Raw genomic sequence first — 55355 nt, forward strand, 5'->3', positions numbered from 1 at the left:
GTGCTTCTTTGCGCCAACCATATCAGCAACCTAGATCCGCCGGTCATCGGCATTACGGCGCCGCGGCCGATTCGGTTTATGGCGAAAGAAGAGCTGTTTCGTGCTCCGGTCGTGAAAACGCTCGTCAAAAGCTTGCATGCCTTTCCGGTCAAGCGCGGCATGAACGACCGCCAGGCGCTGCGCACGGGGCTTGAGGTGCTGAAGCAAGGCGAAGTGCTCGGCATTTTTCCGGAAGGGACGCGCAGCAAAGACGGCCGGCTGAAAAAGGCGCTGCCCGGCGTTGGCTTTTTCGCTTTGCGCACCGAGGCCGCCGTTGTCCCGTGCGCCATTGTCGGCCCGTACCGTCCGTTTGTGCCGCTTAAGGTTGTGTACGGAGCGCCGATCGATATGGCGCCGCTGCGCGCGCGGAAAGCGAGCCCGGAAGAAGCGGCCGATTACATTATGGATCATATCCGCCGGCTGCTGGAAGAGCATCAGCGAGCATGAAAGGAATATGCTGTTCGAGGCATCCCTTCCGCCGCCTCAATGAGCATTATAGTACATGTTGATTGAGAAAATATGGTATACTAACTAGAAAAGCGTCCTTATTTTGCCGACAGCCGGCCGCGGCCTCGGCGCGAGGCGCGCTTTTGACAGTTGTCAGTCGATGAAGGAGGGTTTTTGCGATGACAGAAGAGATGAATGTGCAAGTCAATGTGTATGAAGTGGGCGATATCGTCCGCGGCAAAGTGGTGAAGCTTGAGGACAAGCAAGTGCTGGTCGAGGTGGAAAACAGCAAGCAAAGCGGCATCATTCCGATCAGTGAGCTGTCGAACTTGCATATTGAAAAACCGAGCGATGCCGTCGCTGTCGGCGATGAAGTGACGGCCAAAGTCAAAAAAGTGGAAGAAGGAAAAGACGGGGAAGAAGGGTTGCTCATTTTATCGAAAAGAGCGGTGGACGCCGAGCGGGCGTGGGAAGATCTTGAGCGCAAATTTGCAAGCGGCGAAACATTTGAAACAGTCATTAAAGACATCGTCAAAGGCGGTCTTGTCGCCGATGTCGGAGTGCGCGGCTTCATCCCGGCGTCGCTTGTCGAACCGCATTACGTCGAAGATTTTTCCGATTATAAAGGAAAAACGCTCGCCGTGAAAGTCGTCGAGCTTGACCGCGAGAAAAACCGCGTCATTTTGTCGCATCGGGCGGTCGTTGAGGAAGAACAAGCGCGGCAGCAAAAAGAACTGCTCTCCCGCCTTGAGCCGGGGCAAGTGTTGGATGGCGTCGTCCGCCGCATTGCCGATTTCGGCGTCTTTGTCGATGTCGGCGGGTTTGATGGGCTCGTACATATTTCCCAGCTTTCCCATACGCGCGTCGCTCATCCGTCGGAAGTGGTGAAAGAAGGCGATGCGGTGAAAGTGAAAGTGTTGGCTGTCGACCCGGAACAAGGCCGCCTGTCGCTGTCGATCAAAGAAGCGCTGCCGGGCCCATGGGAAGGCCTCGGCGAAAAAGTGAAACCGGGTGATGTCGTCACCGGGACGGTGAAACGGCTCGCTTCATTCGGCGCGTTTGTGGAAGTCTTCCCAGGCGTCGAAGGATTGGTGCATGTGTCGCAAATCGCCAACCGCCGCATCGGCTCGCCGCATGAAGTGCTGAAAGAAGGAGACGTGGTGAAGGCGAAAGTGCTCGACGTCAACGAAGCGGATCACCGCCTTTCCCTCAGCATCCGCGCGCTGCTTGAGGAAGAGGCGGCCGCGCCGGCCGAGGATTACAGCCAATACACAAGAACGTCGGAAACGCGCGGCTTTCAGCTCGGCGAAGTGATTGGCGAGCAGCTGAAAAAATTGAAATGACGAACTGTGAAGCAACCCCATTTTGGTGGCAGCCGCCATCAAGGTGGGGTTTTTTGTTTAGCCAAAAGTTGATGCCTTGTTCTATCTAGTTGAACCTGCCATCAACAGAAGTTGTTTGTTTTGCATCGGGAAGGAGGTTGCGGTAGACTACACCGAAAAACGAATGTTCAATCTTTAAGGAAGATCCTTGACACATAGAGGAGAATAGACCATTTTTCGTTCGAAATCGTTTTTTCGCCGTAAACGAAAGCTAGCCGTCCTTATTGGCGCGGCTAGCTTTTCATCATTGGCAATGGAAATGCCGTTTTTTTGGAATCAAACGAACAGAGTGGTTGTAGAGAAAGGCCTTTCGTCATTTTTAGTGCTCGTTCCGTTCCCGCGCTTCCTCCGGCGTGTCGAGCCGAGCCGCTCCTTTATAGGAGAGGGACTGATCTCGATCTGACTCGACGCGCCGCGATTGCTTCAGCTTTTTTTCCTGTCGATCTTTTCCCATTTCGCCATGGCTCCTTTCTGCTTCGGTACAGCGATCATTTTTACTATGAACGAATGCTGTTTTTTCTATACGGGAATGAACGTTCATAAAAGATGACATAATGAACATAATAAGGAGTGGAAAAGATGGAAGGAGCTTATTTTTATTTCTTTTTTTGGGCGTTATGGATTGCGGCGACATTTTTGATGAAAAAGACCGTCGAGCGGACGAAGCTGGCTGCATTTTCGCTTTTCATGATCAGTTCGGCCTCGATGACGGTGAAGATCAGTCCCATTCATATGGCGGCGTCCTTTTTTGTGCTTTTTTTCTCCTCTTGTTACGTGGCGGTCACACAGCGGCCATGCGGATGGCTGTGGATGGCGCTGTCAGCGTCCGGCTTGGCGTTTGCCTATGCCGCTTTTCGTCTGCTTGCCTTGTTTGATCCGGTCTGGATTTGGCTTGATGGCCAATGGATGCTTGGCTGGTGGATGGCCTTGATCAGCAGTCTGTTCCACCGCCGCATATCCGCCCGCCTTCTTTGTCTGGCGCTCGGCGGCTGTCAAGGGGAAGTGGTGTACGCCATGTCCATCTTGCGCATGGCGCCGGGTTATGTGCTTGGGTCGTTTTCCTTTTTGGATGCGCTCGCCATTAGCGCATCATCTTTGCTCGTTTGGGAATCGATCCGCTTCTTCTCGCTGCAGCTTGAGAAAAAACGGCCTGTAAGGAGGACGAGGCAACCGTGAACGAATACACGTTTCCGATTTTATACGGTGTTGCCGCTGGGGTGTTGACGCGGCTTTATTTGTTGCGCACCGATTACCGGCAATACCCGACGTATTTGCACGGTCGGACGATCCATATTGCCTTAGGGGCCATTGCCGCCGGCCTGGGAACGGTCGCCGTGCCGGCGATTATGGAAAAAGAGTTCGCAGCGATCACGTTTTTGGCCTTGGCCGCCTCACAATTTCGCGACGTACGCAATATGGAGCGCAATACGTTGAACGAGTTGGATCAGTATGAGCTGGTGCCGAGAGGAAAAACATACATCGAAGGCATCGCGATTGTGTTTGAAGGGCGGAACTATTTAGTCATTTTCGTCTCCTTTTTATCGACGCTCTTTTATTTAGTATGGGACATTTGGGCCGCGCTTGCCGCCAGTATCATCGGCCTTATGACGGCGCGGCGGTTTATGAGCGGAAGCCGGCTGAAAGACATTGCCGAGGTCCAATATGTCAAGCCGCATTTTGAAGGGGCAGGGCTGTATGTTGACAACATCTATATCATGAACATCGGCTTGCCGGCGCGGCGCGAAGAAATTTTGCGCTATGGAATGGGGTTTATTTTAACGCCGAAAAATTTCAACGCCCGCACGACGATCGCCAATCTTGGGCAGCGGCAGGCGATTTTGCATGATGTATCGACCGCCCTCGGCATTTACCGCGACTCGGGAACGCCAGCGCTCGTGCCGCTCGCCAAGCGCGATTTGAATGACGGACGCGTCGGCATTTTTATTTTGCCGCAAGTCGAGGATGTCGAGAAGGCGAAGGCTGTCATCGAAAACGTGCCGGTGCTTGAGAGCGCCATCCGCATGCCGAAGAAACGGCGTTGGAAGCGGAAGGGGTGGAGCGGCGATGACGCATGAAAAAATAATTTTGGCCGTCATTACGATGAACGGCGGGCGCGTCGCCGGCGGTGCGCCGATCTTTATTTGCCAAACGAAAGAGGAAATGGAACAGATCGCCGCGAATTTAGAGGCGATTTTGGATGGCATCGCCCATGAAGTGGGCGAGGGGCTTCTTATTATCGTCAAACATTAGTTGTTGAGCGTTTCGCTTTTTGATAAAATAAAGCAGTTGTAGCCTACCCTGGTTCATCGCTAAAAGATGCACTTGATTGGTAAAAAGTCATTTCCTTCCTAGCCTCGCAGTCAAGTGCCCTTGGCGTTGATGGACCGATGCCCTTCCGAAAAGGGCGTTTTTTTTCAGCGACAAAGGTAAGGAGAAAACGAAGATAAAGGGTGGTAGCATGGCAAATCCAGTCGTGGCCATTGTCGGCCGTCCAAATGTAGGAAAATCGACGATTTTCAACCGCATTGTCGGGGAACGCATTTCCATCGTCGAAGACGTGCCTGGAGTGACGCGCGACCGCATTTACAGCCGAGCCGAATGGCTGAACCATTCGTTTTATTTGATCGATACCGGCGGCATTGACATTGGCGACGAGCCGCTGCTTGTGCAAATTCGCCAGCAGGCGGAAATCGCCATCGATGAGGCGGATGTCATCATCTTTATGACGAACGGCCGGGACGGTGTGACTGCGGCTGATGAAGAGGTGGCCAAGCTGCTCCGCCGGTCGAATAAGCCGGTTGTGCTCGCGGTGAACAAAATCGACAATCCGGAAATGCGTGATTTGATTTACGACTTTTACGCTCTGGGCTTTGGGGAGCCGTATCCGATTTCCGGAGCTCATGGGACAGGGCTTGGCGATTTGCTTGATGCTGTTGTCCGTCATTTTCCAAAGGGCGGTGGACAAGAGTATGAAGAAGACGTCATTAAGTTTTGCCTCATTGGCCGGCCGAATGTCGGCAAATCGTCGCTTGTCAACGCCATTTTAGGTGAGGAGCGGGTCATCGTCAGCGACATCGCCGGTACGACGAGGGACGCCGTCGACACCTCGTTTGTGCGAGAAGGGCAGGAATATGTTATCATTGATACGGCAGGGATGCGCAAACGAGGGAAAATTTACGAAAGCACGGAAAAATATAGCGTCTTGCGCGCGTTAAGGGCCATTGAGCGCTCGGACGTCGTGCTTGTTGTGTTAAACGCTGAGGAAGGCATCATCGAGCAGGACAAAAAAATCGCCGGATACGCGCATGAAGCGGGTCGCGGTGTCATTCTTGTCGTCAATAAATGGGATGCGATTGAAAAGGACGACAAAACGATGGTCGAATTTGAGCGGAAGATTCGCGATCATTTTCCGTTTTTGGACTATGCGCCGATTTTGTTCGTATCGGCGAAAACGAAGCAGCGGCTGCATAAGCTCTTGCCGCTCGTCCGGCTTGTGAGCGACAATCATGCGATGCGCGTCCAGACAAATGTGCTCAATGAAGTCATCATGGATGCGGTGGCGATGAATCCGACGCCGACGCATAACGGGCGGCGTCTGAAAGTTTATTACATGACGCAAGTCGCCGTCAAACCGCCGACGTTTGTCGCGTTTGTCAACGACCCGGAACTGATGCATTTTTCATATGAACGGTTTTTGGAAAACCGCATCCGCGATGCATTCGGTTTTGAAGGCACGCCGATTAAAATCATCGCCCGCCCACGGAAATAAGAAAAGCGGAGGCCGCTTGCCCATCGGCGACACGCGCTGCGGGGCCCGCGAGGAGGCTGTTGCCGCCGCAGAGGGACACGCAGCGTCGCAAGCCGATAGCGGCCGCAGCTAGACAGGAAGAAAAGCGGAGGCCGCTTGCCCATCGGCGACACGCACTGCGGGGCCCGCGAGGAGGCTCGAACCAAGGAAAGCTTGGTTCTGTGTGGGTGGTGTCACAGGAGCGTAAGCCATGTGTCGCCGCCGCGAAAGTCGGACGAACAGGAGCAAAGAGGCGGCGCGCGATTGCTATTTTTCAAGGTTGCGACAATCGGATAAAGGAAGTGGAAAACGATGGAGAACATCGCCGTATTGGGGGCTGGAAGCTGGGGAACGGCGTTGGCGCTCGTGCTGGCTGACAATGGGCACCACGTCCGGCTCTGGGGTCATCGGACCGAGCAGATCAGCGAAATCAACGAAAAGCGGACAAATGAGAAATATTTGCCAGGCGTTCGCCTGCCGGACGCCATTATCGGCTATGACGACCTTTGCGCTGCGCTTGACGGCGTTGCGATCGTTGTGCTCGCCGTGCCGACTAAAGCGATCCGCTCGGTGCTTGCGGACGTGCGCGCCTGCTTGGCCAAGCCGATCACCATTGTTGCCGTCAGCAAAGGAATCGAACCAGGGACGCATAAGCGGGTGTCGGAAATGGTCGCCGAGGAAATGGGGGAATGGCTTGCAGATGTTGTCGTTCTCTCCGGGCCGAGCCATGCCGAGGAAGTCGTGCTCCGCCACCCGACGACCGTGGCGGTATCGTCGCCAAATATGGAAGCGGCGCGCCGCATTCAAGACATCTTTATGAACCATCACTATTTTCGCGTGTATACGAACCCGGATTTAATCGGCGTCGAAGTCGGCGGGGCGCTGAAAAATATCATCGCCTTGGCCGCCGGAATCAGCGACGGGCTTGGCTATGGGGATAACGCCAAAGCGGCCCTCATCACGCGCGGGCTCGCCGAGATTGCCCGCCTCGGCTGCGCCCTCGGCGCTAATCCGTTGACATTCGCTGGTTTGACGGGAGTCGGCGATTTGATTGTCACGTGCACGAGCGTCCATTCCCGCAACTGGAGGGCCGGCTACATGCTCGGCCAGGGAAAAAAGCTGGACGAGGTGCTTGAGAGCATGGGGATGGTCGTCGAAGGGGTGCGAACGACAAAAGCCGCCTATGAGCTGGCGAAAGAGCTTGGTGTGAAGATGCCGATCACCGAAGCTCTCTATGACGTATTGTTTGCGGGAAAAGACCCGAAAGAGGCGGTCGATTCGCTCATGGCGCGCGGAAAAAAAGAGGAAATGGATGACTTAAACAACATTTTTGCCGAACAAGAATGATGAAAATAGGCCAATGGCGGTACAAGTCGTCTTCGTTCTGCATACAATATGGCGAACCATCATCGGCTTGAGCTTCCGGAAGGGTATGAGGGGATGCTGAAGTAAAGAAAGCCCCGCTTTACTTCAGCTTTTTTTTTGCCAATGCTATAATTATAGTTGTCGAAAAAAAGGAGGAGCGTCCATGTCACCGGCGTTAGCGAAAATGTGGATCGCCATCGCCTCGATGGTGTTTATGTTTATTTCCGTCGGCTTCATTTACTTAAGCCGCTACAAAGTCAAGATGAAATGGCTTCGCTTTCTGTTGGCGCTCGTCGCCTACATTCTTTTGATTTTCGCCGGCATCATCATCATTTTCGTCGTATTCAGCGGACCGACACCGCAATAGGCAAAAAGGTGGGAAAGATGAAACGAATCGCTCGCTTGTTGTTGTCATGTATATGTTTGGCGCTGCTTTCCGGCTGCTTGTATCCACAAGAGCGGCTGAAACAAAACCAAATTCCTTACAAAGACCAAGTGGCGGCCGTCCAATCGGCGGTGGATGAGTACCGGAAGGCGACCGGCGGGCTTCTGCCGATTAAAACACGCGACATGAACACGCCGATGTATTTGAAGTATCCAGTCGATTTTCAAAAGCTCGTTCCCCGCTATATGCAGGAGCCGCCGGGAAACGCCTATGAAAGCGGGGGCGTCTTCCAGTATATGATCATCGATGCGGAAACGAACCCGACGGTCAAGCTGCTTGATCTGCGCTTAGCCGAACGCATCCGTGATCTGAAGCTGCGGCTTAGCATGTACACGGACAAGCATAAATATCCGCCGTTTCAAGACGTCGTTGCGCCGGGCGTATTTACGCTCGATTACAAAAAGCTCGGCTATAAAGAGCCGCCTTATGTCGTCAGCCCGTTTTCCGGCAACAACTTGCCGTTTGTCATCGACGGGAATGGAGAAATTTACATTGACTACCGTTCTGATTTGTATGCGGCGTTGAAAAAATATCCGCACCACTACAAGCCGGGTGACGATATTCGCTCGATTTTGACCGACCATTCGCTGTTTGTGCCGGCGTATTCGTTGCCCTATACGATCGACGCCAAGACGAATGAACCGATTTTTTTTACAAAATGAGTCATCTTCCCTTCTCTAGGAAAATACATTCTAGAGAAGGGATTTTTTCTATTTTAGTCATAACCGAATCGGACAACATCATATGCATATAGTGTCCGACTATGCTAGCTCATTCCACTGTTTCTTATAACGACCGAAGGACTGGAGGGGAGTTATTTGGAAAAGGTCGATATTTTTAAAGATATCGCCGAGCGGACCGGCGGCGACATTTATTTAGGGGTCGTCGGCGCCGTCCGCACCGGAAAATCGACGTTTATTAAACGGTTTATGGAGTTGGTCGTGATCCCGAACATTAAAAACGAAGCCGATAAAGCGCGCGCCCAAGATGAACTGCCGCAAAGCGCCGCCGGCAAGACGATCATGACGACAGAACCGAAGTTCGTGCCAAACCAGGCGGTGACGGTGAAAGTGGATGAGGGGCTTGAAGTCAACATCCGTCTTGTCGACTGCGTCGGCTACGCCGTGCCCGGCGCAAAAGGGTATGAAGACGAAAACGGGCCGCGGATGATCCACACGCCTTGGTATGAAGAGCCGATCCCGTTCCAAGAGGCGGCGGAAATCGGGACAAGAAAAGTCATCCAAGAACATTCGACGATTGGAGTCGTCATTACGACGGACGGCACGATCGGGGAAATTCCGCGCCAAGACTATGTCGAAGCGGAAGAACGGGTCATTAGCGAGCTCAAAGAAGTCGGCAAGCCGTTCATTATGATCGTCAACACCGTTCGGCCGCACCATCCGGAAACCGAGGCGCTTCGCCGCGAGCTCGCCGAAAAGTACGACATTCCGGTGCTCGCCATGAGCGTGGAAAGCATGCGCGAAGCCGACGTGTATAACGTGCTTCGTGAAGCATTATATGAATTCCCGGTGCTTGAAGTGAACGTCAACTTGCCGAGCTGGGTGATGGTGCTGCGCGAAGATCATTGGCTGCGCGAAAGCTATCAAGAAGCGGTGCGCGACACCGTCAAAGACATCAAACGGCTGCGCGACGTCGACCGGGTTGTGCAGCAGTTTGCCGAGTACGATTTCATCGAAAAAGCGGCGCTTGCCGGCATCGAAATGGGGCAAGGGATCGCCGAAATTGACTTGTATGCACCGGATGAGCTGTACGATCAAATTTTAAAAGAAATCGTCGGCGTCGAGATTCGCGGCAAAGACCATCTGCTTCAGCTCATGCAAGACTTCGCCCATGCGAAAGCGGAATATGACCAAATCGCCGACGCGCTGAAAATGGTCAAACAAACCGGCTACGGCATCGCTGCGCCCGCTTTGTCTGACATGAGTCTTGACGAACCGGAAATCATCCGCCAAGGGTCGCGCTTTGGCGTCCGTTTGAAAGCTGTGGCGCCGTCGATTCATATGATCAAAGTTGACGTCGAATCGGAGTTTGCACCGATCATTGGCACGGAAAAGCAAAGCGAAGAGCTCGTCCGCTATTTAATGCAAGACTTCGAAGACGATCCGCTGTCGATTTGGAACTCTGACATTTTCGGCCGCTCGCTCAGCTCCATCGTCCGTGAAGGCATCCAAGCGAAACTTGCGCTCATGCCGGAAAACGCCCGCTACAAGCTGAAAGAAACGCTTGAGCGCATCATCAACGAAGGCTCCGGCGGCCTCATCGCGATTATTTTATAGAAAAGCGGAGGCCGCGCGCAAGCTCCCGAGGCAAAATGTTCTCCGCGCCGAGAAGTGCTTGCACTTCGAGGGCGGAGGTTATTTTGCGGAAGGGAGCTAGCGGCCGCAGCTAGACAGAAAGAAAAGCGGAGGCCGCTTGCCCATCGGCGACACGCGCTGCGGGGCCCGCGAGGAGGCTGTTGCCGCCGCAGAGGGACACGCAGCGTCGCAAGCCGATAGCGGCCGCAGCTAGACAGAAAGAAAAGCGGAGGCCGCGCGCAAGCTCCCGACAAGGGAGCTTTTTTTGATGCCATTTTTTCAGTTGCTAAGCGGCAAAGGGAAAAAATCGCCAAAACCCTTGAGAAATCAGGATTGGCACTTGATTATAGGCATGGCGTTATGGTAATCTTTTATCTGAAATCGTTGTTTTGGTGAAATATGCCTAAAATTGGCCGTTTTTGCGAAAAAAGATGTTGAATTTCCGCGGTCAATTGGTTAAGATTAGGCATGTCACCGCCTGTTGGCGGGAAGAAGGCGGCTTTCCTCGCCCTTGGCTTCGTTTGCGCCCGGCGAAAACAGGAGGAGCCCAAACTGTTGGGAAGGGGCTTCAGCCGGCGGCATAGGCGCATCTCCTGCGGACTGTCGCGAGGCAAACATAGAATGATTGGCTGCGCCGGCGCGGCGCGCGGGCCTTCTTGCCGCTGGAATTGGATGTCTATGTATAGAAAAGCAGAAAAGTGTGCACAAATGGTAGTAAACAAGACCAGCCCCTTGGGAGGAGGTGAATGGCATGAACAAAACGGAATTGATCAATGCGGTCGCTGAAACAAGCGGTCTTTCCAAAAAAGATGCGACAAAAGCCGTTGATGCGGTGTTTGATTCGATTACAGAAGCGCTGCGAAAAGGCGATAAAGTGCAATTAATCGGTTTTGGAAACTTTGAAGTGCGCGAGCGCGCCGCCCGGAAAGGACGCAACCCGCAAACGGGCGAAGAAATGGAAATTCCGGCAAGCAAAGTTCCTGCATTCAAACCGGGCAAAGCATTGAAAGATGCCGTCAAGTAAGCCTACATAGCAGGAGCGCAGGAGGGAAGGGCAGGTGATCCACCGGCCCTTCTTTTTTGTTTTTTTTGGCTCCCTATGCTAGAATCGGATTACATGCAGCTTTTATGATGCAGGAGGATGTTGTTTGTATGCCAGAGATCAATTTTGCGCAAATTGAATATGCGGTCCGCCTCATTCTTGAGGCGATCGGGGAAGATCCAAACCGCGAAGGGCTCGTCGATACGCCGAAGAGGGTGGCGAAAATGTACGCCGAGGTGTTCGCTGGGCTGCAGGAAGACCCAAAGCAGCACTTTCAAACCGTATTCAGCGAGGAACATGAGGAGCTTGTGCTCGTCAAAGATATTCCGTTTTATTCGATGTGCGAACACCACTTAGTGCCGTTTTTTGGCGCTGCCCACGTCGCCTATATTCCGCGGGAAGGGAAAGTGACCGGGCTGAGCAAGCTCGCTCGAGCCGTTGAGGCGGTGGCGCGCCGCCCGCAGCTGCAAGAGCGCATCACGGCAACGATCGCTGATTCGATCGTCGAGGCGCTTGAGCCGCATGGGGTGATGGTCGTCGTTGAGGCGGAGCATATGTGCATGACGATGCGCGGGGTGAAAAAACCGGGGTCCAAAACAGTGACGACAGCGGTGCGCGGCGTGTTTGAAACAGATGCCAACGCCCGCGCTGAAGTGCTTTCGTTAATCAAAGCGTAAGGAGGGAAGAGGATGTACACAAACAGCGATTTTGTCGTCATTAAAGCGCTCGAAGACGGGGTGAACGTCATCGGGCTGACGCGCGGCGCGGACACAAGATTTCACCATTCGGAAAAGCTTGACAAAGGCGAAGTGTTGATTGCTCAGTTCACGGAACATACGTCGGCGATCAAAGTGAGAGGAAAAGCGTATATTCAAACGCGCCACGGTGTGGTTGAATCGGAAGGGAAAAAGTAAACCAGCAAATTTCTAGCAAACTAGAGCGTTTTCGACAAAATTATGTTATAATTGAGTCCGTCATGGCGGTGTGGATATTTTTTGGGGGACAAGGGTGAGAAGAGTGAATGACATCATGGTGCAATTGTCGTCATTGAAGGAACAAATCGAACGGCTGCTTGACCATCCGTATTTGCGCGCGCATGTGCCGGCGCCGGCTGTTGATGAAGACCGGCTGCTGCTTTCGCTGTCGATGATGACTGATGCTCCGGCGACGCCAAATGAGCCGGACCGGTGCATCATCGCCATGATGCTCATGCAAATCGCCCTTGACACCCATGATCAGGTGACAGACCGCGGCGGCGATTTGCGGACGCGGCAGCTTGTCGTTTTGGCCGGCGACTTGTACAGCGGGCTTTATTACGACTTGCTGGCGCGCTCGGGCGATGTTGCGCTTATCCGTTTGTTCGCCGAAGCGGTCCGCGAGATTAATGAGCAAAAAGTGCGGCTGTATGAAAAAAAGGTGGAGCGGATCGAGACGCTGTTCGCCGCGGTCGGCACGATCGAGTCGGCGTTGCTTGCGAAGCTTGCCGAGCGCATCGGGGCGCCGCAATGGGGGCGATTTTCCGGCCATTACTTGCTGTTGCGGCGCTTGCTGCTCGAGCAGGAAGCGTTCGTCCGCACGGGGTCATCCATGCTGTTTGAGCAAATGGCGCATATCGCCTTTCCATGGGCCAAAGGGCTGACGAAAGAACAAAGGCGGCATTTGCTTCGCCTTTGCGAGCGTTATATTGACCATTGCAAGGAAGCGCTGCTGGCGGCGAATTTGCCGATGAACGACCTGCTGCGGTTTCGCATGGCGGAACTTGCCGGCGGATTTCAAGCCATCGTCAAAAAGTCGGTGGAAGAAGGGTAGAACGATGCATCAATCGAAAGAAGAGCGAGTCCATCGCGTATTTGAAAAAATTTCTGCACATTATGACCGGATGAATTCTGTCATCAGCTTCCGCCGCCATTTGAAATGGCGCGAAGACGTCATGCGGAGGATGAATGTGCAAAAAGGGAAAAGGGCGCTCGACGTTTGCTGCGGAACGGCCGACTGGGCGATCGCGCTGGCTGAGGCGGTCGGGCCGGAGGGGGAAGTGTACGGCCTTGACTTCAGCGAAAACATGCTGAAAGTCGGCGAACAAAAGGTGAAGGCGCGCGGCCTCGGCAACGTCAAGCTCATTCACGGCAACGCCATGCAGCTGCCGTTTCCCGACAATTCGTTCGATTATGTGACGATCGGCTTTGGCTTGCGCAACGTTCCTGATTATATGACAGTGCTTAAGGAAATGCACCGCGTCACCAAGCCGGGCGGCATGACCGTCTGTCTGGAAACGTCGCAGCCGACGTTGTTTGGTTTCCGCCAGCTTTACTATTTTTATTTTCGGTTTATTATGCCGCTGTTTGGCAAGCTGTTGGCGAAAAGCTATGAGGAATACTCGTGGCTGCAGGAATCGGCGCGCGAATTTCCAGGGCGGGACGAGCTGGCCGAGATGTTCCGCGAAGCCGGTTTCGTCGATGTCGAGGTCAAACCGTACACGTTCGGCGTAGCGGCCATGCATTTAGGCTATAAACGATGAGTCAAGGTGAACACCATGAAGTTAAAGGCGATGTATTCGTTTTTAAGCGATGATTTGACGGCGGTCGAAGAAGAGCTGGAGCGGACGGTCCGATCCGAATACGGGCCGCTCGGGGAAGCGGCGCTCCATTTATTGCAAGCGGGCGGAAAGCGGATCCGTCCCGTTTTTGTCTTGCTGTCCGCCCGCTTTGGTCATTATGATTTCGAACGGATTAAACATGTGGCCGTAGCGCTCGAACTCATCCATATGGCATCGCTCGTTCACGACGATGTCATCGATGACGCCGACGTGCGGCGCGGCCGGCCGACGATCAAGGCGAGATGGAGCAACCGCTTTGCCATGTATACAGGCGATTACCTCTTCGCCCGTTCGCTTGAGCGGATGGCGGAGCTTGACAGCCCCCGTGCTCATCAAGTGCTGGCGAAAACGATCGTTGAAGTGTGCCACGGGGAAATCGAGCAAATCAAGGATAAATACCGATTTGATCAGCCGCTTCGCACGTACTTGCGGCGCATCCGCCGCAAAACGGCGCTATTGATCGCCGCCAGCTGCCAGCTTGGCGCCCTTGCCGCCGGCGCGCCGGAGGCGGTGGCCAACCAGCTGTATTGGTTCGGCCATTGCGTCGGCATGTCGTTTCAAATTACCGATGACATTCTCGATTTCACCGGCACGGAAGAGCAGCTCGGCAAGCCGGCTGGAAGCGACTTGCAGCAAGGAAACGTCACCCTCCCCGTGCTGTATGCCCTTTGTGATGAACAGGTGCGGGCAAAAATTACGGCCGTCAACGCGGACACGGATGCCGAGGAGATGGCGGCGGTGCTAGCGGCCATTAAACAGACGGACGCCATCGAACGATCGTATGCGCTAAGCAATCGCTATTTGGAAAAGGCGCTCCGCCTGCTTGGCGAGCTGCCGGCCAACGAAGCGCGCACGCTGCTTCATGATCTCGCCCTCTACATTGGGAAAAGGGATTATTAGCGCTTTCAAGGACGCTGTTGCCAACGGCGGAAAACAATGATACTATGATGGGTGGGAATCCGTTTCCCAGTACATACGACAGTAGAGGTGGAGAGCGAATGGCAGAACGGACATTCATCATGGTGAAACCGGACGGGGTTCAGCGCAATTTGATCGGCGAGATTGTCGCCCGTTTTGAAAAAAAAGGCTTCCAGCTTGTCGGCGCGAAGCTGATGCAAGTGTCGCGCGAGCTCGCCGAGCAACATTACGCTGAACATAAAGAGCGCCCGTTTTTCGGCGAGCTTGTCGACTTTATCACCTCGGGGCCAGTGTTTGCAATGGTGTGGGAGGGCGAGAACGTAATCGCCGCCGCCCGGCAAATGATGGGGAAAACGAATCCGCAGGAGGCTGCCCCTGGCACGATCCGCGGCGATTTCGGCTTGACGGTCGGCAAAAACGTCATCCACGGCTCTGACTCGCTGCAAAGCGCTGAACGCGAAATCAGCTTGTTCTTTAAAGAAGAAGAGCTCGTCAGCTATTCGAAACAGATCAATGCATGGCTGTACTGATGCGAAGACCGGCCGCCATTCGGCCGGTTTTTGCCGTTTTTGTACATTGACAGGGGAGAGGAACAGGCGACGATGGACGATTATGCGCAGTTCATTGCCAAAGTGAAGCGAAAAACAGGTATTGACTTATCGCTATATAAGGAAGCCCAGATGAGGCGGCGTTTGGCGTCGTTGTACATGAAAAAAGGGCTAAAGAGCTTTGCCGAGCTGTTTGCAGCGATGGAAAAAGAGCCGGCGCTATGGCATGAATGCTTGGATCGGATGACGATCAACGTCTCGGAGTTTTACCGGAACGCCAAGCGTTGGGAGGTGCTTGAGCACACCATTTTGCCGCGGCTATTGGCGGAAAACCCGCGCCCGAACGTGTGGAGCGCTGCCTGCTCAACCGGCGAGGAGCCGTATACGCTCGCGATGGTGCTCGCAAAACGATTGCCGCTTCACCGCGTGTCGGTGTTGGCGACCGACATTGACGATAATGCGCTCGCCCGCGCGCGCCTCGGTTTGTACAGCGAACGGTCGCTTGTAGAGCTGCCCGAGGAAATGAGAAAAAAGTTTTTTACGAAAGAAGGCGAGTATTATAAAATAGACGAAAAGATTAAACAAACGGTCAAGTTTCAAAAACACAACTTGCTCGCGGATCCGTTTCCGCGCAACATGGATTTGATCGTCTGCCGCAACGTGCTCATTTATTTTACGGAAGAGGCGAAGCGGATGCTGTATCGCAAATTTCACGACGCGCTCCGGACGGGAGGCGTGCTGTTTGTCGGCAGCACCGAGCAGATTTTCAATCCCGGCCTGTACGGTTTTGAAGTCGAAGAGACGTTTTTTTACCGAAAAAAATAGCTCGCGCCGGCTTCTTTTTTTCCTGAAACTATTTTCATTTTTCGAATTTATGATATATTTTTACTTAAACGCGTTAAAGACCTGAAGGGAGAGGCAAACATGCGGTATTTGACGGCAGGGGAATCGCATGGGCCGCAATTGACGGCCATTTTGGAAGGAGTGCCGGCCGGGCTTGAGCTGCGCGCCGAGCACATCAATAAAGAGCTGGCGCGCCGGCAAAAAGGATACGGACGCGGCCGCCGCATGCAGATTGAAAAAGATGAAGTGAAAATCACAGGCGGCGTTCGGCACGGGAAAACGCTCGGCTCGCCGATTGCGCTCGTTGTCGAGAATCGCGATTTTAAACATTGGCAAACGATTATGGCGGTTGAGCCGATTGATGACGAAGCGGAAGTGAAGCGGAAAGTGACGCGTCCGCGCCCAGGGCATGCCGATTTAAACGGCGCCCTGAAATACGGACATCGCGATATGCGCAACGTGCTGGAGCGCTCGTCGGCGCGTGAAACGACGGTGCGTGTGGCGGCTGGAGCGGTGGCAAAACGCATTTTGGAGGAGGTCGGCATCCGCGTCGCCGGGCATGTCATCGAAATCGGCGGCGTGCGCGCAAAGAAGCTCGATTATCGTTCGCTTGAAGAATTGCAGGCAGTGACGGAAGAATCACCGGTGCGCTGCTTTGACCCGGAGGCGGGGCAAAAAATGATGGAAGCGATCGATTGGGCGAAGAAAAACGGTGATTCGATCGGCGGCATCGTTGAAGTGATCGTTGAAGGTGTTCCGGCCGGAGTCGGCAGCTACGTCCATTACGACCGAAAGCTTGATGCGAAAATCGCGGCCGCGATCGTCAGCATCAACGCGTTTAAAGGCGTTGAATTCGGGATCGGCTTTGAGGCGGCGCGCCGCCCGGGAAGCGAAGTGCACGATGAAATCATTTGGAGCCCAGAACAAGGCTTTTCGCGCCGGACGAACCGGGCGGGCGGCTTTGAAGGCGGGGTGACGACCGGGATGCCGATCGTCGTGCGCGGAGTGATGAAGCCGATCCCGACGCTGTACAAGCCGCTTCAAAGCGTGGATATCGAGACGAAAGAGCCGTTTGCGGCAAGCATTGAGCGATCGGACAGCTGCGCCGTGCCGGCGGCGAGCGTTGTCGCTGAGGCCGTTGTCGCCTGGGAAGTGGCGGCGGCGATCGTTGAGCAGTTTGGGCAGGATCGGATGGACTTGATTAAGGAAAATGTGGAACGCGCCCGCCGCTATGCAAAGGAGTTTTGACGATGATCGAACGGACGATTGAAACGGCGACGAAGCGCTATCCGCTTCTTTTGGGCGATGGGGCGGCCCGTGTGCTGCCAAGCTTGCTTCGGTCGCTCTCCTGTCCGCCAGGGACAAAACTTTTCATCGTTACCGACGATACTGTGGCGCCTCTTTATTTGGATGAGGTGCGGGCGTTGCTTGCCGCCGCTGAGTATGACGTGTACGCCTACGTCATTCCAAGCGGGGAGGCGGCCAAGTCATTTGATCATTATTACGCTTGCCAGACAGCGGCATTGCAGTGCGGCCTCGACCGCCGCTCGGTTATCATTGCGCTTGGCGGCGGCGTTGTCGGCGATTTGGCTGGGTTTGTCGCCGCCACCTATATGCGCGGCATCCGTTACATTCAAATGCCGACGACACTCTTGGCCCATGACAGCGCCGTCGGCGGCAAAGTCGCCATCAACCATCCGCTCGGCAAAAATATGATCGGCGCCTTCCACCAGCCGGAAGCAGTTGTGTATGACACCTCCTTTTTGCGCACGCTGCCCGAGCGCGAGCTTCGGTCCGGGTTTGCCGAAGTGATCAAACATGCGCTGATCCGCGACCGCCGCTTTTACGACTGGCTGCGCGCGGAAATCAAGACGCTCGCCGACTTGCGCGGCGAGAAACTCGCCTATTGCATTGAAAAGGGCATTGACATTAAGGCGTCCGTCGTGCGTGAGGATGAAAAAGAAACCGGGGTGCGCGCCCATTTGAATTTCGGCCATACGCTCGGCCATGCGCTGGAAAGCGAGTTAGGCTACGGCGCGCTCACTCACGGGGAGGCGGTTGCGGTTGGCATGCTGTTTGCCGTCTTTGTCAGCGAACGGTTTTACGGCCGGTCGTTCGCTGAGCATCGATTGGCCGACTGGTTCGCCGGATACGGCTTCCCGGTGTCGCTGCCGACAACGGTTCAGACGCGCCGCCTGCTTGAGAAGATGAAAGGCGACAAAAAAGCGTACGCCGGAACAGTGCGGATGGTGCTTCTCTGTGAGATCGGCGACGTGGAAGTGGTGGAACTCGAAGACGACAACCTGCTCACGTGGCTGGACGAGTTTGCCAGACAGGGGGGGAAAGGATGATTCGCGGCATTCGCGGAGCGATTACAGTGGATCGAAATGACGCCGAGGAAATCGTGGCGGCAACTGAAACGTTGCTTCGTGAAATGATCCGCGCAAACGATGTCGCCGCTTCTGATGTGTCGTTTGTGCTCATTTCCGTCACCGACGACATCACCGCCGCGTTTCCGGCGCAGGCGCTGCGCCGTTTGGACGGCTGGACATATGTGCCGGTCATGTGCACGAGGGAAATTCCGGTGCCCGGTTCATTGCCGCGCTGCATTCGCGTCATGATGACGGTGGCGACTGAGAAACAGCAAGAAGAGATCTGCCACGTGTATTTAAAAGGGGCGGTCGTGCTGCGCCCGGATTTGTCGTTGACAAAAAAAACAGAAATGTAATATAGTTAAAATAACCTCTTTGCCCCCTGAGACATCGGGGGCGTTAGAAGTGGAGCGAGAGCAGAGAGCGAGCGTAGGGTAGATGAGAATGAGCGAGTTTAGCTGAGGTGAGCGTTTTTTCATTCGCCGACATCTGCCCAAAGACGGTCGTCTTTGGGCGTTTTATTTTCCCTCTCTTTTTTCGCCTCATAAACCCTCATTCTCCGCCCGCTGATCATGAAGGGAGGAGAAGTGATGTCTGCTGATGGGCTGGCCGCTTTTTTGGCGGAAGCGAACGAATTTCGAACCATCCCGATTGTGCGCAAATTTGTAGCCGATGTCATTGAGCCGCTCGGCGTGTTTGCCAATTTGCGCGAGGAAGCCGTGTTTTTGCTTGAAAGCAAGGATGACGAATCGCCGTGGGCGCGCTATTCGTTCATCGGTGTGGCGCCGTTTTTGACGCTGGAGAGCGAAACCGGCGAAACGTTTTCGGTGAAAGACGAAAACGGGAACGAACAAATCACCGCACCGACGCTGAAAGAAGCGTTTCAATGGGTCGAGCGGACGCTTGCCGTCAAGCCGCTTGCCGAGACGGTGCCGTTTACAGGCGGTGCAGTTGGGTTTTTAGGCTACGATTTCATTTCCGCCATCGAAAAAGTGCCGCGCCACAAAAACCACGATGTGCCTATGAAGACGGCCTATTTCGTGTTTTGTGAATCGCTGTTTGCGTTTGACCAAAAAAAGCGTGAGTTGCTCGTCATTCATTATATTCGGTTGAGCGGCAACGAAACGGAGGAAGAGAAAATCGAAGCGTACCGCGCGGCCGAACGGCGCATGGCCGATCTCGCGGCGAAAGCGGCCCGCCCTCAAGCCGAGCAACCGCTCTTGCCGGCGGAAAGCGAATCGGGGCGGACCGCCTCGTTTGCCAAAGCGGTGTCCAACTATGACAAAAAACAGTTTTTGCGCGATGTGGAGGCCGTGAAACGGTACATCGCGGCCGGCGATGTGTTTCAAGCGGTTCTGTCGCAGCGCTTCTGCGTGCCGGTTCAAGCCGGAGGCTTTGCCATTTATCGGCTGCTCCGATACATCAACCCGTCGCCGTACATGTTTTATTTCCAGCTTGACGGTGTGGAAATTGTCGGCAGTTCGCCGGAAAAACTGATTCAAGTGCACCGTCGGCGCGTTGAAATCGATCCGATTGCCGGCACACGGCGGCGCGGCCGATCGCCGGAGGAAGACGAGAGGCTGGCTGATGAGCTGTACCACGACCCGAAAGAACGGGCTGAGCATTATATGCTTGTCGATTTGGCGCGCAACGACATCGGCCGGGTCGCCAAGTACGGAACGGTCGAGGTGCCGGTGTTGCTTCAGATCGGCAAGTTTTCACACGTGATGCACTTAATTTCCAAGGTCGTCGGTGAACTGGACGACAACGTCCACCCGATCGATGCACTCCTTGCCGCCTTTCCGGCTGGAACGGTGAGCGGGGCGCCGAAAGTGCGGGCGATGCAAATTTTGCAGGAACTCGAGCCGACAGCGAGGGGGCTGTATGCTGGAGCGATTGCCTATATCGGGTTTGATGGCAACATCGATTCGTGCATCGCCATCCGGACAGCGGTCGTGAAAGACGGCTATGCCTATGTGCAAGCCGGCGCCGGCATTGTCGCCGACTCCGTTCCAGAACTGGAGTGGAAAGAGACGCGCAATAAGGCGAGCGCCTTGATGAATGCGATTGAACAAGCGGAACGACTATTTGCTAAAGGGGAGAGGGTCGTATGTTGAAGCAGCTGCTTTCGAAATGTGCGGAAGGGAAAGCGTTGACGGAAGATGAAGCGTATGCGGCGATGAATATCATCATGTCCGGCGAGGCGACGGACAGTCAAATCGCAAGTCTGTTGTCCATGCTCCGCCTGCGCGGAGAGACAGTCGATGAGCTCGTCGGATTTGTGCGGGCGATGCGCGACCGGATGACTGCCATTGAGGCTAGTGATGATGTCATCGATACGTGCGGTACGGGCGGCGATGGGGCGGCGACATTCAACGTTTCCACCGCCGCGGCGATCGTCATTTCATCGCTTGGCGTCAAAGTCGCCAAGCACGGCAACCGCGCTGTTTCGTCAAAAAGCGGCAGCGCTGATGTGCTCGAGCGGCTCGGCATCGACATTCAAACGTCGCCGTCGGCCGCCAAACAGGCGTTGGAAACGAAAGGGCTGGCGTTTTTGTTCGCCCCGCTCTATCACGCGGCGATGAAACACGCCGCCGGGCCGCGGAAGGAAATCGGTTTCCGCACCGTTTTCAACTTGATCGGCCCGCTCGCCAATCCGGCGCGCTGCAAGCGGCAAGTCGTCGGCGTCTATTCGACCTGCTACGCTGAGAAATTGGCGGAGGCGATGCGCCGCCTCGGCTCGGAACATGTGTTGTTTGTCACCGGGCGCGATGGGCTTGATGAATGCAGCATCGCTGCAGAAACGGATGTCGTGGAGTTGAAAGACGGTGCGATCCGCCGCTTTGTCATCGCACCAGAAGACGCCGGCTTGCCGCGCGGCGAGCTTGCCGATGTGCAAGTGCGCGATCCGGAAGAGAGCGCCGCGCTTCTTGAGGCGGTGATGGCGGGAACAGCGCCGGAGAGCGCCATCAATATCGTTGCGCTGAACGCCGGCGCCGCCCTGTATGCCGCCGGCAAAGCTGAAACGATTGCCGAAGGAGTGGCGATGGCGAAAGAGGCCATTTTGTCCAAAACCGCATACGAACAACTGCAACGCCTGCGGGCGAAGGAAGTGATTCATGATGCTTGAGCAAATTTTAGCAGCCAAACGGGAAGAAGTGGAAACGTTGACGCTGCCGGCGCCATTGCCAGAGCGAAAGCGCCGGCCATTTGCGGCGGCGCTCCGTCGGCCGCGGCGGATGCTTGGCTTGATCGCTGAAGTGAAAAAAGCATCGCCGTCAAAAGGCATCATTCGCCCGAATTTTGACCCGGTGGCCATCGCGAAAGCATATGAGCGCGCCGGTGCCGACGCGATCAGCGTGCTGACGGATGAACGGTATTTCCAAGGGCATCGCCGCTATTTGCGAGCGGTGAAAGAAGCGGTTAACGTTCCCGTGCTGCGCAAAGATTTCATCATCGATCGGCGGCAAGTCGAGGAAAGCGTCCGACTCGGGGCGGATGCGATTTTATTGATCGGCGAGGCGCTCCCGCCGGAAACACTCGAGGAGCTCTATCATGAAGCGTACAGCTTGGGGCTCGAATGTCTGGTCGAGGTGCATGCAAAAGAGACGCTCGAGCGGATTTTCGATCGGTTTACGCCGGAGATCGTCGGCATCAACAACCGCGACTTGCATACCTTTGTGACAACACTTGAGGCGACCAAAACGCTCGCTCCGCTCATCCCGCCATCGTGCGTCATCGTCAGCGAAAGCGGGATCGGTTCCTTCAATGATGTGAAGACGGTCAAATCGTACGGAGCGCAGGCCATGCTCGTCGGCGAGTCGCTCATGCGCCAAGATGATGTGGAGCGAGCGGTCTACCGGCTGTTTGGGGAGGAAGATGGGGATGATTCGAATTAAATATTGCGGCAACCGTTCGGCTGAAGACGTGCAGGCCGCTATCGCGAGCGGGGCTGATTACCTCGGCTTTATTTTCGCCGAAAGCAGGCGGAACGTCTCTCCGAGTGAAGTGCAGCAATGGCTTGAGCCCCATAAGCTTGGCGCAAAGCAACTTGTCGGCGTCTTTGTCAACGCCCCCGTTAGGCGGATCGCCGCTGTCGCCGCCGAGCTGCCGCTTCATGTCATCCAATGCCACGGCCGTGAAACGCCGGCGGAGCTGGCGGCGGTGAAAGAGGCGGTGCCGCTTTCCGTCTGGAAGGCGATCCACCATGGCGACGGTGCGCTTGCGGCGATGAGGCAGTACGCTGGCATTGCCGATGGCTACGTCGTTGACAGCCGCGCCGCCGGCGCCTGGGGGGGGACGGGCGTCGCTTTTGATTGGGAGGCGGTGCCGCACTATTTGGAAGAGGCGGCCCGCCAAGGCGTGCCGTGCTTCATCGCCGGCGGCATCACTCCGGACAATATCGAGCGGCTGCTTGTCTACCGCCCGGATGGCATCGATATCAGCAGCGGCATTGAAACGGACGGACGCAAAGATCCAACGAAGATGAAACAAATCGAAGAAAAAATAAAACATCACGGGTGTTGATGATCCGTTATGTACGAAAAAACAGAGAATGATATGGCTGAACACAAGCTTTTCTGCCTCTTCCCTCGAACAAGAACGCCGGCGGGCGAATGACATTTGCCCGCAAAGCGTTCATTGTTCGAGGAGGGCATGCGGCAGCATGCCCGGTCGGCAAGCGAGCCGCTTGCCGACTACGGCAGAAAAGCTCGGACTAGAGCCTTCTCGACAGACTTTTTATTGGTTCATCAACACACCTGATAAAAAAATAACAAAACGAAGGGCCAAAAGACGGCGCTGACGCTCGGACGGTTAACAAACACAGGCACTTTGAAGAAATGCGGCTCTTCGTCTTTCAACTTTTATGAAGGAGAAGGTGGGGTTAGATGATGGAACGCGTTCCGAATGAATACGGCCGGTTTGGCGATTTCGGCGGCAAGTTTGTCCCTGAGACGCTCATGCTTCCGCTTGAGGAAATCGAAGCGGAGCTTGACAAAGCGCTTGCCGATGAATCGTTCAAACAAGAATACATCCGCATTTTGCAGCATTACTCCGGTCGCCCGACCCCGCTCACGTTCGCGCCGAATTTGACACGGCAAGTCGGCGGCGCGAAAATTTATTTAAAGCGCGAAGATTTAAACCATACGGGCGCCCATAAAATCAACAACGCGATCGGCCAGGCGCTTTTGGCAAAACGGATGGGCAAGAAAAAGCTGATCGCTGAAACCGGAGCCGGCCAGCACGGCGTCGCCGCGGCGACGGTGGCCGCCCATTTCGGCATGGATTGCATCGTTTTTATGGGCGAAGAAGACATCAAGCGGCAGGAGCTGAACGTGTTTCGCATGAAGCTGTTGGGCGCCGAAGTCGTGCCGGTGTCAAGCGGCAACCGAACGTTGAAAGATGCGACGAACGAAGCAATTCGCTATTGGGTCGCCCACTGCGACGACCATTTTTACATGATCGGCTCGGTCGTCGGTCCGCATCCGTACCCGAAAATGGTGCGCGAGTTTCAGCGCGTGATTGGCGATGAAGCGAAAGAACAGTTTCTCGCCCGTGAAGGGAAGCTGCCGGATGTCATCGTTGCCTGCGTCGGCGGCGGCAGCAACGCCATCGGCATGTTTTACCCGTTTTTGCAAGATGACGTCCGCCTCGTCGGCGTCGAGGCGGCCGGCAAAGGGATCGACACTCCGCACCATGCGGCGACAATCACAAAAGGGACGAAAGGGGTCATACACGGGGCGATGACCTACCTGTTGCAAGACGAGTACGGACAAATTCTCGAACCGTATTCGATCTCAGCCGGCCTTGATTACCCCGGCGTCGGCCCGGAACATGCGTATTTGGCGAGCATTGGCCGCGTCCGCTACGAAAGCGCGACCGATGCCGAGGCCGTCGCTGCGTTTCAATTGTTGGCGCAAACGGAAGGCATCATTCCGGCCATCGAGTCGGCCCATGCGGTGGCGAAAGCCGTCGAGCTCGCCCGCGAGATGCCGCCGGATGAAACGGTGCTCATTTGCCTGTCCGGCCGCGGAGATAAAGATGTGCAAACGATGATGCGCCATCTTGGTGCGAGGGAAGGTGAAGACATTGCCACTGTCCGTTAATCCGCCGCTATTTATCCCGTTTATCGTTGCCGGTGATCCGGCTCCCGATGTGACGATCGATCTCGCCTTGGCGCTTGAGGAGGCCGGCGCTGACATATTGGAGCTTGGCGTGCCGTACTCCGACCCGCTCGCTGACGGACCGACGATTCAACGCGCCGCCGCAAGGGCGCTTGACGGGGGCATGACGCTGCCGAAAGCCATTCAGCTTATTGGCGAGATGCGAAAAAAAGGGGTAAACATTCCGATTATTCTCTTTACGTATTACAATCCTGTGTTACAATTAGGAGAAGAATCCTTTTTTGCTTTAGCGCGGGAAAATGGCGCCGACGGCGTGCTCATTCCCGATTTGCCGTTTGAGGAAAGCGGTCCGCTCCGCGAACTTGGCGAACGGTTTGGTCTCCCGCTCATTTCGCTTGTTGCGCCGACGTCGAAGCAGCGGATCGAGCGGATCGCTTCGGCGGCGCAAGGGTTTTTGTATTGCGTCTCCTCGCTAGGCGTTACAGGCGTGCGTGAGACGCTGCCGGAGACGCTCGGCGATTTCCTCCGCGAAGTGAAGCGGCATAGCCGCGTCCCGGTCGCCGTCGGCTTTGGCATTTCGGCGCCGGAGCAAGTCGCGATGTTGAAAGAGGTGTGCGACGGCGTTGTCGTCGGCAGCGCGCTCGTGCAAAAAGTCGAGCAGCTGGCTCCGAGGTTGCAGGCGCCGGACGAAAGGGAAGCGGCCGTCGCCGAGTTTGCTGCCTACGCCCGTTCGCTTGCCGCGCCGCTTCGGGAGCCGTGTTCTTCGCGCTAAAAGTTCCGAATTGAAGGAGTTGGCGACAATCATGCAAGTAAAGGAATCGCTCCGGGGTCTTTCTCCGTACCAGCCGGGAAAATCGATCGAAGAAGTCAAACGGCAATATGGCTTGCCTGAGATTATTAAACTTGCTTCTAACGAGAATCCGTACGGTTCGTCGCCATCGGCAAAAGCGGCCATCGCCGCTGAGCTTGACCGCCTCGCCGTCTATCCGGACGGCTGCGCCCGCACGTTGCGCGAAAAGGTGGCGAAGCATCTTGGCGTCAAGGAAACACAGCTTCTGTTTGGCAACGGTTCGGATGAGGTGGTGCAAATTCTTTGCCGCGCCTTTTTAGAGCCGGGGGCGAATACAGTGATGGCGGCGCCGACATTCCCGCAATACCGGCACAATGCCATCATCGAGCGGGCCGAGGTGCGCGAAGTGCCGCTTGTTGATGGGCGTCATGATTTGGAGGCGATGCTTGCGGCGATCGATGAAAACACGCGCATCGTCTGGATTTGCAATCCGAACAACCCGACGGGCACGTATGTGAATGACACCGAGCTGCGCGCCTTTTTGGATCGCGTGCCGCCGCACGTGCTCGTCGTCGTGGACGAAGCGTACTACGAATATGCGACGGCGCCCGACTACCCGCAAACGGTGCCGCTTTTAAACGAGTACGAGCAGCTTGTCGTCATGCGCACGTTCTCGAAAGCATACGGGCTCGCTGCGCTCCGCGTCGGCTACGGCGTGGCGAGTGGGACGCTCATCCGCGCCGTCGAGCCGGCGCGCGAGCCGTTTAACACGTCGACCATCGCCCAAGCGGCCGCGGCGGCCGCACTTGACGATCAAGCGTTCATCCGCGCCTGCGTCGAACGAAATCGCGCCGAGCTTGAGCGGTATTATCGCTTTTGCGAGGAGAACGGCCTGAAGTATTACCCGTCGCAGACAAACTTTTTGTTCATTGATTTCGGGTTGGATGGCGACGAAGTGTTCCGCTATTTGCTGGAGCGCGGCGTCATTGTCCGCTCGGGCCAAGCGCTTGGGCTGCCGACCGGCGTGCGTGTGACTGTTGGCACGAAAGAGCAAAACGACCGGGTGTTGGAACTCGTTTCGCAACTGCTTCGGGAAAAACAGCTCGCCTGACCGTTCAGCGGCGGGATGGATAGAAAAGATCGGCCCGTTGCTTTTCAAAAGCAGCGGGCGCACGTTTACATAAAGTAGGTGGGACGATTGGAAGGAAAAGTGTTCATTGTCGGCCTCGGCTTGATCGGCGGATCGATTGCATTGGCGATTAAAAAAGCGCATCCGGAGGCGATGATCATCGGCTACGACGTCAATGAGCGGCAGCTCGGCTTGGCGCGTTCGCTCAAGGTGATCGACGAAGCCGCCCGTTCGCCCGAAGACGGATACGGACAGGCGGATTTGATCGTTCTGGCCGTTCCGGTCATGCAGACGGAGGCGCTGCTTTCATCGATGCCGCTCGAGCGGTTGAAGCGCGGCGTTATCGTTACCGATGTCGGCAGCACGAAGCAGCGCATCGTTCAAGGCGCCCGCCGCCTGTTGGATCATGGCGTAGCGTTCATCGGCGGCCATCCGATGGCCGGGTCGCATAAAAGCGGTGTGGCGGCGGCAAGGGCTCATCTGTTTGAAAACGCCTTTTACATTTTGACGCCGACGGACGATGTGCCGCCGCAGCAAGTCGAGGCGTTGAAACAGTGGCTTGCGGGAACGAAAGCGCAGTTTGTCATCTTAACGCCCAAAGAGCATGACCGCATCACTGGCGTAATCAGCCATTTTCCGCATTTGATTGCGGCGAGCCTCGTTCATCAGGCGCGCGAATACGAGTGCGAAAACGCCCTCGTCAGCCGGCTGGCGGCCGGCGGCTTCCGCGACATCACCCGCATCGCGTCGAGCAATCCGGAAATGTGGCGCGATATTTTTATCCATAACAAGCATGAACTGCTTGCGCTCTTTGACCGCTGGATCGCCGAAATGGAGCGGCTGCGTTCGTTTGTCGAAGAAGAAAACAGCATCGCTATTTACCATTACTTTTTGGAGGCGAAACAGTTTCGCGACGGGCTGCCGTCGAGAACGAAAGGAGCGATTCCGTCGTTTTACGATTTGTATGTCGACGTGCCGGATTATCCGGGCGTCATCTCCGAAGTGACCGGCTATTTGGCCGAAGAAAACATCAGCATCACGAACATCCGCATCATTGAGACGCGCGAAGAAATTTACGGCGTGCTCCGCCTCAGCTTCCAAAGCGAAGACGATCGGGCGCGGGCGAAAGCGTGCCTCGCCAAACATACGAACTATGCCACCTATGAAGGGTAGCAAGGAAAAACAATGGAGGGATTTTGCATGCAGTTGCCAACCAACGTGTCGTCGCTCCGAGGAATGATCGAAGTCCCTGGCGACAAATCGATTTCCCATCGCGCCGTCATGCTCGGGGCGCTTGCTTCTGGACGGACGGTGATTGACCATTTTTTGCCTGGGGCGGACTGTTTAAGCACGATCGACTGTTTCCGGAAACTCGGCGTTGACATTCGCCAGGACGGGACGACAGTCGTTGTCGAAGGAGCCGGCCCCGGCGGGCTGCGCGAGCCGGCTGCGGTGCTTGATGTCGGCAACTCGGGAACGACGGCGCGCCTGTTGCTCGGCATTTTGGCCGGCCAGCCGTTTCACGCCTGCCTTGTCGGCGATGAATCGATCGCCAAGCGACCGATGGGGCGGGTGACGAAACCGCTTCGCGAAATGGGAGCGCGTATTGACGGGCGTGAGGGCGGCAATTATACGCCGCTTTCCATCCGCGGCGGCGCGCTTCGCCCGCTTCGCTACACTTCGCCGGTGGCGAGCGCGCAAGTAAAATCGGCCATTTTGCTCGCCGGCTTATTCGCTGACGGCGTGACGTCTGTTGCTGAGCCGCACCGCTCGCGCGATCATACCGAGCGGATGGTTCGGTTGTTTGGCGGTGAAGTGAATGTGGATGGCTTGACCGTCTCGGTGGCCGGTCCGCAACGCTTGCGCGGGACGCACATTTACGTTCCCGGCGATATTTCGTCAGCCGCCTTTTTCCTTGTCGCCGGCGCCATTGTGCCAAACAGCGAAATTACGCTGAAAAACGTCGGCTTAAATCCAACGCGGACCGGCATCATCGATGTGCTTACACAAATGGGGGCGGATATTGCGATTGACAACGTCCGCCACGAGGAAACCGAGCCGGTCGGTGATATTACGGTCCGCACGTCGACGCTTCGGGCGGTTGAAATCGGCGGGGATCTGATTCCAAGATTGATCGACGAAATTCCGATCATTGCCTTGCTCGCGACGCAGGCGGAAGGAACGACCGTCATCAAAGACGCGAGCGAACTGAAGGTGAAAGAGACGAATCGGATCCATACGGTCGTCACCGAGTTGAAAAAACTCGGCGCTGACATCGAAGCAACCGACGACGGCATGATGATCCGCGGCAAAACGCCGCTTTATGCCGACGGGATTGTTGTCGACAGCCATGGCGACCACCGCATCGGCATGATGCTCGCCGTTGCTGCCTGCATCGCCAAAGGGACGGTCCGCCTCGAGCGTTCGGAAGCGGTCGCCGTTTCCTATCCGGCGTTTTTTGCCGACCTCCGTTCGCTGCTGTAAGGCCTCCCGCCCCAAGCGGGCGGGCGGTCATATTTTGCGTTGTTCGTTCATATATTGTCAGTGAGAGGAAGGGCTCCGTATTTTTTGAAAGCGGATACATTTCCTGTTTCTAGATAAAAAAAACGACGCACCTTCCAGACGGCGAGCGGTTTGGTTGCGGAAACGGCCATGATCGATTATCATCATTCATGTTCCCATTGTAACAGTACATAACGATTTGAATGGCAAAGGCGGATGGCCGCCTGCCGCAAGAGAGGGCTGACGAAACGATGACACGCGTCGAACAAATCATTCGCTTAGTGGAAAACGGAAACGTCGACCAAGCGTTGGCGCTCGTGCCGAAAGTGAAAAAATATGGAAGTGATGAAGAAAAATACGCGCTTGCCGACTGCTTGTACGGATGGGGAATGCCGGAAGAGGCGAAGGAGCTGCTTGAGGAGCTGGCTGCCCGCTATCCGGATGACGGCGACATTCGCCTGTTTTTGGCGGAAGTGTATACGGAGCTTGAAGCCGAAGAGGAAGCGCTCGCCATTTTGTCGGAGATCGACGAAGACGATCCGCAGTTTGTCCGCGCGTGCCTTCTTGCCGCCGATTTGTACGAAATGCAAGGGCTGGCGGAAGTGAGCGAGCGGAAGCTGCGTCAAGCGTACGAGAAAGCTCCAGATGAGCCGATCGTGCAGTTTGCGTTGGCTGAGTTGTATTTTTCGCACGGGGAATACTCAAAAAGCGTGCCGCTTTATGAACAGGTGCGGAAGACGAATAAGGAGATGGCCGGCGTCTTGATCACTGAACGGATCGCTGAGGCGCTCAGCCGTTCCGGGGAATTCGAGGCGGCGCTTCCATATTATGAGGAGGCGCTCAATGAAAAAATGGACAGTCGGACGCTGTTCGCCTACGGATTCACCGCGTTGCAGGCCGGCTATACACAAACGGCCATCGATAAGCTCAGCGCTTTAAAAGAGCTCGATCCGGACTACACTCCGCTTTACCTTTATTTGGCGAAAGCGTATGAACAAGAAGGACGGCTCGTGCAAAGCTATGAGACGGCGCTTGAGGGCATCGGCGTCGACGAATGGAACAAAGAGCTCCGCCTTTACGCAGGCAAGCTGGCGCTCAAGCTGAACAAGCCGGAGGAGGCAGAGGAACATTTGAAAAAAGCGCTTGAGATCGATGGCGGGTACATCGAGGCGCTCACGGTTTTATCGGCGCTTTGGCTAAACGAACAGCGCTATGAGGATGTCGTCGCGCTTCTTGAGCAGGCGATGGCCGATGGCGAGTACGATCCGCAGTTTGAATGGGACCTTGGGCGCGCCAAACATCGGCTTGAGATGTACGACGATGCATTAAATCATTACGGCGAGGCATATAATTTCTTTAAGCACAATGTCGAGTTCCTCGAAGAGTACGGATATTTTCTCATCGAGGAAGGAAATCGGGCGGCGGCGAAAGAAATATTTCAACAGATCGTCCGTCTCGACCCAACCCATACGGAGGCGGCGGAGATGCTGCTTGAGCTCGAAGAGTAGGGGAGAAGCGGTGGCCCAACCTCTTTCTTGGAAACCGATCGAGGGGGAAGCGCACAATGACGCACGTATCCGTCAATGAGAAAAAAGAGTTTATCCGTTGGTTTTTAAGCCACTATCAGTTGAAGCGGCGCGAGTGTGTCTGGATTTTAAACTATTTGATGAGCCATGACCAGCTCATGCAAAAGGTGCATTTTGTCGAGAATGCCCAATATTGCCCGCGCGGCATCGTGATGTCGACCCATTGCGTGGATGACGTGCCGTTTCGCTTCTACAAAGGGAATGTGATGACGACCGATGCGGAGAAATCGTTCCATGACATCCGTTTAAACCGCGACGAAGATATTTACATTCAACTGAATTTCCGCGCTTCTTTTCATTCGCCGCAATATGTCGCCGTGCTTGAGGAAAATCCGTACGCGCCGAAGCAGGCGCAAGTGAGCGAAAACGACCAGCGCCTCGCCGAGCAGTTTTTGGAACGCTCCATTTACGAATTCCGGCGCGGGCGGCTCATGAAGCTGATCGATGAGGCGCTTGACCGCCATGATGAAGAGGCGTTCCGCCGCCTGACCGATGAATTAAACAAATTGTAAAAACCTTGCCGCCGGCAAGGTTTTTCTTTTGCCGAAAAATATGGTATGGTGATGAAGGGAAGAAACTTTGAGGAAAAGGAGAGTACGAATGAAGTGGACAGGCGAGGACGTCGCCCTCTATGAACGAGAGCGCGACTACATCGACACGGCGCTCCTTCCGCTTTTGCCGGTGGCTTTCGGCCAAGGAGCGAAGCGGCTCGCTTCCGGCGGGGAGCTTGTCGGGCTCATCGCGGCCGAGGTCGAGCGGCAGCTGAAGGGCCGGTTGTTTTTGATGCCGTCGTTTGTGTATTTTGCCGATGAGCCGCGGGCGCTGCTTACCGAAAGGCTGGCGGATTGGACCAACCGGCTTAAGCGGGAAGGAATGAAGCATCTGTTTTATGTGACGTGCGACCGTGCGTGGCAAGAGGGCGAAGAAGCTGACCGCGTTTGGTTCGTTCCGGTTGTTCCGCTCGAGAGCATGGGTGAATCGTACAAGCACGAGCTTGTCAGAGAGCAGGCCGCCGAGCTGCTCCGCTTTCTCATCGGTCGATGGGCGCAAGAGTAGACGCGGCAAAGTCCGACGTTTTGCCGCCTGCGATATTGACCTTGTCCAGCAATTGAGCTATCATTAGAATGTCCTAGTTTTCCGTATGTGTTATACATACAATCGTCCGGTGCGGACTGGACTTTGCATAGAGGGGGGAAGACGATGAGCGACAACAAACATCGCGTAACGAGACGTCAATTTTTAAACTACACGCTGACCGGGGTCGGCGGCTTTATGGCAGCAGGAATGCTTATGCCGATGCTCCGCTTCGCCTTTGACCCGATCTTGAGAGAGACGGCAGGCACGGATATGGTCGCGGTAGCGGACGTCAAAGAGATCACGACCGAACCGAAGCGCTTCGACTTTAAAGCGAAGGTGAAAGACGCTTGGTACGAGTCGGAAGAACCGAGATCAGCTTGGGTGTATAAGGATGAAAAAGGGGACATTATCGCCCTGTCACCGATTTGTACACACCTTGGCTGTACGGTCGACTGGAATACGGACAAAAACAACCCGAATCATTTCTTCTGTCCGTGCCACTACGGGCTCTATACGAAAGACGGCACGAACGTTCCGGGGACGCCGCCGCCAGCTCCGCTTTACCGCTACGAGTTCGAAGTGAAAGACGGAAAGCTGTATTTAGGCAAGGCGAAACCACGAGGGGAGGCGTAATGCGTGTTAAACAAGCTGTATGACTGGGTCGATGAACGCTTAGATATTACGCCTTTATGGCGGGATATCGCCGATCACGAAGTTCCGGAGCACGTCAACCCGGCCCACCATTTTTCCGCCTTTGTCTATTGTTTCGGCGGACTGACGTTTTTTGTCACGGTCATTCAAATTTTGTCGGGCATGTTTTTGACGATGTACTACGTCCCGGATATTAAAAACGCATGGGAATCGGTGTATTATTTGCAAAACGAAGTAGCGTTCGGCCAGATCGTGCGCGGCATGCACCACTGGGGGGCAAGCTTGGTCATCGTCATGATGTTCTTACATACGCTGCGCGTCTTTTTCCAAGGGGCGTATAAAAAGCCGCGCGAGATGAACTGGATCGTCGGCGTATTGATCTTTATGGTGATGATGGGTCTTGGCTTTACCGGTTACTTGTTGCCATGGGATATGAAAGCGCTGTTCGCGACGAAAGTCGGTTTGCAAATCGCGGAGGCGACGCCGCTTATCGGTCCGGCGATCAAAACGCTGTTGGCTGGAGATCCGGAAATTGTCGGCGCGCAAACGTTGACGCGCTTCTTTGCCATTCACGTCTTCTTCTTGCCGGCCGCTTTGCTCGGCTTAATGGCAGCGCACTTTTTGATGATTCGTAGACAAGGCATTTCCGGTCCGCTATGATCGGTCGGCCCGCGTTTCGAGGCGATAGAAAAAAGGAGGGAATCACGCAATGCATCGCGGAAAAGGAATGAAATTTGTCGGCGATTCCCGTGTTCCCGCGGTAAGAAAACCGAATATTCCGAAGGACTATTCAGAGTACCCCGGGAAAACGGAAGTGTTTTGGCCGAACTTCCTCTTGAAGGAATGGCTTGTCGGTTCGGTCTTTCTCGTCGGTTTTTTAAGCTTGACGGTCGCCCACCCGTCGCCGCTTGAGCGGGTCGCTGACCCGACGGACACGACGTATATACCGCTGCCTGACTGGTATTTCTTGTTCTTATACCAATTGCTCAAATACTCGTATGCGTCCGGTCCGTATACGGTTATCGGTGCGATCGTCATGCCGGGGCTGGCGTTTGCTGCTTTGCTGCTGGCGCCGTTTTTGGATCGCGGTCCGGAGCGCCGTCCTTGGAAGCGCCCGGTGGCAACCGGCATGATGTTGTTGGCGCTCGCTTCTATTGTTTATTTGACATGGGAAGCGGTCGTCACACACGACTGGAAAAAAGCAGCTGAGCAAGGGAAAATTCGTGCGGAAGTGGAAATTGATACGAACGCGGAAGGCTATAAAATCGCCCAAGCGAACACATGTACATCGTGTCACGGACAAAACTTGTCCGGCGGCGCCGGCCCGTCGCTCATCGGCACCGGCTTGACGCCGGAAGAGATCGCGAAGATCGCCAAAGAAGGGAAAGGCAGCATGCCAGGTGGCATTTTTAAAGGCACGGATGAAGAGCTGAAAAAAATGGCGGAATTCATCGCCGGCTTAAAAGCGGAATAATTCGTTCAGCACGGAAAAGCTGACTCGCGTTAGTCAGCTTTTTTCGTGCCAACATGAAACCGAGGCGAGGTGCAGATGATGGCATGGCTTTATGCGCTGTTGGCTTCCCGGCCGGTTGTTTGGCTGCTCTTGTTCGTCAACGCGGCCGGCACCATCTATGGATATTATTGGTATCGTTATCAACTTGCCGATACGCCGCCCGTCTTTTTGCCGTTTGTTCCCGACAGCCCGACGGCGAGCCTTTTTTTTCTTGTCGTCCTTGTGGCATGGCTTTTCGGCAGGTCGGCGCCGCTTTTTGAAGCGTTGGCTTTGGTGACGCTTGTTAAGTATGGAATTTGGGCGGTCGTTATGAATGTGCTCGTTTGGCGCGTCACCGGCACGCTCGATTGGGCCGGGTGGATGCTGATCGTTTCGCACGGGGCGATGGCGATCGAAGGAATGCTGTACGCCCGGTTTTATCGATTCCGCTTCCTTCACCTTATGCTGGCGGCCGTGTGGACGCTGCATAACGATGTCATCGACTACGTTTTTGGCATGATGCCGCGCTATAGTGTGCTGGCTGACTACGCCAACGAAATCGGCTATTTTACGTTTTGGTTGAGCATCGCATCGATTGCCGCTGCGTATCAGCTTGGCGTCCGCCTCCGGCGCCAGCCGCTTCTGCCGGGCGGCATGTCTTTCCGGCAGGCATCAGAGTAGAGCGTTGAACACAAGGAGGAACGTTGGGCGGCAGCTTTCTATTATAGATGCAACGAAGAAGTTTAACATATCCTTGACGGAAAAGCGGTTTGTCCATTTTCGACTGTCGAAGGCAAGCCACAGGCTTGCCTCCGTCACGCCAAGGCGTGACGGAAGACCGAACAACCGCCTGCCCTAAAGACCCATATATGGGTCTTTAAGCGGCGTTGTTCGGTCCCCCGACAGTCGATCAGATACTCGGTAAAAGCTGCAAATGGTAAAGCTTCGAATTGCATCTATCCTGAAAATACCCGAACTTCAAAATGTGCAAGGTTTCAGAGTTCGACATAGCGGCATTTTCATCCCTTCGATGGTGACGAAATTTTTTTGTCATGGGAGTCTATATAAGTTGAAACTTTGTTTTACATCCAGTAGAACGCCCGCTGCATTCTATCAAAATGACTTGTTATGAAGGAAAACAGAATCGAACAATCGGAAAATCTTTATTGCAACTTATATATATAGCAGTTGCCTGGTCTACTCTTGTCCACTCCTTCATACATTGTACTAGTGGATGAGGGAGGGACGATGATGAAGCGAATCGGGCTAGCCATGTTGTTGTCGCTCGCCTTTTTATGGCCAGCGCCCATTGGCGCGGCTGGACAAACAAACGGTTGGGAGCAGTTGGACGATATTTCCGACGAGGCGCTGCAATTGGCGAAAAACGGTCGTTTTGCCGAAGCAAAAGAAGTGCTCCGCTATTTTTCCAAGCGGTTTTTCGCCCTTGGGGCAAAAGAACGGTTGAAATCGGCCGATGAATTGCGGGCGGTGACCGTGACGCATGAGCAGGCAGTCAAGGCGATGACGGCGCCGATCTCCGCGGAAGACAAAGTGGCGGCGATCACCCAGTTTCGCCTTGTTGTTGACGCCATCCATTCGACATACCAGCCGCTTTGGACGGAGATGGAGCCGGCTGTCATGGAGGCGTTTGCCGCGGTCGAAAAGGCGGCACAACAAGGCGAGCAGAAAGCGTATGCCGCTGCCCTCCGCCAGTTGCTTGACCGCTATACATTGATCGAGCCGAGTGTGAAAATCGACGTGCCGCCGGATATCGCGACAAAGGTCGATGATGATCTTGAGGCGTTGCAGGCCGCCGCGTTTTGGCAACGCGGCGAAGACGAGCAGCGCGAGCAACTTGCCGATGCGCGTCAAGATCTTGAAGCGCTGTTTGCCGGGGTGAAAAAGGACGAAGCTGATCCGTCGCTGATTTGGGTGATGATTTCCACTGGCGGAGTGATCGTGTTGACGCTGACGTACGTTGGCTGGCGGAAGTACAAAGGAGAAAAGGAAGAGAAGCGGGCGCGGCAGCCGGAAGACTAAGCACCGGCGCTTTTTGCGAGGGGGAAACGTTTCCCCCTCTTTTTTGTTTTCCCGTCGCTTTGTGCAAGCACCGCCCCGGCACTTTCAAGCGGCGCTTGCCGGGCTTGTCCCGGTTGGGCTTTCGCGCCAGCGGCTTTTCATGGTTCCAGCGGCCGCTTTTGTTCATCGAGCGTAAACCCTTCGCCGAGCACATCATGCACATCGGTGACGGCGACGAACGCATGCGGATCAACGGATATAATGACACTTTTTAAGCGCGGCAGTTCGTTTTTGGCGACGACGCAATACAAGACGTCGCGGTCGCGCTTCGTATACGAGCCGCGCCCTTTCAGCACGGTGACGCCGCGCTCCATCTCTGTCAAGATCCGGTTGGCGATCTCTTCGCTTTTTTCTGAGATGATGGTCGCCCCTTTTGCCGCATAGCCGCCTTCCTGCAGAAAATCAATGACCCGGGCGGCGATAAAGACGGCGACCAACGTATACATCGCCTCGCGGTATGACAGGTAAAGAAGAAGCGACAATGTGATGACGGTGGCGTCAAAGGCAAACATCGTTTTGCCCATGCTGATGCCTTTATATTTATGGACGAGGCGCGCGATAATATCGACGCCTCCGGTTGTGCCGCCGTAGCGGAAAATAATGCCGAGGCCGACGCCGATAAAGACGCCGGCAAACAAGGCGGCGAGCGTCATGTCATGTCGAAGCGGCATATGAATCATGTAGCGTTGAAAGATGGACAAAAAGACGGAAACGGCGACCGTGCCGATGACGGTATAGAGAAACGTTTGGCGGCCGAGCAGCTTCCAGCCGATGAAAAAGAGCGGAATGTTGAGCGCCAAGTTGGTGATCGCTGGATCCAGTCCGAACAAAAAATAAAGAAGAAGCGTAATGCCGGTAAACCCGCCTTCCGCCAAATTGTTTTGCATGTTGAAATGAACGAGCCCGAAGGCGAAAATAGCGGCGCCAAGCAAAATAAACAGGCAGTTTTTGATCTTTAGTCCAAAAATCATACCGTCCCTCCGTCCGCAAAAATAGTCGGCGCCCTTAATTATAGAGGAACTTGTCCATATAGGCAATGACGAGCGAAAACGGGCGGATTGACAGCGGGCGAAAACATTTGTCAAATGCGCCGCTTTTCGCTAACATGAAAACAGACGAGGTGACAAGCCATGCAGGAGAAAACGATGAAACAAATGCAACAGGAAGTGGATGACTATATCAGTCAATTCAAAGAAGGCTATTTCAGCCCGCTCGCCATGCTGGCGCGGCTGACGGAAGAGCTCGGCGAGCTGGCGCGCGAGGTGAACCATTACTACGGGGAAAAACCGAAAAAGGCGACCGAACAAGAAAAAACGGTGGAAGAAGAGCTGGGCGATTTGCTGTTTGTGCTCATTTGCTTCGCCAATTCGCTCGGCATTGATTTGCAGGCGGCGCACGACCGGGTGATGGACAAGTTTCGCACCCGCGACCGCGACCGCTGGACGCGGAAGGAGGAAGGATCATGACGATTCGCATTGTCATCGCGGGGCCGCGCGGCCGCATGGGCCGAGAAGCGGTTGCGCTCGTGCAGCAAACCGATCACTTTGAACTGGTTGCGGTCATCGACCGCCGTTACGATGGACAAAATTTAGCGGAGATCGACCGATTTTCCGGCGTCAACGCCCCGATTTACACCGATGCGGCCCGCTGTTTTGCGGAGGTGAAGCCGGATGTATTGATCGATTTGACAACGCCGGAAGCCGGAAAGCGGCACACCGAGCTGGCGCTGCGTTACGGCGTTCGTCCGGTCGTCGGCACGACTGGATTTACGCCGGAAGATATCGAGCGGCTCACCAAGCTGGCGGAAGAGAAAGAAATCGGCGCCATCATCGCGCCGAACTTTGCCGTCGGAGCGGTGTTGATGATGAAATTCGCCCGCATGGCGGCCAAATATTTCACTGATGTGGAAATCATTGAATTGCACCATGATCAAAAGCTTGACGCACCGTCCGGAACGGCATTGAAGACGGCGCAGCTCATTGCCGAAGTGCGACCGTCGAAAAAGCAAGGCCACCCGAACGAAAAGGAAACGCTTGCTGGCGCGCGCGGCGCCGAATATGACGGCATCCCGATCCACAGCGTCCGTCTGCCGGGCTTTGTCGCTCATCAAGAAGTGATTTTCGGCGGCAACGGCCAGACGTTGACGATCCGCCACGATTCGCTCGACCGCCGCTCGTTTATGTCCGGGGTGAAGCTGGCAGTGGAAACGGTGATGCATTTACATACGCTTGTCTATGGGCTGGAGCATATTTTGGAATAGTGTGCAAACTGCGCAAACGGGGGAGAATGGAATGAAAATCGCGTTAATTGCCCATGACCAAAAAAAGGCAGAGATGGTCGCATTTGCGACCGCCTATGCGCCTGTGCTTGCAAACCATGAATTGTACGCCACCGGCACGACCGGCTTGCGCATCCAGGAGGCGACCGGTCTTCCCGTTCATCGCTTCCAATCGGGGCCGTACGGAGGCGACCAAGAAATCGGGGCGATGATCGCCCGCAATGAAATGGATCTGGTCATTTTTTTCCGCGATCCGCTCACCGCCCAGCCGCATGAGCCGGACATCAGCGCATTGATGCGGCTTTGCGACGTCTATGCCGTGCCGTTGGCGACGAACATCGGCACGGCCGAGCTGCTCATCCGCGCGTTGGAGCGCGGCGATTTGGCATGGCGCAGCATTGTGCGCGGCCGAACAAAAGGCGGGGAGGAATCGAAACCAGAAAGGTGACAGCGATGATGGAAACGTGTGACTTGTTGGCGTTCGGCGCCCATCCGGATGATGTCGAAATCGGCATGGGAGGGACGATCGCCAAATACGTACGCCGTGGGTACCGTATTGTCATTTGCGACTTGACGCAAGCCGAGCTGTCGTCCAACGGCACGGTCGACGAGCGGCAGAGAGAGGCGGCCGAGGCGGCCCGCCGGCTCGGTGTATCCGAGCGGTTCAATCTTGGGCTGCCTGACCGCGGCCTTTATGTCGAGGAAGAGGCGATCCGCCAGATCACAGCGGTCATCCGCCGCTGCCGGCCGCGCCTTGTATTCGCCCCCTATTGGGGAGATCGACATCCGGATCACGGGCGATGCGCCCGCCTTGTCGAGGAAGCGGTCTTTTCCGCCGGCATCCGCCGCTATGGCGCCGGAGAGCTTGGCGATGCGCACCGCGTTCGGGCGGTGTATTATTATATGATCAATGCCTTTTGCCGCCCGCATTTTCTCATCGATATTAGCGAAACGATCGATGACAAGCTGGACAGCCTGCGCGCGTACGAAAGCCAGTTTCAAAAACGGCCTGGCTCGGTTGACACCCCGCTGACCAACGGCTACATCGAGATGATTGAAAGCCGCGAGCGCTGGTTCGGTCAACAAATCGGCGCGGCGTATGCGGAAGGGTTTTTGACGAAAACGCCGATTCATCTTTCCAATTTGTTTGAGGAGGAGCGATGAAGCTGAAAATCGGGATTGTTTGCTATCCGACGGTCGGGGGCTCCGGAGTGGTCGCCACTGAGCTTGGCAAGCTGCTGGCGGAGCGGGGGCATGAGATTCACTTTATCTCATCGAGCATGCCGTTTCGTTTGAATAAAGTGTACGGCAACATTTATTATCATGAAGTCAGTGTCAACCAATATTCCGTCTTTCAATACCCGCCGTACGATTTGGCATTGGCAAGCAAAATTGCTGAGGTGGCAAAGCGGGAACGGCTCGATGTGCTTCATGCCCATTACGCCGTTCCTCATGCCGTCTGTGCGGTGTTGGCGCGGCAAATGGTCGGCGAGCTGCCGATCATCACGACGCTGCACGGCACGGATATCACCGTGTTAGGCTATGATCCGTCGCTTTCCGATATGATCAAATTTGGCATCGAGCAGTCGGATATCGTTACGGCGGTGTCTGACGCCCTTGCCCGGCAGACGTATGAACTGCTCGATGTGCAAGCGACGATCCATACCGTCTACAATTTTGTCGATGAACGCGTCTACCGTCGCCGGGAAGCGGGCCGTTTACGGCGCGAGTACGGCATTCGCGACGATGAACGAGTTGTGATCCATGTCTCGAATTTCCGGAAAGTGAAGCGTGTGCCTGATGTAGTGAGAGCGTTTGCCATCGTGCGCCGGCACGTGCCAGCCAAGCTCTTGCTTGTCGGCGACGGTCCGGAAATGACCGTCGTCTGCCGGCTTGTGAAAGAGCTTGGGCTGCAAGATGATGTCCGCTTTTTAGGAAAACAGGATAAACTCGAAGAGCTGTATTCGATCAGTGATGTGATGATGCTTTTGTCGGAAAAAGAAAGCTTCGGGCTCGTATTGCTTGAAGCGATGGCGTGCGGCGTTCCGTGCATCGGCACGGCCATCGGCGGGATTCCGGAAGTGATTGAGGATGGGAAAACCGGGTTTTTATGCCCGCTTGGCGATGTCAAAGAGGCGGCAAGACAGGCGATGGCGCTGTTGACAGACTGCCGGTTGCACGCTGAGATGGCAAGACAGGCGGTGCAAACGGTCGAGCGCAAGTTCCGCTCGGCCGACATCGTCGGCCAGTATGAACAGCTGTACGCTTCGCTTGCGGCAAGGAAGGTGAAACGATGAAACCGCCGTTTGAACAGGCGCTCGGCATTATCCGACAATTGAAGCGGCATGGCTATGAGGCGTATTTTGTCGGCGGCGCGGTGCGCGACTTGTTGATCGGGCGTGCGATCGGCGACGTCGATATCGCGACAAGCGCTCTGCCGGAAGAAGTGATGCGCTTGTTTCCGAAAACGATCGACGTCGGTTCGAAACACGGCACGGTCGTCGTCGTGCATGAAGGAACGGCGTACGAAGTGACGACATTCCGCACGGACGGCGATTATGAAGACCATCGCCGTCCGGAGTCGGTGACGTTCGTTCGTTCGCTTGAGGAAGACTTAAAGCGCCGCGATTTCACGATGAACGCCATCGCCATGGATGAACGCGGAACGATCATTGATCCGTTTGGCGGACAAGAGGCGATCGAGCGGCGGCTCATTTGCACGGTCGGGGCGGCGGACGAACGGTTTCGCGAAGATGCGCTCCGCATGATGCGGGCTGTTCGCTTCGTCAGCCAACTTGGATTTGCCCTTGCTGAGGACACGAAGCGGGCGATCGTCCAAAACGCACCGCTTATGGCCCACATTTCTGTCGAACGGATGACCATGGAAATGGAAAAACTGCTCGCCGGTCCGTTCGTTGCCGAAGCGCTGCCGCTGTTGGCCGATACCGGGCTGTTCGCTTATTTGCCTGGGCTGGCCGAAAAAGAGCAGCTGCTGCGCTCGGCCGCCGCCTTTCGCTGGCCGTGGCTTACAAAGCGCGAAGAGCGCTGGGCGCTTCTTTGCCGCGCGCTTGATGTCAAAGACATTCGTCCGTTTTTGCGCGCCTGGAAGCTTCCCAACAAAGTAATCGATGAAGCTGGCGCCATTTTGGCGGCGCTCGATGATGTCCCTAGGCCGGAGGCGTGGACGAACGAACAGTTGTTTTCAGCCGGCCTCGAGCGAGCGCTATCGGTTGAAGCGGTGCGCGCCGCGCTTTGCGGCGCGCCGTCTGAACCTCATCATGAGGAGCTCCGCCGCCGCTTTGCGGCGCTGCCGATCAAAACGAAAGGGGAGCTTGCCGTCAACGGGAAAGACGTCATTCGCTGGGCTGGAAAACCGGCCGGTCCGTGGGTGAAAGAGACGCTGGATGCCATCTGGCGGGCGGTCGTCAGCAGCGAAGTCGAAAATGAGAAGGAGCGGATTTACGCATGGCTCATGGAGCGCAATCGGACACACGAAAAAAACTGTTAGAGTTGTTTGCCGAAGCGAACGGCGAGTTTTTGTCCGGGCAAAAAATCAGCGAACAGCTCGGCTGTTCGCGGGCGGCGGTATGGAAGCATATCGAGGAGCTGCGCAAAGAAGGATTTGAACTCGAAGCAGTGCGCCGCCTTGGCTACCGGATTATCAGCACGCCGGATAAAGTGACGGCCAACGAAATCCAGCTCGGCTTAAAAACGGAAAAACTTGGCCACACGATCCACTTTTTTGACGAAGTCGATTCGACGCAGCGCATTGCGGCAAGGCTCGCGTATGAAGGGGCGCCGGAAGGAACGCTCGTCGTCGCGGAAGAGCAAAAGGCTGGGCGCGGGCGTTTGGATCGGAAATGGTTTTCCCCAAAAGGGACGGGCATTTGGATGAGCCTCATTTTGCGGCCGGCCATCCCGCCGCAGTGGGCGCCGCAGCTGACACTGCTTGCCGCGGTGGCCGTCAGCCAGGCGATTCAGGAAGTGACCGGGCTTGTCCCAGACATTAAATGGCCGAATGACATTTTGCTTGACGGCAGAAAGTGCGTCGGCATTTTAACGGAGCTGCAAGCCGACCCTGACCGCGTCCATTCGGTCATCATCGGCATCGGCATCAACGTCAACCAAACGATCGAGCAGTTTCCGGAGGATATCCGGGCCATCGCGACATCGCTGGCCATTGAAAAGGGCGGGCCCGTAAAGCGCGCCCCGCTCATTCAAGAAATTTTGTTCCGGCTTGAGCGGCTGTATGAGCAATATTTGGCGCATGGCTTCCGTCCGATTAAGCTTCTTTGGGAAGGGTACGCCGTTTCGATCGGCAAGCCGGTGACAGCGAGAACGCTGAACGGCGTGATTCGCGGCATCGCCCGCGGCATCACTGACGACGGGCTGCTCATCCTTGAAGATGAGCAAAAGAACATCCATTACATCCATTCTGCCGATATTCAGTTCTAATTTGCCGCTAGAAAAATTGTAACAATTTTGTTAAAATACAAAGCGAGGAAAAGGGCAGTATCTTTCGCAAGAAGAACTGCACCGAGGCCGACAGCACGAATAGGTGAAGGAAATGATCTGCCTTGATCCTTTTTTGAAGGACTAGGACAGAGGGATGAACGAAACCGACGGCGGTTTTATGGCGTCCTTCTTTCTCAAGGCGGGAAAGAAGGACGTTTTGTTTCGGGCGGTTCATCTCCTCTGCAGTCAAAGAGGAGGGAACGAAAATGAAAGCGAAAACCGATTTTTTCCACATGAAGCAGGCGGGCGAGCCGATCGTGATGGTGACCGCCTACGATTTTCCGTCCGCGAAGCTTGCCGAGCAAGCCGGCGTCGACATGATTTTGGTCGGCGATTCGCTCGGCATGGTTGTGCTCGGGTATGATTCAACGATCCCGGTGACGGTCGATGATATGATCCACCATACGAAGGCGGTTCGCCGCGGTGCGCCGAACACGTTTATTGTCACCGATATGCCGTTTATGTCGTACCATGCGTCCAAAGAAGAGGCGCTGCAAAACGCCCGCCGCATCATGCAAGAGTCAGGGGCGAACGCCGTTAAAGTCGAAGGGGCGGATGAAGTCGTCGACATGATTGCCGCGCTGACGAAAGCCGGCGTGCCGGTCGTTGCCCATCTCGGGTTGACGCCGCAATCGGTCGGCGTTCTTGGCGGCTATAAAGTGCAAGGCAAAGATGCCGAAAGTGCGAAAAAGCTGCTCGATGATGCGAAACAATGCGAGCAGGCGGGAGCGATCGCCCTTGTCTTAGAGTGTGTTCCGAAGCAGCTCGGGGCGGCCATGGCCCGGGAACTCACCATTCCCGTCATCGGCATCGGCGCTGGGGCGGAAGTCGACGGTCAAGTGCTCGTGTATCACGATTTGCTTGGCTACGGTGTCACCCGCGTGCCGAAGTTTGTGAAACAATACGCGTCCATCCAAGAGACGATCGTCGAGGCGTTAGCCAACTACGTCGCTGATGTCAAACTGCGCCAGTTCCCGGAGCCGGCGCACACGTTTACGATGAAGGAAGAAGAATGGGTGGCGCTTTACGGAGGAAAGCAAGGATGATCGTGATGGATCAGATTGCAGCGATGCAGGCGCTCATGCGCCAATATCGCCGTGAAGGAAAGACGATCGGGTTCGTTCCGACGATGGGCTATTTGCATGAAGGGCATACCTCCCTCATCGATCGGGCGCGCGCGGAAAACGACATCGTCGTCCTAAGCGTTTTCGTCAACCCGCTTCAGTTCGGACCGAACGAAGACTTTGCCCGCTATCCGCGCGATTTCGAGCGCGACCGGCGCATCGCCGAACAGCATGGAGTCGACGTCTTGTTCCATCCGGAAGCGGACGAGATGTATCCGGAGCCGCTTACCGTACGAGCGATCGTTCAAGCGCGCGCCGACGTGCTGTGCGGACGGTCGCGCCCCGGCCATTTTGACGGCGTGGCGACGGTGCTCATTAAGCTGTTCAACATTGTTATGCCCGACCGCGCGTACTTTGGGATGAAAGATGCCCAACAGGTGGCGGTCGTCGACGGCTTGATCCGCGATCTCAATTTTCCGATCGAGCTCGTGCCGGTGCCGACGGTCCGCGAGGCGGACGGGCTGGCGAAAAGCTCGCGCAACGTCTATTTGTCGCCGCAAGAACGGAGTGAGGCGCCGGCGCTGTATGCAGCGCTTCAAGCGGCCGCTTCCGCCGTCGAACGAGGAGAGCGGAGCGCAGCGGCCATCCGCCGGATGGTTAGAGAGCATATTGAAGCGCATACGCACGCTGAGATCGATTATGTCGAAGTATGTTCATATCCGGATTTGACGCCGCTTGAGACGCTCGCCGGGACAGTGCTGATCGCTGTCGCCGTCCGATTTGCGAGCGCCCGGTTGATCGACAATATCATGATTGAGTTGCCCAAAACCGGCGAACAAGGGGATGGAAAGGGGGAGCAAGCATGTTTCGCACGCTCATGAACGCCAAAATTCACCGCGCTCGTGTAACAGAGGCCAATCTCGATTACGTCGGCAGCATTACGATCGATGAAGATATTTTGGATGCCGTCGGCATTGTGGCTAATGAAAAAGTACAGGTAGTGAACAATAATAATGGAGCCCGTTTTGAAACATACGTCATCCCCGGCGAGCGCGGCAGCGGCGTCTTTTGCCTAAACGGCGCCGCCGCCCGCCTTGTGCAAAAAGGGGACGTTATTATCGTCATCTCATATGTGCTCGTTCCAGAGGAAAAAATCGCCGCCCATCGACCGAAAATCGCGATTATGGACGAAAACAACCGGATTGTGCAGCTCATCGCCGAAGAGCCGGCGCATACGGTTTTATGAGGGCAAAAAGGGGCTTTCCGCCCCTTTTCGTTTTGAGGTGATCGTTTATGGCAACGCGCTTTGTCATCATTGACTTGGAGACAACCGGAAATGGGCCGAAAAAAGGCGATCGGATCATCCAGCTCGGCATGGCGGTCGTCGAAGATGGCCTGATTGTCGAACGGTTTGCCAGCTTTTTTAACCCGGAACGGCCCATTCCGCTGTTCATTCAGCAGCTGACGAACATCAACGAACAGATGGTCGAAGGAGCGCCGCTGTTTGCTGACAAGGCGGGCGAGATCGCCGCCTTGATGCACGGTGCTTACTTTGTCGCCCATAACGTCGACTTTGATTTGCCGTTTTTGCAGGCCGAGCTTGAACGGGCTGGCTGGCCGCCGTTTTCCGGTCCGACGATCGATACGGTCGAGCTCGCCCGCATCGTGTTGCCGACTGCCGAAAGCTATAAGCTCGGCGATTTGGCGAGGCAGCTCGGCCTCCACCACAATCGTCCGCATCAAGCGGACAGCGATGCGGAAGTGACCGCCAAGCTGTTCATTGCCTTGCTCAAGCGGCTCTCCCGTCTGCCGCTTATGACGCTTGAGCAACTGCGCGGTCTTGCCCGCCACTTGAAAAGCGATATTTACTTGCTCCTTGATGCGGTCATCGCCAAAAAGCGGAACAAGGCGCCGGCCGACCGCGCTGTCGCCGTATACCGCGGCATTGCGTTGAAACAACCGGCGCCGGAGCCAGATGAGAGCGATCGGCGCCCCGCTTTGGCTTCGTTCGCTGCCTTTTGCGAACAGGAGCCGCCCCTTCCGCTTCCCGGCTACAAGCGGCGCGCGGGGCAGTGGGAGATGATGCGGCTCGTTTATGAGGCGCTGTCGACGTCCCAGCACGCGCTCATTGAAGCAGGGACCGGACTTGGCAAATCGCTCGCCTATTTGATTCCCGCTGCTTTTTTTGCCTGTGAGCAGCAAGAGCGGGTCGTCATCAGCACGCATACCCTCCAGCTGCAGGAGCAGCTCATTCGCCGCGATTGGCCGGTATTGCGGCAAATCGCGCCGTTTCCGCTCCGCGTTGCCGTTTTGAAAGGGAAGCAAAATTACTTATCCCTTGACAAGTTCGCTTCGTTTTTGTCGGAGCCGTCTGACACGTACGATGCGGCTCTCTTGAAGTGCCAGGTGCTCGTTTGGCTGCTTGAGACCGACAGCGGCGACTTGGACGAATTGAATGTGTCATCCGGCGCCCGTCTCCTATTGTCCGCGCTTGCCATCGGCGAAGAGGAAGACGGCGGGCGGCATCATTTTTTCGCCCGGGCGAAAGAGCGCTCCGAACGGGCGGATGTGGTCATTACCAACCATGCGCTTTTGCTTCATGATTTGACCGGCCCGGCGCCGCTTTTGCCGCCGTTTCGCCATCTGATCATCGATGAGGCGCATCGGCTTGAAGATGCCGCCGCCCGGTGTTTTGGCGAGCAGATTGGCTATGTGTCGTTTCGCCTGCTGACCGCCAAAATCGCGCAGACGATCGCGAAATGGGTAGAAGCAGAACAGGACGCACCGAATGGGGCTCTTGTCCGTTGCCAGCAACGCCTTGAGGAGCTGCAGTTTGAAGGGGACGAGCTGTTCCGCCTGTTGCGCCGCTATGCGTTGGACAAAAAGCCGGCTCGCGCTGGACGTTGCCGCTATCGCTTTTCGCCGACGGACGAACAGAGCCGGGCGTGGCAGGCGGCGGTGGAGTTATGCTGGCGCCTGCGCGATTTGGCGGCGGCGCTATCCGCTGAAGCGAAGCCGCTTCTATCCGCTGATACGAGTGGCGATTTCCCACCATCCGCCTTGCTGTCGGCTGATTTGGCGGCTCTCAACCGGCAAATGGCTGCGCTCGTGCGTTTGCTGACCGAAAAGGAGCCGGGTGTCGTCCGGTGGATCGAAGCGGACGAAAAAGGGGCGGCGAACGCTGTCCGCCTTTACTCGCAGCCGGTTGACCTTGCTGACTTTTTCGCCGATCAACTGTTTATGAAAAAACGGAGCGTCGTTTTGACGTCGGCGACGCTCACTGTCCGCGGCCGGTTCACGTATATGGCGGCGCGTCTCGGTCTTGAGGATTTTTATCCACTTTGCCGCTCGTTTCCGTCGCCGTTTCGTTACGAGGAGCAGGCCGCGCTCTTCGTGCCGGCGGACATGCCGCTCGTTTCTGCCGTGCCGCTTGAAGATTACGCCGAAGCGGTCGCCGCTTCGGTGCTTGCGATCGCCCGACGCCTCGGACGGCGGGTGCTTGTGTTGTTCCCTTCGTATGAACTGTTGAAACTGACGGTTGATGCGTTGAAGACGGAGGAAGAAGGCGAGCCGTTTGTTTTGATCGCTCAAGGGGTGCAAAGCGGCAGTCCGGCAAAGCTCTTGCGGACGTTTTTGCAGTTTGAGCATGCGGTGTTGTTTGGGACGAGCAGCTTTTGGGAAGGGGTCGATCTGCCAGGTTCAGCGCTCGATGTGCTTGTCATCGCCCGCTTGCCGTTTGCGCCCCCGGACGATCCCGTGATGGAGGCAAAAAGCGAGCGCATTCGCCTAGGAGGCGGCGATCCGTTTTCCGAGCTGGCGCTTCCTGAGGCGGTGCTTCGTTTTAAGCAAGGGTTTGGCCGTCTCATTCGCACTGAAGACGACAAAGGAGCCGTATTTGTGCTGGATCGGCGGCTGATGTCTTCCCTGTACGGCGCGGATTTCCTCGCTTCCTTGCCGCCGCTTTCGGTGCATGAAGGCGCGCTTTCTGAGCTGCTTGACAAGGCGGAAACTTGGCTTTCGTAAAGCGGGCTTTATTTCTCATAAAGATGGACGAAACGGCGCAATCTAAAGGTATCAGGCGGCAAAAAACCCCGCATGAAGCGGGGGCAAAGAAGCAAATTGGCGTTGACGGTGTAGGCGGGCAAATTTGTTATGAAATGATCGGACAAACCTGCTATAATAGGAAAGAAGCACAACTGCGATGACAGTTTGCGCCTTGCCGTTTGGCTTTGTCGGCTTGGCCGCAGAGGTGCGAAGAAGCACGCCTTTGATGTCACCTTCGCTGTATTTGTATTGTTGCCGGAGCCGCCGGCGTGTATAAGTAACAAAATTTGCGCCGCACAGGAGGAAACGACGAAAATGGAAAGCAAAATCGAGGTGCTCGCTACCGTCAAAGTTCAGCACTCCGACGACTTGTACAAAATTGTCGACTGCTTGAACCGAACGCTAAAGCGCGACAATTTGATGTTTGGCCTTGCCTTGGATGAAAACGACAAGCGCCAGGCCATCTTTACGATTTATCGGACGTGATCACGATGAAAAAGTGGGGTTGGTTCACTCTGCTTTTTTTTGGATTCCTTATTTGGCAGGCATGGTCGATTTATGACGAGGCGATGGCGCCCAAGCGGCTGATGGTGGAACATGCATTGGCGCGGGCGAAGGAAGCCGCCGGGCTTGCTGATGTGAAGAAAGTCTATACATATTATGGCGACGAAGCGTGCACCGTATTCATCGGAAGAACAAAACAAGGGAAAGCGGTCGTCGTTTGGGTGCCTGAAAAAAAGGGGAGTGTCGTCGTCAAGGGCGTGGACAGCGGCATCAGCGAGGCGGAAGCGCGCGCCATTTTGCAGCGCGACCGCCGACCGCGGCGCATCATCGACGCGACGCTTGGCATGGAAAAAGGCGTGCCTCTTTGGGAGTTGACATATATTGATGCGCAAGGAAGGTATTCGTTTTATTATCTTCACTTTGCGGATGGGGCCTTCCTGAAGAGGTACAGTTTTCAACAGTGAGGACGTGAGGGGGAAGAAGCGATGAAACTGGCAAAACGGGTGGCGTCGCTGACGCCATCGGCGACATTGGCCATTACGGCGAAAGCAAAGGAACTGAAAGCGGCTGGATACGACGTGATCGGCCTCGGGGCCGGCGAACCGGATTTCAACACGCCCCAGCACATTATCGCGGCGGCCATCAAGGCGATGAGTGAAGGGCATACGAAATATACGCCATCAGGCGGGCTGCCGGCGCTGAAAGAGGAAATCATCAAAAAGTTTGCCCGTGATCAAGGGCTTTCGTACGAGCCGTCGGAAATCATCGTCTGTGTCGGGGCGAAGCATGCGCTTTATACGCTCTTTCAAGTGCTGCTTGATGAAGGCGATGAGGTCATCATTCCGACGCCGTATTGGGTGAGCTACCCGGAACAAGTGAAGCTGGCTGGCGGCGTTCCGGTTTACGTTGAAGGGCTGGAAGAAAACGACTTTAAAATGACGCCGGATCAGCTGAAACAGGCGATTACCCCGAAGACGAAGGCGGTTATTATCAACTCCCCGAGCAATCCGACCGGCATGATTTATACGGCCGAGGAGCTGAAAGCGCTCGGGGAAGTATGCTTGGCGCATGGCGTGTTGATCGTTTCGGACGAAATTTATGAAAAATTGATTTACGGCGGGGCGAAACATGTGTCGGTCGCCGAACTGTCGCCGGAGCTGAAGGAGCAGACGATCATCATCAACGGCGTATCGAAATCGCACTCGATGACAGGGTGGCGCATCGGCTACGCGGCTGGACCGAAAGACATCATTCAAGCGATGACCGATTTAGCAAGCCATAGCACATCGAATCCGACATCGATCGCTCAATATGCGGCCATTGCCGCCTACAGCGGGCCGCAGGAGCCGGTCGAACAAATGCGCCAAGCGTTTGAAGAACGGCTCAACATCATTTATGACAAGCTTGTGCAAATTCCAGGCTTCACCTGCATCAAACCGCAAGGAGCGTTTTATTTGTTCCCGAACGCCCGAAAGGCGGCGGATATGGCCGGATGCCGCACGGTCGACGAGTTCGTCGCCGCCTTGTTGGAGGAAGCGAAAGTCGCGCTCGTGCCTGGTTCTGGGTTTGGGGCGCCGGATTACGTCCGCTTGTCGTACGCGACCTCGCTTGAGACGCTCGAGACAGCGATCGAACGCATCCGCCGGTTTATGGAGGCGCGGGCCTAAGGCGCTTTGCGCCAAGGTGTCAGAGTGGAAAGAAAAGGGCGGCTTTGTTTGGCGCAAAGCCGCTTTTTCCGCGTCGGTGGGAGCGGCGGACTGTCGGCTGGCTCCGGGCGGCTGCGCCGAAGGGCGATGGGGAGGGCAGCATCGTTTTGCGCTGCTTTGGCTGGTCGTTGCCGTGACGCCGACGGAACGGTATAATAGCGAATGATGGACGTGTTGATTATTGGAGGGAATCAGTGCGTGAAAACGACGACGATTGCGGAAGTGAATCAATACGTAGGACAACAAGTGACGATCGGCGCTTGGCTCGCGAACAAGCGCTCAAGCGGGAAAATCGTCTTTTTGCAGCTGCGCGACGGCACTGGCTTTATTCAAGGCGTCGTCGAAAAGGCGAACGTCTCGGAAGAGGTGTTTCAACGCGCAAAAACATTGACGCAAGAAACGTCGCTCTATGTGACGGGCACGGTGCGCATCGACGAGCGCTCCCCATTTGGCTACGAGCTGTCGGTTGCCGATTTGCAAGTCATTCAAGAAGCAGTTGACTATCCGATTACGCCGAAAGAGCATGGCGTCGAATTTTTGATGGACCATCGCCACCTTTGGCTTCGGTCGCGGCGCCAGCACGCGATCATGAAAATTCGCAACGAAATCATCCGGGCGACGTATGAGTTTTTCAACGACCGCGGGTTTGTGAAAGTCGACGCCCCGATTTTGACTGGCAGCGCACCGGAAGGAACGACCGAACTGTTTCATACGAAATATTTTGATGAGGATGCCTATTTGTCGCAAAGCGGCCAGCTCTACATGGAAGCGGCGGCGATGGCGCTCGGCAAAGTGTTCTCATTCGGCCCGACGTTCCGCGCCGAAAAATCGAAAACACGCCGCCATTTGATCGAGTTTTGGATGGTGGAGCCGGAAATGGCGTTTTATGAGTTTGAAGACAATTTGCGTCTGCAAGAAGAGTACGTCTCCTACCTTGTGCAGTCGGTGCTCGAGCGCTGCCGGCTTGAACTCGGGCGGCTCGGGCGCGACGTGTCGAAGCTTGAGCTGGTCAAACCGCCGTTTCCGCGCCTAACGTATGATGAGGCGATCAAGCTGCTTCATGAAAAAGGATTGACCGACATCGAGTGGGGCGATGACTTCGGTGCGCCGCATGAGACGGCCATCGCCGAAAGTTTTGACAAACCGGTGTTCATCACCCACTATCCGGCCTCTTTGAAGCCGTTTTATATGCAGCCGGACCCGAACCGCCCCGACGTTGTGCTATGCGCCGATTTGATTGCGCCGGAAGGATACGGGGAAATCATTGGCGGCTCGGAACGGATTCACGATTATGAGCTGCTCAAGCGCCGCCTTGAAGAGCACCATTTGCCGCTTGAAGCGTATGAATGGTATTTGGATTTGCGCAAATACGGTTCTGTGCCGCATTCAGGGTTCGGGCTCGGCTTGGAGCGCACTGTCGCTTGGATTTGCGGCGTCGAACATGTGCGCGAGACGATTCCGTTCCCGCGGCTGCTCAACCGGCTTTATCCGTAAAAAACCCCCTGCAAAAAGGGGGTTTTTTCGCCGCCGTCATGTTATACTATAGTTGAGGTGCATCGGCATGGAAAAGAAAAAGGTGGCCGAATGGCTGGCGCAAGGAAGCATCGCCGTCCCGAAGCTGCTGCTTGGCCACTACAAGCAGCTTGGGTTGGACGAGGGGGAGCTCGTCTTGCTTTTGCATATGCAGTCGTTTTTCGAAGAAGGCGTCTTGTTTCCGACGCCGGCCGAGCTGGCCGAAAGAATGACGGTCTCGGCAGCGGAATGCATGGATATGGTGCGTCGGCTCTTGCAAAAAGGGATGATCGCGATTGAAGAGCATACGGATGAACAAGGCATTCGCAACGAAAAATATACGCTTGAACCGCTTTGGGAGAAGCTCGTGCATCATTTGTACACCCAAGCCGCTCAACAGGGGGAACTCGGCCGGCAGGAGGAAGAGGAGAGCTTATACACCGTTTTTGAGCAGGAGTTTGGCCGCCCGCTCTCCCCGTTCGAGTGTGAAACGCTTGCGATGTGGATCGATCAAGACGGCCATGAGCCGGCCATCATTAAAGCGGCGCTGCGCGAAGCGGTGCTGTCGGGGAAGTTGAATTTCCGCTACATCGATCGCATCTTGTTTGAATGGAAAAAGAATGGCATTCGCACGATTGAACAGGCGCACGACTACGGCAAAAAGTTTCGCAAGCCGTCCTCCCGTTCGGCGAAACAGACGGCGGGAGAATTTAAACAGACGATCCCGTTTTTCAATTGGCTCGACTCGTAACGAGAGGCGCTGTCTCTCGTTTTTGTTTGTCCAAAAATGGCCAATCGAACCGGTAAAAGGCGTCGTTTTATTCGGGCCAATATGGCAATAAGGAGGAGACGAGGTGCTGACAAAGCAACAAATCCGCTACTGTTTGGATGAGATGGCAAAAATGTTTCCGGATGCGCATTGCGAGCTTTTGCACCGCAATCCGTTTGAGCTGCTGATTGCGGTTGTTTTGTCGGCGCAATGCACCGATGCGCTCGTCAACAAGGTGACGAAACGGCTGTTTGAAAAATATCGGACGCCGCACGATTATATTGCGGTGCCGCTTGAGGAGCTTGAGCAAGATATCCGCTCAATCGGCTTATATCGGAACAAAGCGCGAAACATTCAAAAGCTGTGCGCGATGTTGATTGACAAGTACAACGGCGAAGTGCCGCGCGACCGCGATGAGTTGATGAAGCTGCCGGGCGTCGGGCGGAAGACGGCGAACGTCGTTGTGTCCGTTGCGTTCGGCGTGCCGGCCATCGCTGTTGATACACACGTCGAGCGCGTCAGCAAACGGCTTGGCTTTTGCCGCTGGGACGACTCGGTTTTGGAAGTCGAGAAGACGCTGATGAAAATCATTCCAAAAGAAGAATGGTCGATCACCCACCACCGAATGATTTTTTTTGGCCGCTACCATTGCAAGGCGCAGTCTCCGCAATGTCCGTCATGTCCTCTTCTTCATTTATGCCGTGAAGGAAAAAAACGGATGCGAAAACGGGAGGAAAAAGCGGCAAATCAGAAGTGAACGGAACCGCGAAAGGGCTTGGTGAAGAAGGGCCAGCAGCATGCCGGTCGGTCATGAAAAAACGGATGGCGCAAAAGCCATCCGTTTTTTGGGAATGCAGCTGTTATGGACGGGTGCCAAGACCCGCTCCGGATCCGTTTTTTAACGGCGGGGAGACAGGCGGCGTTCCGTTGTTTGCACCTGTTCCGCCGTTCGTTCCGTTCGTTTGGCCGCTGTTGTTCGTTCCTTGGTTGTTTGTTCCATCCGTTTGGCCATTGTTTTGGTTGGCCCCGCCGCTGTTGCCATTTTCTTGTCCGCCGCTTGCGCCGCCGTTTTGTTCATTGTTGTTTCCCTGACCGTTTTCGTTTTCGTTATTCCCGCTGTTGCCTTGATCGGTGCCGCCGTTTTGCCCGCCGCTGCCTTGGCTGTCATCCCCCGGTTGTTGTGGCGCGGGAGTTTGATCTTCTCCGCCGGGGACATGAACGCTGGCTATGGCCGGTTTGCTCATTCGTTCGCCGTCTTTTGCGTACACGGCGATTGTGTACGTCCATCCTGGCGTCGGATTGGAAATCGTGATCGAACGGTCTATTGTGGTGATCGTATTCGTTTGACCTTGGCCATCTTTGACGCGCACCTCGAAGATCGTCTCATCGGTTTGCTCATCGTATGACCACGAAACCGAGATGGCGTTCGCCGCTTGGTCGTACACAGCGGTCAACCCTTTCACCGCCGGCAGTTCTTCCGGCGCGTCGTTCGCCGTCTCCGTCGGCTCAGTGCCGCGCACGAACAATTCATACGTAATTTCGCTTTCCGGCGTGTATTTGCCGGCAAGTTTCGGCGGATTTGTGCCTTTTTTGATCGGCAGTCTGACGACGCTCTCCGGCTGCTTGAATTCCCCACTGCCGTCATCGATATGGGACATTAAGTTTTTCAACAAGTATTTCGGGATTTTTTGTTCCTCTATACTAAGCTTTGCCGCGCTGCTTCGCTTGCTGAAGCCGACCCAAATGGCCGCCGTATAGTTTGGCGTATAGCCGACAATCCAGCTGTCCGGCACATCGTCTCTTTGGAGGCCAAATTTGGCGCCGTCTTCGCCGTAGTTCGTCGTTCCTGTTTTGCCCGCGAGCTCAAGCCCTGGGACATTAGCCAACACGCCGGTTCCGGAGCGGATGACCGTTTTCAGCACATCGGTGATCATATAAGCGGTATAGTCGTGCATCACCCGTTTCGGCTTTGGCTTTAAATCCATTTCCGTGCCGTCTGGGAAGACGATTTTCGTCACGGCATACGGCTTTGTGTAAATCCCGTTGTTGCCAAAGGCGGTGTAGGCCCCGGCCATTTGCAACGGTGACACATAGTTGGATACTCCCCCGATCGCATATGGCTCATATACTTCACTAAAGCCCATCCCAAGACGATTGGCAAACTCCATCGCCCGTTCTTTGCCGACGGCTTGGAACGTTTTTAACGCCGGGATGTTGCGTGATTTTGCCAGTGCCGTCCGCAAGGTGATCGGCCCCATATATCCCCCGCCGGCGTTGCGGATCGGCGTGCCGTCCGAATACGTATACGGCTCGTCAACAAGAATGTGCGCTGTTGACCATTTTAAATATTCGATCGCTGGACCGTAATCCAAAATCGGTTTGATCGTCGAACCGGGCTGGCCGACCGGTTTGATGGCGTAGTTGAAGCCAAATTCGACGTGGTCGTGGTGGCGACCGCCGCCTAACGCGCGAATGGCGCCTGTTTTCGTATCGACGAGGGCGATGGCCGACTGCAAGTCTTTTTTATTAGTAAAGTATTGCTTCGAGTTTAATAAGTTTTCGACGTACGACTGTGCCTCTTGATCAAGCGTTGTGTAAATTTTCAATCCGTCTTCAAAGACGTTGACGTTCGCTTTGTCGGTCACTTCTTTGATCACTTCGTCAATAAAGGCGTCATACGGCACGGAGCTTTGCGGTTTTTTCCGTTCAGCAAGCATCGATTTGATCGGCACTTGTTTCGCTTTTTCCGCTTCTTCCTGGCTGATAAAGCCATGTTTCGCCATGAGCGACAATACGGTATCGCGCCGTTTTTTCGCCGCCTCTGGATGGTCATACGGATTATACCGGTTTGGACTTTGCGGCATGCCGGCGAGCAAGGCCGCTTCCGGAAGAGTGAGCTTTTTCAAGTCTGTCTTGCCAAAATAATATTCGGCGGCGCGAGCGACGCCATAAATGCCGTCTGAATAATAAATTTTGTTCAAATACATTTCCAAAATTTCATGCTTCGAATATTTTTGTTCAAGCTGCAGCGCGAGCCATGCCTCTTGCGCTTTTCGCTTCAACGTTTTTTCTGACGACAAAAACGTCATTTTGACGACTTGCTGGGTGATCGTGCTGCCGCCTTCTGCACCAAATCCTTCCTTGATGTTGGCGAGGACGGCGCCAGCCAAGCGGACGACATCGATGCCGTGATGTTCATAAAAGCGGGCGTCTTCCGTTGCCAGCACGGCATCTTCAAGCACTTTGGGCACGTCTTTATACGAAATGTACGTTCGCTTGTAGCCGCCAAGTTCGGCGACTTTCTTCCCATTCATATCGTACACGACGGAAGAGAGCGGGTCTTTAATTTTCGCCTCATCAAGCGGGGGAGCGTCCTTGACGAAGTAGGCGAACGCCGCCACGCCGCCGACAGCGGCGATCACGATGATGAACA

Annotated in this window: 59 protein-coding genes (2 of these 59 only partly in view); 56 read left to right on the forward strand and 3 right to left on the reverse strand. The window is 55.4% G+C overall.

The features are described from left to right. Both CD000_RS04455 and rpsA read left to right on the forward strand, forming a co-directional pair. On the forward strand, nt 1-486 hold the 3' portion of the coding sequence (locus tag CD000_RS04455) for a lysophospholipid acyltransferase family protein (protein WP_011231710.1). Its footprint begins 108 nt before the window's first position; 486 of the gene's 594 nt are visible here — the last part of the coding sequence; its start codon lies off the left edge, out of view; the stop codon is at nt 484-486. Between the two features lie 179 nt (nt 487-665). Then, complete coding sequence (rpsA, locus tag CD000_RS04460) at nt 666-1829, forward strand: 30S ribosomal protein S1 (RefSeq protein WP_011231709.1); 1164 nt, start codon at nt 666-668, stop codon at nt 1827-1829. 358 nt (nt 1830-2187) lie between these two features. Here rpsA and CD000_RS04465 read toward each other — a convergent pair whose 3' ends face one another. Next, the gene (locus tag CD000_RS04465) at nt 2188-2322 is read right to left on the reverse strand and encodes a YpzI family protein (RefSeq protein WP_013524139.1); all 135 of its coding nucleotides are present in this window, start codon (nt 2320-2322) and stop codon (nt 2188-2190) included. 125 nt (nt 2323-2447) lie between these two features. Here CD000_RS04465 and CD000_RS04470 point away from each other — a divergent pair, with 125 nt between their 5' ends. From CD000_RS04470 to ypjB, 36 genes are all read left to right on the forward strand, one after another. Further along, nucleotides 2448-3044 (forward strand): YphA family membrane protein, encoded by a 597-nt coding sequence (locus CD000_RS04470; protein ID WP_096224982.1) that lies wholly within the window; start codon nt 2448-2450, stop codon nt 3042-3044. Then, nucleotides 3041-3943 (forward strand): YIEGIA family protein, encoded by a 903-nt coding sequence (locus CD000_RS04475; RefSeq protein ID WP_020754085.1) that lies wholly within the window; start codon nt 3041-3043, stop codon nt 3941-3943. The genes CD000_RS04470 and CD000_RS04475 overlap by 4 nt, the downstream gene beginning before the upstream one ends. Then, nucleotides 3933-4118 (forward strand): capping complex subunit for YIEGIA, encoded by a 186-nt coding sequence (locus CD000_RS04480; protein WP_011231706.1) that lies wholly within the window; start codon nt 3933-3935, stop codon nt 4116-4118. Before CD000_RS04475 ends, CD000_RS04480 begins: the two co-directional genes overlap by 11 nt. Before the next feature lie 208 nt (nt 4119-4326). After that, on the forward strand, nt 4327-5637 hold the full coding sequence (gene der / locus CD000_RS04485) for a ribosome biogenesis GTPase Der (protein WP_013144887.1): 1311 nt from the start codon (nt 4327-4329) through the stop codon (nt 5635-5637). A 330-nt stretch (nt 5638-5967) separates the two neighbouring features. Further along, nucleotides 5968-7002 (forward strand): NAD(P)H-dependent glycerol-3-phosphate dehydrogenase, encoded by a 1035-nt coding sequence (locus CD000_RS04490; RefSeq protein WP_011231704.1) that lies wholly within the window; start codon nt 5968-5970, stop codon nt 7000-7002. Between the two features lie 181 nt (nt 7003-7183). Beyond that, entirely contained in the window at nt 7184-7387 is a 204-nt protein-coding gene (locus tag CD000_RS04495) for a DUF2768 domain-containing protein (RefSeq protein WP_011231703.1), read from the forward strand. A gap of 17 nt (nt 7388-7404) precedes the next feature. Further along, nucleotides 7405-8127, forward strand: a complete 723-nt coding sequence (locus CD000_RS04500) for a hypothetical protein (RefSeq protein ID WP_021321982.1) — start codon at nt 7405-7407, stop codon at nt 8125-8127. A 156-nt stretch (nt 8128-8283) separates the two neighbouring features. Next, nucleotides 8284-9762, forward strand: coding sequence for a stage IV sporulation protein A (gene spoIVA / locus CD000_RS04505; protein WP_011231701.1), 1479 nt, complete (start codon nt 8284-8286; stop codon nt 9760-9762). Nucleotides 9763-10531: 769 nt separating this feature from the next. Continuing rightward, nucleotides 10532-10804 carry an HU family DNA-binding protein gene (locus tag CD000_RS04515; RefSeq protein ID WP_008879623.1) on the forward strand — a complete coding sequence of 91 codons (273 nt, stop codon included), beginning with the start codon at nt 10532-10534 and terminating at the stop codon, nt 10802-10804. A gap of 128 nt (nt 10805-10932) precedes the next feature. After that, nucleotides 10933-11499, forward strand: coding sequence for a GTP cyclohydrolase I FolE (gene folE, locus CD000_RS04520; protein ID WP_011231699.1), 567 nt, complete (start codon nt 10933-10935; stop codon nt 11497-11499). 12 nt (nt 11500-11511) lie between these two features. After that, complete coding sequence (mtrB, locus tag CD000_RS04525) at nt 11512-11736, forward strand: trp RNA-binding attenuation protein MtrB (RefSeq protein WP_011231698.1); 225 nt, start codon at nt 11512-11514, stop codon at nt 11734-11736. A gap of 115 nt (nt 11737-11851) precedes the next feature. Beyond that, a complete protein-coding gene (locus CD000_RS04530) occupies nt 11852-12631 on the forward strand; it encodes a heptaprenyl diphosphate synthase component 1 (protein WP_096224983.1) in 780 nt (259 codons plus the stop codon). 4 nt (nt 12632-12635) lie between these two features. Beyond that, complete coding sequence (gene menG, locus CD000_RS04535; RefSeq protein ID WP_011231696.1) at nt 12636-13340, forward strand: demethylmenaquinone methyltransferase; 705 nt, start codon at nt 12636-12638, stop codon at nt 13338-13340. Nucleotides 13341-13355: 15 nt separating this feature from the next. Continuing rightward, complete coding sequence (hepT, locus tag CD000_RS04540) at nt 13356-14318, forward strand: heptaprenyl diphosphate synthase component II (RefSeq protein ID WP_096224984.1); 963 nt, start codon at nt 13356-13358, stop codon at nt 14316-14318. A 98-nt stretch (nt 14319-14416) separates the two neighbouring features. Beyond that, nucleotides 14417-14866 carry a nucleoside-diphosphate kinase gene (ndk, locus tag CD000_RS04545; RefSeq protein ID WP_031213038.1) on the forward strand — a complete coding sequence of 150 codons (450 nt, stop codon included), beginning with the start codon at nt 14417-14419 and terminating at the stop codon, nt 14864-14866. Between the two features lie 72 nt (nt 14867-14938). Continuing rightward, on the forward strand, nt 14939-15709 hold the full coding sequence (locus CD000_RS04550; RefSeq protein WP_011231693.1) for a CheR family methyltransferase: 771 nt from the start codon (nt 14939-14941) through the stop codon (nt 15707-15709). A 99-nt stretch (nt 15710-15808) separates the two neighbouring features. Then, nucleotides 15809-16975 (forward strand): chorismate synthase, encoded by a 1167-nt coding sequence (gene aroC, locus CD000_RS04555; protein WP_011231692.1) that lies wholly within the window; start codon nt 15809-15811, stop codon nt 16973-16975. 2 nt (nt 16976-16977) lie between these two features. Next, nucleotides 16978-18078 (forward strand): 3-dehydroquinate synthase, encoded by a 1101-nt coding sequence (gene aroB / locus CD000_RS04560; protein ID WP_015375270.1) that lies wholly within the window; start codon nt 16978-16980, stop codon nt 18076-18078. After that, nucleotides 18075-18455 (forward strand): chorismate mutase, encoded by a 381-nt coding sequence (gene aroH / locus CD000_RS04565; RefSeq protein WP_013144896.1) that lies wholly within the window; start codon nt 18075-18077, stop codon nt 18453-18455. The genes aroB and aroH overlap by 4 nt, the downstream gene beginning before the upstream one ends. Before the next feature lie 234 nt (nt 18456-18689). Next, on the forward strand, nt 18690-20216 hold the full coding sequence (gene trpE, locus CD000_RS04570) for an anthranilate synthase component I (protein ID WP_096224985.1): 1527 nt from the start codon (nt 18690-18692) through the stop codon (nt 20214-20216). Further along, nucleotides 20210-21229: an anthranilate phosphoribosyltransferase gene (gene trpD / locus CD000_RS04575; RefSeq protein ID WP_011231688.1), complete on the forward strand. Its 1020-nt coding sequence runs from the start codon at nt 20210-20212 to the stop codon at nt 21227-21229. The genes trpE and trpD overlap by 7 nt, the downstream gene beginning before the upstream one ends. Further along, a complete protein-coding gene (gene trpC, locus CD000_RS04580) occupies nt 21222-21998 on the forward strand; it encodes an indole-3-glycerol phosphate synthase TrpC (protein ID WP_014196204.1) in 777 nt (258 codons plus the stop codon). The genes trpD and trpC overlap by 8 nt, the downstream gene beginning before the upstream one ends. After that, entirely contained in the window at nt 21985-22626 is a 642-nt protein-coding gene (locus CD000_RS04585; protein WP_096224986.1) for a phosphoribosylanthranilate isomerase, read from the forward strand. The genes trpC and CD000_RS04585 overlap by 14 nt, the downstream gene beginning before the upstream one ends. Nucleotides 22627-22991: 365 nt before the next feature. After that, entirely contained in the window at nt 22992-24206 is a 1215-nt protein-coding gene (gene trpB, locus CD000_RS04590; RefSeq protein ID WP_031213046.1) for a tryptophan synthase subunit beta, read from the forward strand. Further along, on the forward strand, nt 24190-24996 hold the full coding sequence (gene trpA / locus CD000_RS04595; protein ID WP_023634341.1) for a tryptophan synthase subunit alpha: 807 nt from the start codon (nt 24190-24192) through the stop codon (nt 24994-24996). The genes trpB and trpA overlap by 17 nt, the downstream gene beginning before the upstream one ends. 31 nt (nt 24997-25027) lie before the next feature. After that, a complete protein-coding gene (hisC, locus tag CD000_RS04600; RefSeq protein ID WP_096224987.1) occupies nt 25028-26125 on the forward strand; it encodes a histidinol-phosphate transaminase in 1098 nt (365 codons plus the stop codon). Between the two features lie 87 nt (nt 26126-26212). Further along, on the forward strand, nt 26213-27316 hold the full coding sequence (locus CD000_RS04605) for a prephenate dehydrogenase (protein ID WP_013144904.1): 1104 nt from the start codon (nt 26213-26215) through the stop codon (nt 27314-27316). Nucleotides 27317-27343: 27 nt separating this feature from the next. Next, entirely contained in the window at nt 27344-28627 is a 1284-nt protein-coding gene (aroA, locus tag CD000_RS04610) for a 3-phosphoshikimate 1-carboxyvinyltransferase (protein ID WP_021322190.1), read from the forward strand. A gap of 269 nt (nt 28628-28896) precedes the next feature. Continuing rightward, the gene (locus CD000_RS04615; protein ID WP_011231680.1) at nt 28897-30153 is read left to right on the forward strand and encodes a tetratricopeptide repeat protein; all 1257 of its coding nucleotides are present in this window, start codon (nt 28897-28899) and stop codon (nt 30151-30153) included. A 56-nt stretch (nt 30154-30209) separates the two neighbouring features. Then, entirely contained in the window at nt 30210-30743 is a 534-nt protein-coding gene (locus tag CD000_RS04620) for a ReoY family proteolytic degradation factor (protein ID WP_063167316.1), read from the forward strand. 88 nt (nt 30744-30831) lie between these two features. Then, nucleotides 30832-31287 carry a YpiF family protein gene (locus CD000_RS04625; protein ID WP_011231678.1) on the forward strand — a complete coding sequence of 152 codons (456 nt, stop codon included), beginning with the start codon at nt 30832-30834 and terminating at the stop codon, nt 31285-31287. A gap of 144 nt (nt 31288-31431) precedes the next feature. After that, the gene (qcrA, locus tag CD000_RS04630) at nt 31432-31941 is read left to right on the forward strand and encodes a menaquinol-cytochrome c reductase iron-sulfur subunit (protein WP_096224988.1); all 510 of its coding nucleotides are present in this window, start codon (nt 31432-31434) and stop codon (nt 31939-31941) included. A gap of 3 nt (nt 31942-31944) precedes the next feature. Beyond that, nucleotides 31945-32619: a menaquinol-cytochrome c reductase cytochrome b subunit gene (qcrB, locus tag CD000_RS04635; RefSeq protein WP_011231676.1), complete on the forward strand. Its 675-nt coding sequence runs from the start codon at nt 31945-31947 to the stop codon at nt 32617-32619. A gap of 49 nt (nt 32620-32668) precedes the next feature. Further along, complete coding sequence (locus CD000_RS04640) at nt 32669-33433, forward strand: menaquinol-cytochrome c reductase cytochrome b/c subunit (RefSeq protein WP_096224989.1); 765 nt, start codon at nt 32669-32671, stop codon at nt 33431-33433. Between the two features lie 78 nt (nt 33434-33511). Continuing rightward, entirely contained in the window at nt 33512-34132 is a 621-nt protein-coding gene (gene lhaT, locus CD000_RS04645; RefSeq protein WP_013144910.1) for a lipoprotein heptaprenylglyceryl N-acetyltransferase LhaT, read from the forward strand. Nucleotides 34133-34702: 570 nt separating this feature from the next. Beyond that, the gene (gene ypjB, locus CD000_RS04650; protein WP_015375261.1) at nt 34703-35491 is read left to right on the forward strand and encodes a sporulation protein YpjB; all 789 of its coding nucleotides are present in this window, start codon (nt 34703-34705) and stop codon (nt 35489-35491) included. Nucleotides 35492-35628: 137 nt separating this feature from the next. Here the strand turns inward: ypjB and CD000_RS04655 are convergent, their stop codons facing one another. Beyond that, nucleotides 35629-36501 (reverse strand): YitT family protein, encoded by an 873-nt coding sequence (locus tag CD000_RS04655; RefSeq protein ID WP_011231672.1) that lies wholly within the window; start codon nt 36499-36501, stop codon nt 35629-35631. A gap of 159 nt (nt 36502-36660) precedes the next feature. Between CD000_RS04655 and CD000_RS04660 the strand changes: the two genes are divergently transcribed. The 18 genes from CD000_RS04660 to nth all read left to right on the forward strand — a co-directional run bounded on the left by CD000_RS04660 (nt 36661) and on the right by nth (nt 52679). After that, complete coding sequence (locus CD000_RS04660; protein ID WP_011231671.1) at nt 36661-36996, forward strand: nucleotide pyrophosphohydrolase; 336 nt, start codon at nt 36661-36663, stop codon at nt 36994-36996. After that, complete coding sequence (dapB, locus tag CD000_RS04665; protein WP_096224990.1) at nt 36993-37790, forward strand: 4-hydroxy-tetrahydrodipicolinate reductase; 798 nt, start codon at nt 36993-36995, stop codon at nt 37788-37790. Before CD000_RS04660 ends, dapB begins: the two co-directional genes overlap by 4 nt. Nucleotides 37791-37821: 31 nt before the next feature. Continuing rightward, nucleotides 37822-38256 carry a methylglyoxal synthase gene (locus tag CD000_RS04670; RefSeq protein ID WP_096224991.1) on the forward strand — a complete coding sequence of 145 codons (435 nt, stop codon included), beginning with the start codon at nt 37822-37824 and terminating at the stop codon, nt 38254-38256. A gap of 5 nt (nt 38257-38261) precedes the next feature. Next, the gene (gene bshB1, locus CD000_RS04675) at nt 38262-38972 is read left to right on the forward strand and encodes a bacillithiol biosynthesis deacetylase BshB1 (RefSeq protein ID WP_096224992.1); all 711 of its coding nucleotides are present in this window, start codon (nt 38262-38264) and stop codon (nt 38970-38972) included. Further along, nucleotides 38969-40105: an N-acetyl-alpha-D-glucosaminyl L-malate synthase BshA gene (gene bshA, locus CD000_RS04680; RefSeq protein WP_081130579.1), complete on the forward strand. Its 1137-nt coding sequence runs from the start codon at nt 38969-38971 to the stop codon at nt 40103-40105. The genes bshB1 and bshA overlap by 4 nt, the downstream gene beginning before the upstream one ends. Then, complete coding sequence (locus CD000_RS04685) at nt 40102-41316, forward strand: CCA tRNA nucleotidyltransferase (protein ID WP_096224993.1); 1215 nt, start codon at nt 40102-40104, stop codon at nt 41314-41316. The genes bshA and CD000_RS04685 overlap by 4 nt, the downstream gene beginning before the upstream one ends. Next, nucleotides 41274-42263 carry a biotin--[acetyl-CoA-carboxylase] ligase gene (locus tag CD000_RS04690; RefSeq protein WP_096224994.1) on the forward strand — a complete coding sequence of 330 codons (990 nt, stop codon included), beginning with the start codon at nt 41274-41276 and terminating at the stop codon, nt 42261-42263. Before CD000_RS04685 ends, CD000_RS04690 begins: the two co-directional genes overlap by 43 nt. 266 nt (nt 42264-42529) lie before the next feature. Beyond that, nucleotides 42530-43369 (forward strand): 3-methyl-2-oxobutanoate hydroxymethyltransferase, encoded by an 840-nt coding sequence (panB, locus tag CD000_RS04695; protein ID WP_011231664.1) that lies wholly within the window; start codon nt 42530-42532, stop codon nt 43367-43369. Continuing rightward, nucleotides 43366-44268 carry a pantoate--beta-alanine ligase gene (gene panC / locus CD000_RS04700; protein WP_014196191.1) on the forward strand — a complete coding sequence of 301 codons (903 nt, stop codon included), beginning with the start codon at nt 43366-43368 and terminating at the stop codon, nt 44266-44268. The genes panB and panC overlap by 4 nt, the downstream gene beginning before the upstream one ends. Next, complete coding sequence (gene panD / locus CD000_RS04705; RefSeq protein ID WP_013144919.1) at nt 44250-44633, forward strand: aspartate 1-decarboxylase; 384 nt, start codon at nt 44250-44252, stop codon at nt 44631-44633. Before panC ends, panD begins: the two co-directional genes overlap by 19 nt. A 47-nt stretch (nt 44634-44680) precedes the next feature. Further along, nucleotides 44681-47410, forward strand: a complete 2730-nt coding sequence (gene dinG / locus CD000_RS04710; protein ID WP_096224995.1) for an ATP-dependent DNA helicase DinG — start codon at nt 44681-44683, stop codon at nt 47408-47410. 336 nt (nt 47411-47746) lie between these two features. Next, on the forward strand, nt 47747-47917 hold the full coding sequence (locus tag CD000_RS04720; protein ID WP_011231659.1) for a YpmA family protein: 171 nt from the start codon (nt 47747-47749) through the stop codon (nt 47915-47917). Between the two features lie 5 nt (nt 47918-47922). Then, on the forward strand, nt 47923-48399 hold the full coding sequence (locus tag CD000_RS04725; protein ID WP_031212755.1) for a cell wall elongation regulator TseB-like domain-containing protein: 477 nt from the start codon (nt 47923-47925) through the stop codon (nt 48397-48399). A gap of 21 nt (nt 48400-48420) precedes the next feature. Then, complete coding sequence (locus tag CD000_RS04730) at nt 48421-49602, forward strand: pyridoxal phosphate-dependent aminotransferase (protein ID WP_096224997.1); 1182 nt, start codon at nt 48421-48423, stop codon at nt 49600-49602. 16 nt (nt 49603-49618) lie between these two features. Beyond that, a complete protein-coding gene (locus CD000_RS18430; protein ID WP_023634024.1) occupies nt 49619-49807 on the forward strand; it encodes a hypothetical protein in 189 nt (62 codons plus the stop codon). Continuing rightward, complete coding sequence (asnS, locus tag CD000_RS04735) at nt 49807-51135, forward strand: asparagine--tRNA ligase (protein WP_042380425.1); 1329 nt, start codon at nt 49807-49809, stop codon at nt 51133-51135. The genes CD000_RS18430 and asnS overlap by 1 nt, the downstream gene beginning before the upstream one ends. 67 nt (nt 51136-51202) lie before the next feature. Continuing rightward, the gene (locus CD000_RS04740) at nt 51203-51904 is read left to right on the forward strand and encodes a DnaD domain-containing protein (RefSeq protein WP_096224998.1); all 702 of its coding nucleotides are present in this window, start codon (nt 51203-51205) and stop codon (nt 51902-51904) included. Nucleotides 51905-52007: 103 nt separating this feature from the next. Continuing rightward, entirely contained in the window at nt 52008-52679 is a 672-nt protein-coding gene (gene nth / locus CD000_RS04745) for an endonuclease III (protein ID WP_014196182.1), read from the forward strand. Nucleotides 52680-52782: 103 nt separating this feature from the next. Here nth and CD000_RS04750 read toward each other — a convergent pair whose 3' ends face one another. After that, nucleotides 52783-55355, reverse strand: partial view of a PBP1A family penicillin-binding protein gene (locus CD000_RS04750; RefSeq protein WP_096224999.1) — the 3' portion only. It continues 118 nt past the right edge of the window; the window shows 2573 of its 2691 coding nt (coding positions 119-2691); its start codon lies off the right edge, out of view; the stop codon is at nt 52783-52785.

The sequence above is a fragment of the Geobacillus sp. FJAT-46040 genome, assembly GCF_002335725.1.
Classification (GTDB): Bacteria; Bacillota; Bacilli; order Bacillales; family Anoxybacillaceae; genus Geobacillus; species Geobacillus thermoleovorans.

What these genes read in the sequence shown, in the direction of transcription:
- rpsA (WP_011231709.1), top strand. Translation starts at nt 666, where the DNA reads ATGACAGAAGAGATGAATGTGCAAGTCAATGTGTATGAAGTGGGCGAT.
- CD000_RS04465 (WP_013524139.1), bottom strand. Translation starts at nt 2,322, where the DNA reads ATGGGAAAAGATCGACAGGAAAAAAAGCTGAAGCAATCGCGGCGCGTC.
- CD000_RS04470 (WP_096224982.1), top strand. Translation starts at nt 2,448, where the DNA reads ATGGAAGGAGCTTATTTTTATTTCTTTTTTTGGGCGTTATGGATTGCG.
- CD000_RS04480 (WP_011231706.1), top strand. Translation starts at nt 3,933, where the DNA reads ATGACGCATGAAAAAATAATTTTGGCCGTCATTACGATGAACGGCGGG.
- der (WP_013144887.1), top strand. Translation starts at nt 4,327, where the DNA reads ATGGCAAATCCAGTCGTGGCCATTGTCGGCCGTCCAAATGTAGGAAAA.
- CD000_RS04490 (WP_011231704.1), top strand. Translation starts at nt 5,968, where the DNA reads ATGGAGAACATCGCCGTATTGGGGGCTGGAAGCTGGGGAACGGCGTTG.
- CD000_RS04495 (WP_011231703.1), top strand. Translation starts at nt 7,184, where the DNA reads ATGTCACCGGCGTTAGCGAAAATGTGGATCGCCATCGCCTCGATGGTG.
- CD000_RS04500 (WP_021321982.1), top strand. Translation starts at nt 7,405, where the DNA reads ATGAAACGAATCGCTCGCTTGTTGTTGTCATGTATATGTTTGGCGCTG.
- CD000_RS04515 (WP_008879623.1), top strand. Translation starts at nt 10,532, where the DNA reads ATGAACAAAACGGAATTGATCAATGCGGTCGCTGAAACAAGCGGTCTT.
- folE (WP_011231699.1), top strand. Translation starts at nt 10,933, where the DNA reads ATGCCAGAGATCAATTTTGCGCAAATTGAATATGCGGTCCGCCTCATT.
- mtrB (WP_011231698.1), top strand. Translation starts at nt 11,512, where the DNA reads ATGTACACAAACAGCGATTTTGTCGTCATTAAAGCGCTCGAAGACGGG.
- CD000_RS04530 (WP_096224983.1), top strand. Translation starts at nt 11,852, where the DNA reads ATGGTGCAATTGTCGTCATTGAAGGAACAAATCGAACGGCTGCTTGAC.
- menG (WP_011231696.1), top strand. Translation starts at nt 12,636, where the DNA reads ATGCATCAATCGAAAGAAGAGCGAGTCCATCGCGTATTTGAAAAAATT.
- hepT (WP_096224984.1), top strand. Translation starts at nt 13,356, where the DNA reads ATGAAGTTAAAGGCGATGTATTCGTTTTTAAGCGATGATTTGACGGCG.
- ndk (WP_031213038.1), top strand. Translation starts at nt 14,417, where the DNA reads ATGGCAGAACGGACATTCATCATGGTGAAACCGGACGGGGTTCAGCGC.
- CD000_RS04550 (WP_011231693.1), top strand. Translation starts at nt 14,939, where the DNA reads ATGGACGATTATGCGCAGTTCATTGCCAAAGTGAAGCGAAAAACAGGT.
- aroC (WP_011231692.1), top strand. Translation starts at nt 15,809, where the DNA reads ATGCGGTATTTGACGGCAGGGGAATCGCATGGGCCGCAATTGACGGCC.
- aroB (WP_015375270.1), top strand. Translation starts at nt 16,978, where the DNA reads ATGATCGAACGGACGATTGAAACGGCGACGAAGCGCTATCCGCTTCTT.
- aroH (WP_013144896.1), top strand. Translation starts at nt 18,075, where the DNA reads ATGATTCGCGGCATTCGCGGAGCGATTACAGTGGATCGAAATGACGCC.
- trpE (WP_096224985.1), top strand. Translation starts at nt 18,690, where the DNA reads ATGTCTGCTGATGGGCTGGCCGCTTTTTTGGCGGAAGCGAACGAATTT.
- trpD (WP_011231688.1), top strand. Translation starts at nt 20,210, where the DNA reads ATGTTGAAGCAGCTGCTTTCGAAATGTGCGGAAGGGAAAGCGTTGACG.
- trpC (WP_014196204.1), top strand. Translation starts at nt 21,222, where the DNA reads ATGCTTGAGCAAATTTTAGCAGCCAAACGGGAAGAAGTGGAAACGTTG.
- CD000_RS04585 (WP_096224986.1), top strand. Translation starts at nt 21,985, where the DNA reads ATGATTCGAATTAAATATTGCGGCAACCGTTCGGCTGAAGACGTGCAG.
- trpB (WP_031213046.1), top strand. Translation starts at nt 22,992, where the DNA reads ATGGAACGCGTTCCGAATGAATACGGCCGGTTTGGCGATTTCGGCGGC.
- hisC (WP_096224987.1), top strand. Translation starts at nt 25,028, where the DNA reads ATGCAAGTAAAGGAATCGCTCCGGGGTCTTTCTCCGTACCAGCCGGGA.
- aroA (WP_021322190.1), top strand. Translation starts at nt 27,344, where the DNA reads ATGCAGTTGCCAACCAACGTGTCGTCGCTCCGAGGAATGATCGAAGTC.
- CD000_RS04615 (WP_011231680.1), top strand. Translation starts at nt 28,897, where the DNA reads ATGACACGCGTCGAACAAATCATTCGCTTAGTGGAAAACGGAAACGTC.
- CD000_RS04620 (WP_063167316.1), top strand. Translation starts at nt 30,210, where the DNA reads ATGACGCACGTATCCGTCAATGAGAAAAAAGAGTTTATCCGTTGGTTT.
- CD000_RS04625 (WP_011231678.1), top strand. Translation starts at nt 30,832, where the DNA reads ATGAAGTGGACAGGCGAGGACGTCGCCCTCTATGAACGAGAGCGCGAC.
- qcrA (WP_096224988.1), top strand. Translation starts at nt 31,432, where the DNA reads ATGAGCGACAACAAACATCGCGTAACGAGACGTCAATTTTTAAACTAC.
- CD000_RS04640 (WP_096224989.1), top strand. Translation starts at nt 32,669, where the DNA reads ATGCATCGCGGAAAAGGAATGAAATTTGTCGGCGATTCCCGTGTTCCC.
- lhaT (WP_013144910.1), top strand. Translation starts at nt 33,512, where the DNA reads ATGGCATGGCTTTATGCGCTGTTGGCTTCCCGGCCGGTTGTTTGGCTG.
- ypjB (WP_015375261.1), top strand. Translation starts at nt 34,703, where the DNA reads ATGAAGCGAATCGGGCTAGCCATGTTGTTGTCGCTCGCCTTTTTATGG.
- CD000_RS04655 (WP_011231672.1), bottom strand. Translation starts at nt 36,501, where the DNA reads ATGATTTTTGGACTAAAGATCAAAAACTGCCTGTTTATTTTGCTTGGC.
- CD000_RS04660 (WP_011231671.1), top strand. Translation starts at nt 36,661, where the DNA reads ATGCAGGAGAAAACGATGAAACAAATGCAACAGGAAGTGGATGACTAT.
- dapB (WP_096224990.1), top strand. Translation starts at nt 36,993, where the DNA reads ATGACGATTCGCATTGTCATCGCGGGGCCGCGCGGCCGCATGGGCCGA.
- CD000_RS04670 (WP_096224991.1), top strand. Translation starts at nt 37,822, where the DNA reads ATGAAAATCGCGTTAATTGCCCATGACCAAAAAAAGGCAGAGATGGTC.
- bshB1 (WP_096224992.1), top strand. Translation starts at nt 38,262, where the DNA reads ATGATGGAAACGTGTGACTTGTTGGCGTTCGGCGCCCATCCGGATGAT.
- bshA (WP_081130579.1), top strand. Translation starts at nt 38,969, where the DNA reads ATGAAGCTGAAAATCGGGATTGTTTGCTATCCGACGGTCGGGGGCTCC.
- CD000_RS04685 (WP_096224993.1), top strand. Translation starts at nt 40,102, where the DNA reads ATGAAACCGCCGTTTGAACAGGCGCTCGGCATTATCCGACAATTGAAG.
- CD000_RS04690 (WP_096224994.1), top strand. Translation starts at nt 41,274, where the DNA reads ATGGCTCATGGAGCGCAATCGGACACACGAAAAAAACTGTTAGAGTTG.
- panB (WP_011231664.1), top strand. Translation starts at nt 42,530, where the DNA reads ATGAAAGCGAAAACCGATTTTTTCCACATGAAGCAGGCGGGCGAGCCG.
- panC (WP_014196191.1), top strand. Translation starts at nt 43,366, where the DNA reads ATGATCGTGATGGATCAGATTGCAGCGATGCAGGCGCTCATGCGCCAA.
- panD (WP_013144919.1), top strand. Translation starts at nt 44,250, where the DNA reads ATGTTTCGCACGCTCATGAACGCCAAAATTCACCGCGCTCGTGTAACA.
- dinG (WP_096224995.1), top strand. Translation starts at nt 44,681, where the DNA reads ATGGCAACGCGCTTTGTCATCATTGACTTGGAGACAACCGGAAATGGG.
- CD000_RS04720 (WP_011231659.1), top strand. Translation starts at nt 47,747, where the DNA reads ATGGAAAGCAAAATCGAGGTGCTCGCTACCGTCAAAGTTCAGCACTCC.
- CD000_RS04725 (WP_031212755.1), top strand. Translation starts at nt 47,923, where the DNA reads ATGAAAAAGTGGGGTTGGTTCACTCTGCTTTTTTTTGGATTCCTTATT.
- CD000_RS04730 (WP_096224997.1), top strand. Translation starts at nt 48,421, where the DNA reads ATGAAACTGGCAAAACGGGTGGCGTCGCTGACGCCATCGGCGACATTG.
- asnS (WP_042380425.1), top strand. Translation starts at nt 49,807, where the DNA reads ATGGACGTGTTGATTATTGGAGGGAATCAGTGCGTGAAAACGACGACG.
- CD000_RS04740 (WP_096224998.1), top strand. Translation starts at nt 51,203, where the DNA reads ATGGAAAAGAAAAAGGTGGCCGAATGGCTGGCGCAAGGAAGCATCGCC.